51 protein-coding genes and 1 pseudogene (2 of these 52 cut by a window edge) are annotated in these 57,671 nt (G+C 66.1%); 21 read left to right on the top strand and 31 right to left on the bottom strand.

What is annotated here, in order from left to right; all coding sequences use genetic code 11:
• Both ACIBI6_RS10015 and ACIBI6_RS10010 read left to right on the top strand, forming a co-directional pair.
• Positions 1–992, top strand: partial view of a glutamine synthetase family protein gene (locus ACIBI6_RS10015; RefSeq protein WP_364339096.1) — the 3' portion only. Its footprint begins 382 nt before the window's first position; the window shows 992 of its 1,374 coding nt (coding positions 383–1,374); its start codon lies beyond the left edge, outside the window; its stop codon occupies positions 990–992.
• A gap of 1 nt (position 993) precedes the next feature.
• Positions 994–2,049, top strand: a complete 1,056-nt coding sequence (locus ACIBI6_RS10010) for an amidohydrolase family protein (RefSeq protein ID WP_396955784.1) — start codon at positions 994–996, stop codon at positions 2,047–2,049.
• Here ACIBI6_RS10010 and ACIBI6_RS10005 read toward each other — a convergent pair.
• Complete coding sequence (locus ACIBI6_RS10005; protein ID WP_396955783.1) at positions 2,046–2,780, bottom strand: DsbA family protein; 735 nt, start codon at positions 2,778–2,780, stop codon at positions 2,046–2,048. The two genes, ACIBI6_RS10010 and ACIBI6_RS10005, sit on opposite strands and share 4 nt — an antisense overlap.
• Before the next feature lie 166 nt (positions 2,781–2,946).
• Between ACIBI6_RS10005 and ACIBI6_RS10000 the strand changes: the two genes are divergently transcribed.
• Positions 2,947–4,170, top strand: coding sequence for an RtcB family protein (locus ACIBI6_RS10000; RefSeq protein WP_396955782.1), 1,224 nt, complete (start codon positions 2,947–2,949; stop codon positions 4,168–4,170).
• 49 nt (positions 4,171–4,219) lie between these two features.
• On the opposite strand, the gene ACIBI6_RS09995 is transcribed toward ACIBI6_RS10000, so the two are convergent.
• Positions 4,220–4,702: a hypothetical protein gene (locus tag ACIBI6_RS09995; protein ID WP_364339086.1), complete on the bottom strand. Its 483-nt coding sequence runs from the start codon at positions 4,700–4,702 to the stop codon at positions 4,220–4,222.
• 283 nt (positions 4,703–4,985) lie between these two features.
• On the opposite strand from ACIBI6_RS09995, the gene ACIBI6_RS09990 reads away from it, so the two are divergent.
• Both ACIBI6_RS09990 and ACIBI6_RS09985 read left to right on the top strand, forming a co-directional pair.
• On the top strand, positions 4,986–7,151 hold the full coding sequence (locus tag ACIBI6_RS09990) for a RecQ family ATP-dependent DNA helicase (RefSeq protein WP_396955781.1): 2,166 nt from the start codon (positions 4,986–4,988) through the stop codon (positions 7,149–7,151).
• A 259-nt stretch (positions 7,152–7,410) separates the two neighbouring features.
• Positions 7,411–7,569 carry a hypothetical protein gene (locus ACIBI6_RS09985; protein ID WP_364339082.1) on the top strand — a complete coding sequence of 53 codons (159 nt, stop codon included), beginning with the start codon at positions 7,411–7,413 and terminating at the stop codon, positions 7,567–7,569.
• A gap of 28 nt (positions 7,570–7,597) precedes the next feature.
• Here the strand turns inward: ACIBI6_RS09985 and ACIBI6_RS09980 are convergent, their stop codons facing one another.
• The 4 genes from ACIBI6_RS09980 to ACIBI6_RS09965 form a co-directional block, all read right to left on the bottom strand.
• Positions 7,598–7,807, bottom strand: a complete 210-nt coding sequence (locus ACIBI6_RS09980) for a hypothetical protein (protein ID WP_364339080.1) — start codon at positions 7,805–7,807, stop codon at positions 7,598–7,600.
• A 63-nt stretch (positions 7,808–7,870) separates the two neighbouring features.
• A complete protein-coding gene (locus ACIBI6_RS09975; protein ID WP_396955780.1) occupies positions 7,871–8,452 on the bottom strand; it encodes a hydrolase in 582 nt (193 codons plus the stop codon).
• Positions 8,453–8,474: 22 nt separating this feature from the next.
• Positions 8,475–8,648, bottom strand: coding sequence for a hypothetical protein (locus tag ACIBI6_RS09970; protein ID WP_364339078.1), 174 nt, complete (start codon positions 8,646–8,648; stop codon positions 8,475–8,477).
• Positions 8,645–9,085 (bottom strand): MarR family winged helix-turn-helix transcriptional regulator, encoded by a 441-nt coding sequence (locus ACIBI6_RS09965; protein ID WP_396955779.1) that lies wholly within the window; start codon positions 9,083–9,085, stop codon positions 8,645–8,647. The genes ACIBI6_RS09970 and ACIBI6_RS09965 overlap by 4 nt, the downstream gene beginning before the upstream one ends.
• Before the next feature lie 124 nt (positions 9,086–9,209).
• On the opposite strand from ACIBI6_RS09965, the gene ligD reads away from it, so the two are divergent.
• The 7 genes from ligD to ACIBI6_RS09930 all read left to right on the top strand — a co-directional run bounded on the left by ligD (position 9,210) and on the right by ACIBI6_RS09930 (position 16,819).
• Positions 9,210–10,166, top strand: coding sequence for a non-homologous end-joining DNA ligase (ligD, locus tag ACIBI6_RS09960; RefSeq protein ID WP_396955778.1), 957 nt, complete (start codon positions 9,210–9,212; stop codon positions 10,164–10,166).
• 156 nt (positions 10,167–10,322) lie between these two features.
• On the top strand, positions 10,323–11,279 hold the full coding sequence (locus tag ACIBI6_RS09955) for a D-isomer specific 2-hydroxyacid dehydrogenase family protein (RefSeq protein WP_364339071.1): 957 nt from the start codon (positions 10,323–10,325) through the stop codon (positions 11,277–11,279).
• Between the two features lie 227 nt (positions 11,280–11,506).
• Complete coding sequence (locus ACIBI6_RS09950; RefSeq protein ID WP_396955777.1) at positions 11,507–12,493, top strand: alpha/beta hydrolase; 987 nt, start codon at positions 11,507–11,509, stop codon at positions 12,491–12,493.
• Between the two features lies 1 nt (position 12,494).
• Positions 12,495–13,457: an SDR family NAD(P)-dependent oxidoreductase gene (locus ACIBI6_RS09945; RefSeq protein ID WP_396955776.1), complete on the top strand. Its 963-nt coding sequence runs from the start codon at positions 12,495–12,497 to the stop codon at positions 13,455–13,457.
• A gap of 2 nt (positions 13,458–13,459) precedes the next feature.
• A complete protein-coding gene (locus ACIBI6_RS09940) occupies positions 13,460–14,422 on the top strand; it encodes a ferritin-like domain-containing protein (protein ID WP_396955775.1) in 963 nt (320 codons plus the stop codon).
• A gap of 38 nt (positions 14,423–14,460) precedes the next feature.
• Complete coding sequence (locus tag ACIBI6_RS09935) at positions 14,461–15,969, top strand: flavin-containing monooxygenase (RefSeq protein ID WP_396955988.1); 1,509 nt, start codon at positions 14,461–14,463, stop codon at positions 15,967–15,969.
• 94 nt (positions 15,970–16,063) lie between these two features.
• Positions 16,064–16,819: a MerR family transcriptional regulator gene (locus ACIBI6_RS09930; RefSeq protein ID WP_364339061.1), complete on the top strand. Its 756-nt coding sequence runs from the start codon at positions 16,064–16,066 to the stop codon at positions 16,817–16,819.
• 359 nt (positions 16,820–17,178) lie between these two features.
• On the opposite strand, the gene ACIBI6_RS09925 is transcribed toward ACIBI6_RS09930, so the two are convergent.
• Entirely contained in the window at positions 17,179–17,409 is a 231-nt protein-coding gene (locus ACIBI6_RS09925; RefSeq protein WP_396955774.1) for a response regulator transcription factor, read from the bottom strand.
• 126 nt (positions 17,410–17,535) lie between these two features.
• Here ACIBI6_RS09925 and ACIBI6_RS09920 point away from each other — a divergent pair, with 126 nt between their 5' ends.
• Positions 17,536–18,003 carry a hypothetical protein gene (locus tag ACIBI6_RS09920; RefSeq protein WP_364339056.1) on the top strand — a complete coding sequence of 156 codons (468 nt, stop codon included), beginning with the start codon at positions 17,536–17,538 and terminating at the stop codon, positions 18,001–18,003.
• Positions 18,004–18,021: 18 nt separating this feature from the next.
• Here ACIBI6_RS09920 and ACIBI6_RS09915 read toward each other — a convergent pair whose 3' ends face one another.
• From ACIBI6_RS09915 to ACIBI6_RS09880, 8 genes are read right to left on the bottom strand one after another with little or no spacing between them, the layout of a single operon-like run.
• Positions 18,022–18,951 (bottom strand): hypothetical protein, encoded by a 930-nt coding sequence (locus tag ACIBI6_RS09915; RefSeq protein ID WP_396955773.1) that lies wholly within the window; start codon positions 18,949–18,951, stop codon positions 18,022–18,024.
• Positions 18,952–19,006: 55 nt separating this feature from the next.
• Positions 19,007–19,639: a nitroreductase family protein gene (locus tag ACIBI6_RS09910; RefSeq protein WP_396955772.1), complete on the bottom strand. Its 633-nt coding sequence runs from the start codon at positions 19,637–19,639 to the stop codon at positions 19,007–19,009.
• Positions 19,639–20,625, bottom strand: a complete 987-nt coding sequence (locus ACIBI6_RS09905) for a ScbA/BarX family gamma-butyrolactone biosynthesis protein (protein WP_396955771.1) — start codon at positions 20,623–20,625, stop codon at positions 19,639–19,641. The genes ACIBI6_RS09910 and ACIBI6_RS09905 overlap by 1 nt, the downstream gene beginning before the upstream one ends.
• Positions 20,622–21,554, bottom strand: a complete 933-nt coding sequence (locus ACIBI6_RS09900) for a nucleoside-diphosphate kinase (RefSeq protein WP_396955770.1) — start codon at positions 21,552–21,554, stop codon at positions 20,622–20,624. Before ACIBI6_RS09900 ends, ACIBI6_RS09905 begins: the two co-directional genes overlap by 4 nt.
• Positions 21,551–22,642, bottom strand: coding sequence for an SDR family oxidoreductase (locus ACIBI6_RS09895; RefSeq protein ID WP_396955769.1), 1,092 nt, complete (start codon positions 22,640–22,642; stop codon positions 21,551–21,553). Before ACIBI6_RS09895 ends, ACIBI6_RS09900 begins: the two co-directional genes overlap by 4 nt.
• Positions 22,639–22,890, bottom strand: a complete 252-nt coding sequence (locus ACIBI6_RS09890) for a phosphopantetheine-binding protein (protein ID WP_364339042.1) — start codon at positions 22,888–22,890, stop codon at positions 22,639–22,641. Before ACIBI6_RS09890 ends, ACIBI6_RS09895 begins: the two co-directional genes overlap by 4 nt.
• The gene (locus ACIBI6_RS09885; protein WP_396955768.1) at positions 22,887–26,285 is read right to left on the bottom strand and encodes an AMP-binding protein; all 3,399 of its coding nucleotides are present in this window, start codon (positions 26,283–26,285) and stop codon (positions 22,887–22,889) included. The genes ACIBI6_RS09890 and ACIBI6_RS09885 overlap by 4 nt, the downstream gene beginning before the upstream one ends.
• Entirely contained in the window at positions 26,272–29,004 is a 2,733-nt protein-coding gene (locus tag ACIBI6_RS09880) for a phosphoenolpyruvate synthase (protein ID WP_396955767.1), read from the bottom strand. Before ACIBI6_RS09880 ends, ACIBI6_RS09885 begins: the two co-directional genes overlap by 14 nt.
• 251 nt (positions 29,005–29,255) lie before the next feature.
• Here ACIBI6_RS09880 and ACIBI6_RS09875 point away from each other — a divergent pair, with 251 nt between their 5' ends.
• Together ACIBI6_RS09875 and ACIBI6_RS09870 are read left to right on the top strand one after the other, a co-directional pair.
• A complete protein-coding gene (locus ACIBI6_RS09875; protein ID WP_364339036.1) occupies positions 29,256–29,966 on the top strand; it encodes an ESX secretion-associated protein EspG in 711 nt (236 codons plus the stop codon).
• Positions 29,967–30,055: 89 nt separating this feature from the next.
• Complete coding sequence (locus ACIBI6_RS09870) at positions 30,056–30,430, top strand: hypothetical protein (protein ID WP_396955766.1); 375 nt, start codon at positions 30,056–30,058, stop codon at positions 30,428–30,430.
• Positions 30,431–30,467: 37 nt separating this feature from the next.
• On the opposite strand, the gene ACIBI6_RS09865 is transcribed toward ACIBI6_RS09870, so the two are convergent.
• Together ACIBI6_RS09865 and ACIBI6_RS09860 are read right to left on the bottom strand one after the other, a co-directional pair.
• Entirely contained in the window at positions 30,468–30,977 is a 510-nt protein-coding gene (locus tag ACIBI6_RS09865) for a hypothetical protein (protein WP_364339031.1), read from the bottom strand.
• A 328-nt stretch (positions 30,978–31,305) separates the two neighbouring features.
• A complete protein-coding gene (locus tag ACIBI6_RS09860; protein WP_396955765.1) occupies positions 31,306–31,698 on the bottom strand; it encodes a hypothetical protein in 393 nt (130 codons plus the stop codon).
• Positions 31,699–32,137: 439 nt separating this feature from the next.
• On the opposite strand from ACIBI6_RS09860, the pseudogene ACIBI6_RS09855 reads away from it, so the two are divergent.
• Positions 32,138–32,204, top strand: a pseudogene (locus ACIBI6_RS09855) (antitoxin); the annotation flags it as partial.
• Positions 32,205–32,242: 38 nt separating this feature from the next.
• On the opposite strand, the gene proB reads toward ACIBI6_RS09855, so the two are convergent.
• The 11 genes from proB to ACIBI6_RS09800 form a co-directional block, all read right to left on the bottom strand.
• On the bottom strand, positions 32,243–33,358 hold the full coding sequence (proB, locus tag ACIBI6_RS09850; protein WP_364339765.1) for a glutamate 5-kinase: 1,116 nt from the start codon (positions 33,356–33,358) through the stop codon (positions 32,243–32,245).
• Between the two features lie 369 nt (positions 33,359–33,727).
• Complete coding sequence (gene obgE / locus ACIBI6_RS09845) at positions 33,728–35,182, bottom strand: GTPase ObgE (RefSeq protein ID WP_364339027.1); 1,455 nt, start codon at positions 35,180–35,182, stop codon at positions 33,728–33,730.
• A gap of 154 nt (positions 35,183–35,336) precedes the next feature.
• Positions 35,337–35,603, bottom strand: a complete 267-nt coding sequence (gene rpmA / locus ACIBI6_RS09840; protein ID WP_330253217.1) for a 50S ribosomal protein L27 — start codon at positions 35,601–35,603, stop codon at positions 35,337–35,339.
• A 40-nt stretch (positions 35,604–35,643) separates the two neighbouring features.
• Complete coding sequence (gene rplU / locus ACIBI6_RS09835; RefSeq protein WP_040687720.1) at positions 35,644–35,955, bottom strand: 50S ribosomal protein L21; 312 nt, start codon at positions 35,953–35,955, stop codon at positions 35,644–35,646.
• 302 nt (positions 35,956–36,257) lie between these two features.
• Positions 36,258–39,461, bottom strand: coding sequence for a translation initiation factor IF-2 N-terminal domain-containing protein (locus ACIBI6_RS09830; protein ID WP_364339023.1), 3,204 nt, complete (start codon positions 39,459–39,461; stop codon positions 36,258–36,260).
• Positions 39,462–39,947: 486 nt separating this feature from the next.
• The gene (gene ndk / locus ACIBI6_RS09825) at positions 39,948–40,364 is read right to left on the bottom strand and encodes a nucleoside-diphosphate kinase (RefSeq protein WP_040687718.1); all 417 of its coding nucleotides are present in this window, start codon (positions 40,362–40,364) and stop codon (positions 39,948–39,950) included.
• Positions 40,365–40,409: 45 nt separating this feature from the next.
• On the bottom strand, positions 40,410–40,751 hold the full coding sequence (locus ACIBI6_RS09820) for a DUF4233 domain-containing protein (protein ID WP_364339763.1): 342 nt from the start codon (positions 40,749–40,751) through the stop codon (positions 40,410–40,412).
• A gap of 170 nt (positions 40,752–40,921) precedes the next feature.
• Entirely contained in the window at positions 40,922–42,292 is a 1,371-nt protein-coding gene (locus ACIBI6_RS09815) for a bifunctional folylpolyglutamate synthase/dihydrofolate synthase (protein ID WP_396955987.1), read from the bottom strand.
• An 86-nt stretch (positions 42,293–42,378) separates the two neighbouring features.
• Entirely contained in the window at positions 42,379–45,057 is a 2,679-nt protein-coding gene (locus tag ACIBI6_RS09810) for a valine--tRNA ligase (protein WP_396955764.1), read from the bottom strand.
• 351 nt (positions 45,058–45,408) lie between these two features.
• A complete protein-coding gene (locus tag ACIBI6_RS09805) occupies positions 45,409–46,365 on the bottom strand; it encodes a YegS/Rv2252/BmrU family lipid kinase (protein WP_364339016.1) in 957 nt (318 codons plus the stop codon).
• Complete coding sequence (locus tag ACIBI6_RS09800; protein WP_364339758.1) at positions 46,362–47,939, bottom strand: FAD-binding oxidoreductase; 1,578 nt, start codon at positions 47,937–47,939, stop codon at positions 46,362–46,364. Before ACIBI6_RS09800 ends, ACIBI6_RS09805 begins: the two co-directional genes overlap by 4 nt.
• A gap of 185 nt (positions 47,940–48,124) precedes the next feature.
• On the opposite strand from ACIBI6_RS09800, the gene ACIBI6_RS09795 reads away from it, so the two are divergent.
• Together ACIBI6_RS09795 and ACIBI6_RS09790 are read left to right on the top strand one after the other, a co-directional pair.
• Positions 48,125–48,733, top strand: coding sequence for a TetR/AcrR family transcriptional regulator (locus tag ACIBI6_RS09795; protein WP_396955763.1), 609 nt, complete (start codon positions 48,125–48,127; stop codon positions 48,731–48,733).
• 54 nt (positions 48,734–48,787) lie between these two features.
• A complete protein-coding gene (locus ACIBI6_RS09790) occupies positions 48,788–50,341 on the top strand; it encodes a glycerol-3-phosphate dehydrogenase/oxidase (protein WP_364339012.1) in 1,554 nt (517 codons plus the stop codon).
• 1 nt (position 50,342) lies between these two features.
• Here ACIBI6_RS09790 and ACIBI6_RS09785 read toward each other — a convergent pair whose 3' ends face one another.
• Both ACIBI6_RS09785 and ACIBI6_RS09780 read right to left on the bottom strand, forming a co-directional pair.
• Positions 50,343–50,870 carry a GNAT family N-acetyltransferase gene (locus ACIBI6_RS09785; RefSeq protein WP_364339010.1) on the bottom strand — a complete coding sequence of 176 codons (528 nt, stop codon included), beginning with the start codon at positions 50,868–50,870 and terminating at the stop codon, positions 50,343–50,345.
• A gap of 20 nt (positions 50,871–50,890) precedes the next feature.
• Positions 50,891–51,562, bottom strand: a complete 672-nt coding sequence (locus ACIBI6_RS09780) for a TetR/AcrR family transcriptional regulator C-terminal domain-containing protein (RefSeq protein WP_364339008.1) — start codon at positions 51,560–51,562, stop codon at positions 50,891–50,893.
• A 131-nt stretch (positions 51,563–51,693) separates the two neighbouring features.
• Here ACIBI6_RS09780 and ACIBI6_RS09775 point away from each other — a divergent pair, with 131 nt between their 5' ends.
• From ACIBI6_RS09775 to ACIBI6_RS09765, 3 genes are all read left to right on the top strand, one after another.
• A complete protein-coding gene (locus tag ACIBI6_RS09775) occupies positions 51,694–53,118 on the top strand; it encodes an MFS transporter (protein ID WP_364339006.1) in 1,425 nt (474 codons plus the stop codon).
• Positions 53,119–53,143: 25 nt separating this feature from the next.
• Complete coding sequence (locus ACIBI6_RS09770) at positions 53,144–53,974, top strand: NAD(P)H-binding protein (RefSeq protein WP_364339003.1); 831 nt, start codon at positions 53,144–53,146, stop codon at positions 53,972–53,974.
• Positions 53,975–54,246: 272 nt separating this feature from the next.
• On the top strand, positions 54,247–55,863 hold the full coding sequence (locus tag ACIBI6_RS09765) for an FHA domain-containing protein (RefSeq protein WP_364339001.1): 1,617 nt from the start codon (positions 54,247–54,249) through the stop codon (positions 55,861–55,863).
• A gap of 53 nt (positions 55,864–55,916) precedes the next feature.
• Here the strand turns inward: ACIBI6_RS09765 and ACIBI6_RS09760 are convergent, their stop codons facing one another.
• Positions 55,917–57,671: the 3' portion of a protein kinase gene (locus ACIBI6_RS09760; protein ID WP_396955762.1), read on the bottom strand. 642 nt of this gene lie beyond the right edge of the window; the window shows 1,755 of its 2,397 coding nt (coding positions 643–2,397); the start codon falls outside the window, past its right edge; the stop codon is at positions 55,917–55,919.

The raw sequence follows: 57,671 nt of genomic DNA, 5'->3' as shown, positions 1-57,671 counted from the left end.
CCCAGGCGGCCGAGAATGCCGGACTGCGGCTGTCGATGGCGTTCGAGACGGAGTGGTCGGTCGGGCGCGGGGATATCGAAAACGATTTCGTCCCAGTAATATACGGGCCCGCCTACAGCATGATCCGATTGAGCCAGGTGGGCGAGTACGCCAGCGATCTCGTCGCGGCCCTGGAGCGACAGGAGGTCGCCGTCGATCAATTCCATCCGGAATACGCACTTTCGCAACTGGAATTGTCGGTCGCACCCAATGATCCGGTCGCGGCGGCCGATGACGCGATCCTGGTCCGGCACACCATCCGGCAGGTGAGCGCGCAATACGGTTGGCGCGCGCTGCTCGCGCCGTGTATCGAGCGGGGTGGAGCGGGTTCCGGTGCGCACCTGCATTTTTCGCTACACGACGACGAAGGACCGCTGTTGGCCCAGGGCGAGGGCCCCTATGGCATGCGCCGCGCTGGCGAGGCGTTCCTGGCCGGTGTGCTGCGGGAACTGCCCGCGCTGGTCGCGGTCGGCGCGGGCAATCCGGCGAGCTTCCTCCGGCTACAACCTTCGCGATGGGCAGGGATCTGGCAATGCTGGGGTAGGGAGACGCGGGAGGCGGCACTGCGCTTCATCACCGGCGTGCGGGGCACCGAGGACTGGGCGGCCAATGCCGAGGTCAAGTGTTTCGACGCGACCGGTAATCCGTATCTGACCGTCGGTACGGTCATTGCCGCCGGACTCGCCGGTGTCGCCGAAGAACTGCGGTTGCCCGCCGAAATCACTGGCGACCCAATGGGGTTCGATGCCGAACAACTCATGCTCTCGGGTGTGCGGCGGTTGCCGACAAGTTCGATGGAGGCCGCCGACGCACTCGCGGAATCCAAGGTGCTCGCCGATGCACTCGGCGTCGAATTGCACGATGCGCTGCTCACCGTGCGCCGCGCCGAGGCAGAACGCTATCGGGATATCAGCCCGGCCAAGGTGGTCGAGATGACCCGATGGCGGTTCTAGCGTGCTCACCGATGGTGTCGCGCTGACCGATCACCATTGTCACGGCGTCGTCGCCGCGGATCTGGACCGCCCTGGCTTCGAGCGACTGCTCGGTGAAGGGCAGCGCGGCAGCTTCGATTCGGCGATCGGTCTTGCGGTAAGGCGTTGGTGCGCACCGGTTCTCGACCTGGAGCCGCATGTCGATCCGGAGCGTTACATCTCCCGCAGGGCCGAGCTCGGTTGGCGGGCAGCGACCACCCGACTGCTGCGCGCCTCCGGCACCACCCGATGGTTTCTCGATACCGGATTCGGCGGTGGCCGAGCGGAATTCGCCGCCCTCGCCCCTGGTAAGGTGCGTGAGATCATCCGGCTCGAACAGATAGCCGAACAGGTGATTACCGAAGTCAGCACCGTGGCAATGCCTTTCGAGGATATCGAAACCACATTGCGTAGTCGGGCCCGAAATGCCGTCGGCCTCAAGACAATCGTGGCCTATCGTTATGGTCTGAACTTTCCCGTCACCGATACCCTGCCGTCGACGGTCATCCACGAACTGCGCCTCACCGATCCGGCAACGCTCGGCTGGCTGGTCGGACTCGGCGCGCGCATCGGCGCGGAGCTCGGCCTGCCGTTGCAGTTCCACACCGGATTCGGCGACACCGATCTGCGTCTCCAGCACGCCGATCCGCTGCTGCTCACCGAATTCCTGCACGCCACCGCGGGCTCCGGACTATCGGTCATGCTGCTGCACTGCTGGCCGTTCCACCGCAACGCCGCCTACCTCGCGCACGCCTTCGACCATGTGCACCTCGACCTCGGCCTGACAATTCCCTACGTGGGACAACGCGCCGCGGCGGTACTCGGCGAAGCGCTCGAACTCGCACCGTTCCGGTCGATGCTCTACTCCTCCGACGGCTACGGACTTCCCGAGCTGCACTACCTGGGCGCACTGCTGTGGCGGCGCGGCCTCGGCCGCCTGCTGGACGAATGGATCGCTGAGGACGCCATCACTCTGGCTGATGCCGAAGGGCTGGTCATAGCGATCGCCCACGGAAACGCCGCGCGCACCTACCCCTAGCGCGCGGCCGCGATGGCGGCCTCGAGTCCGTTCGACAGCTGGCTGGAATCGAGTTTCTTACCGTTGACGAAGACGGTCGGGGTGGCATTGACATCGCCGTTGAGCACCCGCTCGGTCTTGTCATGGACATAGCTGTCGTAATTGCGATCGGTAATGCACTGAGCGACCGACGGGTCGGTGTAGCCCGCGTTCTTGGCGATCTCGACGAGCTTGCTGTCGGACAGGCCACTGCCGCCCTCGGCGGGCTGCTGTTCGAACATCGCGGCGAACCAGCCTTGATACTTCGAATGGTCTTGTCCGGCGACACAAAACGATGCGTTCGCGGCGCGCGAGGAGTACTCGGTGCTCGACGCACGGTCCAAGAATGCGATGACGTCGTATTCGACGATCGCCGTTCCGTTCTCGGCGGCGTCCTCGAGGGTCTTGGCGTTGCGTTTCTCGAATTGTTTACATGCGGGGCACTGCAGGTCCGCGACCACGCGAACGACGACCTTCGCATTCGAATCGCCGACGCGCACGGTGCCGGCGGCGGTCACGCCCGCCGGGGTATTCCCGGAGGTGGCGGCTGTCGCGACACCGGTAATGACGCCGCTCTTCTGCACCGCAACCACGCCGACCACGCCCACGACGACGAACAGCAATGCGGCGACCACCACCAGAATGACGACAGTGCGGTTGCCGGACCGCGACGCCGGCGGTGGACCCGACCATCCACCCTGAGGGATGCTCACCGTGCTTCACCACGCTTTCACTCGTCGAACTTTCCGCCCCGCACGATAGCGGTTGTGGAGCGCGGCGTCCTCGTCCGGTAATGGCCAACCGATAATGAAGTGCGCATGGACCTGCGGGAATCTAGCGTTGATGGGGAACAGACCGAAACGAGAAAGGAACCTTCCCATGTTTCCCGTCGAGCTGCGCGGCACCAGGGCGCAGACGCTCATGTGGGCCAACGAGCACGAAATCGAGCAGGCCGCGCTGCGGCAGCTGCGGAATATCGCGCAACTGCCATGGGTCCACGGCGTCCGCGTCATGCCCGACGTGCACCTCGGCAAAGGTGCGACGGTCGGCTCGGTGATCGCTATGCGCGATGCGGTCGCGCCCGCGGCCGTCGGGGTGGATATCGGCTGCGGCATGGAGAGCGTGAAGACCGACCTCACCGCCGCCGACCTGCCGGACAATCTGCATTCGCTGCGCTCACACATCGAGGCTGCGGTGCCGGTGGGGTTCCAGGCGCATAAGGATGCGGTCGATGTCGCGAAGCTGGGCGCGCAGTTCGCCGCCTCACATGGCGAGCTGGCAAAGCACGTCAGCGGCTGGGGGCGTTTCTGGTCCGAGTTCGGCTCACTGAATCCGGGCGTACAGGCGCTGGAGTCCAAGGCGCACAAGCAGATCGGCTCGCTGGGCGGCGGCAATCACTTCATCGAAGTGTGTCTGGACGAGCACGATTCGGTGTGGATCCTGCTGCACTCCGGTAGCCGCAATATCGGCAAGGAACTCGCCGAACGGCATATGACCGTCGCGCGCGCACTGCCGCACAACAAGGACCTGCCCGATCGCGATCTGGCGGTATTCCTTTCCGGCACACTGGAAATGGAAGCCTACCGGCGCGATCTGACCTGGGCGCAGGAATACGCCGCACGCAACCGCGCGGTCATGCTGTCGCTGGTATGCGGTGCCGTGCGCGCGGAATTCGCCGGACGCGAGGTGCGTTTCGACGAGCCGATCAGTTGCCACCACAACTATGTGGCGGAGGAGGAGATCGACGGCGTGCCGATGCTGGTGACCCGTAAGGGCGCGGTGCGGGCGGGCGCAGGTGATCTGGCGTTGATTCCGGGTTCGATGGGCACGCGCTCATATGTGGTGCGCGGCAAGGGAAATCCCGCCTCTTTCCAGTCCGCATCGCACGGTGCCGGTCGGCGGATGAGCCGGAATGCGGCGAAGCGGCAGTTCACCGTCGCGGATCTGATCGCGCAGACCGAGGGCGTGGAATCGCGCAAGGATGCGGGTGTGGTCGACGAGATCCCGGCCGCGTACAAGGACATCGACGAGATCATTGCCGCGCAGAGTGATCTGGTGGATATCGTCGCGACGTTGCGTCAGGTGCTGTGCGTGAAGGGCTGAGACCTGGCCGAATTGCGGTGAGCACTACCGTAATTCGGCCTGGACGTATTCAGCGCCGCCGCATCGTGCCCGCGACGCCCGCACCGAGTAGCAGCACGCCGAGGATGAAGGGGAAACCGCTGGTCACCCAGGTGATCAGCGCTTGTCGCATCTCATCGGACAACAGCGGTAGGTCGTCATGAATGATTCGCCAGGTGTCATCCGGGAACAGGAAATACACGAAGCCCGGCACCACACCCCAGACCAGTCCGGCCAGCACCGTCCCGGCCGGTGAGTACGCGGCAAGGGCGGCCACCAGAAGTAGCAACAGCGCCCCACCGACGATCTGGAATGTCGATCCGGCCCGATTTGCCGCGGACCCGAGGATGACCCACTGCCGGGTATCCAGCGCCGCGTGCGCGGCGAGTCCGATCCCGACCGGCGTCACCACCAGGCCGACCAGAATGCCGAAAACGGTGCGCCCGAATCCACCGGTACTGCGGAATTGGGCGCCGGGCGGAGACCAACCCGGCGGCGGATCGTAGTTGGTCATCGCTACCTCCTGCGGGGTCCCACGGTGCGGAGCAATCGTCTCACCCGATTGCCCGTTGCCCAGCGATATTTCGTCTTTTCGGCCGCTGTGCCCGCAGGTGTCACCGGTGAGCTGTATGCCCACCGCTATCACGGGCGTGTCGCCGCGCCGTCGGAACGTTTCGTCGCGAATCCGTGCGGTGCGCCGACCCGGCGGCGCTGGAGGTGTCTACCGGTAGAGCCTTTCGTCGAACGGATACCGTGCGGCACGGCCGTTGCTGTCGATGTCGGTGGCATCAGGCACGATGGAGCGCATGACCACCGCGGCCGGTACTTCAGCGATCGACCTCACCGCACCTGACCTGCGGGAACGGGCCGAGGAGTTACTGCGCGACCTCGCTGGCCCCCAGGCGGAACTGCGCGAGGATCAGTGGACGGCGATCGAGGCGCTGATTGTGCAGCGGCGGCGGGCTCTGGTGGTACAGCGCACCGGCTGGGGTAAGTCGGCGGTGTATTTCATCGCGGCCAAGTTGCTGCGGCGGGCGGGGCGCGGGCCGACGGTGATCGTGTCGCCGCTGCTGGCGCTGATGCGCAACCAGGTCGCGGCCGCCGAACGAGCGGGCGTCGTCGCGGCGACCATCAACTCCGGCAATGTCACCGAATGGGATGAGATCCACGATCGGGTAGCCGCGGGCGAGGTGGATGTGCTGCTGGTCAGCCCGGAGCGGCTGAACAATCCGGACTTCCGCGACCAGGTATTGCCCAAGCTGGCCGCCGACGCCGGACTGGTCGTGATCGACGAGGCGCATTGCGTCTCGGACTGGGGTCACGACTTCCGACCCGATTACCGCCGCATTCGCACCCTGATCGCCGATCTCGGCTCCGATGTGCCGGTACTCGCCACCACCGCGACCGCCAACGATCGGGTGGTCACCGATGTCGCCACCCAGATCGGCACCGACTCTGCGTCCGCCGACTCCGTCGGCCTACCACCCCCATTGGTGCTGCGCGGCACCCTGGATCGCGAATCACTGCACCTGTCGGTGGTGCACTTCGACGACGCCGTCGAGCGCACCGCATGGCTCAGCGGACACCTCGACAAACTGACCGGTTCCGGCATCGTCTACACCCTCACCGTCGCCGCCGCGCACGACCTCGCCGATGTGCTGAATTCGCACGGACATAATGTCGCCGCCTACACCGGGCAAACCGATACCGCCGAACGCGAGGCACTGGAGGCGGCGCTGCTGAACAACGAGGTGAAGGCACTCATCGCGACCTCGGCGCTCGGCATGGGTTTCGATAAACCCGATTTGGGTTTCGTGGTGCACGTCGGCGCACCGTCCTCCCCCATCGCCTACTACCAGCAGGTGGGTCGCGCCGGTCGTGGCACCGATCGTGCCGAGGTGGTGCTGCTGCCCGGTCCGGAGGACGCCAGGATCTGGAGCTACTTTGCCTCCGTTGCCTTTCCGCGCGAACACATCGTGCGCTCGGTACTCGACGCACTGGATTTCGACCGGGCCATGTCGACCGTCGCACTAGAGCCCATGGTGGAGCTGAACCGCTCGCGACTGGAAATGGTGCTCAAGGTGCTCGATGTGGACGGCGCCGTGCGGCGGGTCCGCGGCGGCTGGATCGCCACCGGACAGCCGTGGGTCTATGACACCGAGCGCTATGCACGTCTCGCGGCTGCCCGCGAGGTCGAACAGCAGGCGATGATCGACTATCAGCGCACCACCGGCTGCCGGATGCAATTCCTGCGCCGCCAACTCGACGATCCCGGCTTGCCCGCACTCGAGGCCAACGCCCCCGGCTGCGGCCGCTGCGACAACTGCACCGGCACCCGCCTCGATACCACCATCGACTCCTCGGCCATCGCCGCGACCCGCGCCCGACTCGACCGTCCCGGCCTAGATCTCGCCCCGCGTAAGCAGTGGCCCACCGGGATGGCCAAACTCGGTATTCCGTTGTCCGGCAAGATTACCAACGGCGCCGAGACCGGACGTGCGCTCGGTCGGCTCACCGATCTCGGCTGGGGTCAGCGCCTGCGCGCCCTGCTGGACGCGCCCGATGATCCGGTTCCGGATGCGGTCTTCGACGCCTGCATCGCGGTGCTGCGCGAATGGAATTGGACGACCCGCCCGACCTCGGTGATGGCCCTCGAATCACATCGCTATCCGGTGCTCAATGCCACCCTCGCCGCCCGCCTCGCCGAGGTCGGCCGCCTGCGTGACCTCGGTACCTTGCAACTGCGTCCGGACCGGCCGCCGGTCTCCGCCGCGAACTCGGCCCACCGGGTAGCGGGGCTGTTCGACTCCTGGCTGATCCCGGATCTGGGTTCGGCGGACGGTCCGATCCTGCTCGTCGACGCGCTCTCCGATACCGGCTGGACGCTGACTGTGGCCGCTCATGCACTGCGCAACGCGGGTGCACCGGCGGTCTTGCCGTTCGCACTCGCCACACAGACCTAGTGCCCCTCCGGATACGTTGCCGCGCATTCAGGTCCGGCTAGCTCGCCGAGCGCAGTCGAAACGCTGCACGACACGCCCCGCGGCACAGCCATGTGACTGCACTCGACGGATCTCGATACCTCAGGAGCTATCTGGACAGCACTGGTACCTCGCACCGGCTACGTCCGGGAGCGTGGTGTTCGCCGATCGACAACTAACAAACTGGCGAATATTTAGCTAACCGACGTTTCGGACCGGAATTATCGGTCACGATATGCCCATGTACTCGAACCTGCCCGCAAAAAGGCTGTTGGAAGAGGTCAAAGCGCGGTACGGCTCGGCCGAGGCATTCTTCGAATCCTTGGACAACCTGCGCATCGACCCGATAGCCGACACCATCGAGCTACCACCTATGCCGGAGCTGCGCGAGCCCGACTGAGCCTGCGTGGGTGGTCACCGGCCGCGCCCTACTGACGTGCGTCCGGTAGTCGAAGCGTGGGCGGGTCCGGCTCGATCCGTTTGGTGTCGCTCAGTCGGTCGTCCGGCGGTATGGGCCGGCGCGGCTCGCGGACGCCCGCGGCGCCGCCACCGGCCCCGCCCGGACCCCGGCCACCGCCCGCGGGCACCGCGCCCCGACCGAATAGTCGCCGAATCGCTCGCATCAGCTTGGTCATCATCTCGCCAGTGTGCGCCCGTTCGCCCCGAATGGCATCGGTGTTCACAACCGGCGAAGCCGCGGATCAGCGGGTCGCGGCGAGCAGTTCGATGATCTCGGCGGTACTGCCGGTTTCGCCGAGGCGCGGGAAGATCTTGCCGACGCTGTGCCGATGGGCCTCGGCATCGGAGTCGGTCATGGCGTCGGTGGCCAGGGTGACGTGGTAGCCGTGCTCGTGGGCAGCGCGGGCGGTGGATTCGACGCCGATGCTGGTGGCGATTCCGGCGAGCACGATCTGGGTGATGCCGCGTCGACGCAGTTGCAGATCGAGGTCTGTGCCGTAGAACGCACCCCAGTTGCGCTTGGTGACGTGGATATCCTCCGGATGACCGGTGAGGTCGTCCACGATCCGGTCCCAACCCGCGGGCGGATTTCCGCCAGGGAACGTAAATTCGTTGCGCCCCTTGACTTGATCGGCACCATCGGGCGCGAACGAGACGCGAACAAGTACGACCGGCAGGCCGTGCTCGCGGAAGGCGTGGGCAAGCGCGGCGGAATTCTCGATTACCGCGGCGGCAGAATGTGGTTGGCGCGGTGCGGAGACGATGCCGTGCTGAAGGTCGATGACGACCAGGGCGGTGCGTTCGTCGAGCGTAGTAACCGGCATGGGCAACCCTTTCTGAGCTGAATTACGTTCGTATCCGACCGCGGCGCACCGAACGCCCGATCGGCACCAGCGCCACCGCGGGCATGGAGAAGTTGATCGGATTCAGGATCGAGCCGAGGATCATCGGCTCGATCCGCCGGTGATCGAATCCTTTTGCGTCAGCGGCTGATTCGGAGTGCTCTTCGACAGCCGTCATGATTGCGCCACATCGTCGAGCAGTGCCAGGGCCTCGAGGATGGTGCGCCGCTGCGCCTCGGTATACCGCCCGTGCAGTGTGCGCGCCAACCACTCCTGACGCACCTGTCGATCGCCCTTCAGTCGCTCAACGCCCGCATCGGTCAACGACAGCAATTGTCTGCGCCCGTCCGTGGGATCCGGACGACGCTCGACGAATCCGTAGCGATCCAGCGCCGCGACGGTGATTGCCATCGACTGCGGCCGCACCCGTTCGGCCGCCGCCAGATCACTGGTGGATGCCGCACCGTCTCGATCCAAGCGACTCAATACCGCCGTCTGCGACGGTGTGAGGTCGTCATCGGCGGCCAGTTCGCGCATGCGCCGCCACAGTCGGCCGAGGACAATCCGCACCTCACTGGCGGCTCGGACGGCCGATTCGGAAATCTTCTCGTCCATGTCATCGACCCTAGTTTATTCAGTCTCACCTGTACAGTTCCACCTGCATAGTTTGGCTGTATATCACCCCGGATATCACTCGGGATACCCACGCCGGACCTACCGAGCCGTTATCGTCGGACGGGTGGCCAGTAAGTCCGCGTCGCCCGCTGTCGAACTCGATGTCGGCGACCGCACCGTCCGCATCTCCAACCCGGACCGGATCTACTTCCCGGAGTCCGGCGCGACCAAGCTCGACCTGGTGCAGTACTACCTGAGCGTCGGCGACGGCATCGTCCGCGCGCTGCGGGACCGGCCCTGCATGCTGCATCGGTTCCCCAAGGGGCTGGCGGGTGACAAGGTGCATCAGAAGCGGCTGCCCGCTGGCGCGCCGGACTGGATCCCGACCGTGCGCGTCTTCTTTCCGCGCTATGGCCGACACGCGGACGAACTCTGCGTCGACAAGCTGGCCGATGTCATCTGGGCGGTGCAGATGTCCACGGTCGAGTTCCATCCGTGGAACTCGCGGCGCGATGACACCGAGCGACCCGACGAATGGCGCATCGACCTCGATCCGATGCCGGATTGCCCGTGGTCACGGGTGCAGCGAGTCGCGGGCGTCGCGCAGGAAGTGCTCGACGAGTTGGGCGCGGTCGGCTGGCCGAAAACCTCCGGCGGCAAGGGTTTGCACATCTATGTGCGCCTCGCGCCGGAGTGGGGCTTCGCCGAGGTACGCCGGGCGGCACTGGCCTTCGCGCAGGAGGTCGAGCGCCGCGCACCCGACGATGTGACCACTACCTGGTGGCGCAAGGATCGCGATCCGAAAATGCTGTTCGTCGACTACAACCAGAACGCTCGCGACCACACCATCGCCGCGGCCTATTCGGTCCGTGGCGTCCCGGAGGCGACGGTGTCGACGCCGATTCGCTGGGATGAGATACCCGACATCGACCCGCGCGACTTCACCATGAAAACGGTCCCCGCGCGCTTCGCCGAATTCGGCGATCTGCACGAGGGCATCGACGAGGCGGTGTTCCGCATCGACCAACTGCTGGAGTGGGCCGATCGCGACAATCTGGACGTCGATCTCGACGAGGACTGACCGCCCACACACCATTTGTCGCGGCGACACATCCGGTGTACGGGGCTGTTTGCGAGCTCAGGGTGCGCGGGTCAGGCGGGCACATGGTGTTACGGTTCGCTAAGGAGCATCCGCAGGCGCCGTGCCAGTGGTTTTGCCCGGGACAGGAGGTCGTCCATGAGCCCCGCCGAGGTTCCGGTGCCGGTTGCGATCGGACCGTCGATGCCCGCGCCGACGCTATTGCGCAAGGCGGTGGTCGAGGGTGGCGCGACCGTCGCGGATCTAGCTCAGGCCAGGGCCTTGATCTGGGCGGGCGGTCCCGGTGAATTCCCGGACGAGTTGCCAGCGTCCATCGAATGGGTGCAGTTGCCCGCGGCCGGTGTCGAGGACTGGTTCACCGCGGGCATTCTCGCGCGGCATCCGGAGGTTCGATTCACTTCCGCCGCAGGCGCTTTCGCCGCGAGTGTGGCCGAGCACGCGCTGATGTTGCTGCTCGCCGGGGTCCGGTACCTGCCGGAACACCTGCGGGCAGGCAGTTGGCGACAATACGATTTCTTCCCGCATGTCGGCACACTGCACGGTAAGACGGTGACCATCGTCGGTGCGGGCGGAATCGGGCGCGCACTGATTCCCATGCTCGTCCCGCTCGGCGCGCACATCGTCGCCGTCAACCGCTCCGGCCGCCAGGTGACCGGGCCCGGAATTCCAGATACCGTCGAAACACTTCCGGCCGAACATCTCGCGCGCATCTGGCCGCGCACCGATCACGTAGTGATCGCCGCCCCCGCGACGCCCGAGACGAAACACCTGGTCGGAGCCGAGGAACTGGCCCGATTGAAGCCATCGTCCTGGGTGATCAATGTGGCGCGCGGCAGCCTCATCGATACCGACGCACTGGTGGCCGCACTGGCCTCCGGCGCGATCGGCGGCGCCGGCCTCGATGTCACCGATCCCGAACCGCTGCCGGACGGTCACCCGCTCTGGGTGCTGCCGAATGCCATTGTCACACCACATGATTCGAATCCACCGCAGCTGCGACTCGCGGCTTTCGCGGACCACGTCGGCGCGAATGTGCAGCGCTTCACCACCGGACGCGCTCTGCTCGCGCCGATCGATACCGAACGAGGTTACTGACCATTGCGGATCGGAGCCGATTGGTGTCGGCTTCGGCGACAGCACTGGTGAGCCGCGGCGCGGCTCCCACTGATCCCCGCCCACCGCGGCAGCGTTGAGGGACGAAACGCCATGCCGCCAGTGAGCCCTTGGTGTGGATCTTCAGGAGACAACTGCCACGCACCGACAAGAAGCCTGCCTTAAATGTGCCATTGACAACTGGCACATTCATGCCTGACGCTTAGCTCATGACAAGGTCAACGAGGACCTCGGTCCCCGACGTTGCGACGGTGCCCTCGGCACGGTCCAGACTCGCTGCCGCGGCATGCGAGATCGGGCTGCGGCCGCTGAACAATGCGGTACCTCTGAACGCGCCGGGAGTGTGGTTCGCACGCAAACTGATCGCGACGATCATGGCCACGGCGGGTCCACCGCCGCGTGGCATATCCGTCGTCCAGGTCAGGTCCGGAACTGTCCGCGGTGAATGGGTCCGCGCACCAGGCGTGGATTTCGGACAGCGCGCCATCTACTACATCCACGGCAGCGGCTACGTCCTCTGCTCGGCTCGTACCCACCGCGGCCTAGCCGCACAACTGTCCGAGAAGACCGGACTGCCGGTCTTCCTCACCGACTACCGGCTCGCGCCGGAGCATCGGTTTCCGGCCGCCGCCGATGATGTCGAGGCCGGATACCGCTGGCTGCTCGACCGCGGTTTCGCGGCACAAGACCTGGTGATCGCCTGCGATTCGGCGGGTGGGCATCTGGCACTGGATCTGCTGATCGAGAACAACCGCCACGCCCGGCCGCAACCCGCCGCCGTCGCGATGTTCTCCCCGCTGATCGATCTCACCTTCGGTTTGGCCACCGAACAGGAACGGCGGCAACGAGATCCGGTGATCTCAGCCCGCGCGGCCAGCCGACTTCCCCATGCTTACACTCGCGACCTACCTGCCGACGAACCGCGCCTGCGGCTACAAATTCCGCCAGGTATGGCCATGCCGCCACTGCTGATCCAGGCGGGCGGGGCCGAAATGCTCGTTGCCGACGCCCGACATCTGCACGCGATGGTGCGCGATGCGGGCGGCGACTGCGCACTCGAGATCTGGCCGGGCCAGGTGCACGTCTTCCAGGCGCTGCCGCTGCTGGTGCCGGAGGCGGACAAGGCATTGGATCGGGCCGCCGAATTCTTGCGTACCGCACTGATTTCCCAGACCGTCACGAAGAAGGTGAGCTGACATGTTCGGACTGGAAAGGCTCATCCCCGTGGGGATCCGACCGCGCCGCAGCTATGGCGCCCGCGCGGTGGTTACCGGTGCGGGCAGCGGCATCGGCCGGGCCTTCGCACTCGAAATCGCCGAGCGCGGTGGACAGGTGATCTGCGCCGATATCGATGAATCCCGCGCCGACGAGACAGTCGCCCTCATCGAGCGCGACCATCCCGGTGCCGCGCATGCGTTCCGCTGCGATGTTTCGCGACGTGAAGACGTGGAAGTCCTTGCGCGCTTTGCCGAAACGCTCTTCGAGCGCCCGGTCACGCTGGTGGTCAACAATGCCGGTGTCGGCATCGGTGGAAAGCCGGTCGGCGAAATCGGTTTCGACGACTGGGAGTGGGCACTCGGCATAAACCTGTGGGGTGTGGTGCACGGATGCGAGATCTTCGCACCGCAACTGCGCGCCGCCTGTGGTGGCGGGAGCGACGGGCCCGGCGGCGGTAGCTTGCCCGGACGCCCCCATCAACACAGCGGCGGAATCATCAATGTCGCCTCGGCGGCCGCCTTCGCCGCCGCACCATCAATGGCGGTCTACAACGCGTCCAAGGCCGCGGTGCTGTCGCTTTCGGAGACCATGGCCGCCGAAATGAGCGGCACCGGAGTCGCGGTCACCGTGCTATGTCCGACCTTCGTCAAGACGAATGTCGCTCGCGACGGCCGCATTACGCCGCAATCGGCCCGACTGGCCGACACCCTCATGCGCCTGACCGGCTTCTCCCCCGACAGCGTCGCACGCACCACCCTCGACGCCCACGACCGCGGCCAACTGTATGTGCTACCGCAACTGGACGCGCACCTCATCTGGCGGCTCAAGCGCTATTTCCCCGCCCAGTACACCTTTGCCCTCGGTCTCCTGGATCGGCTACTGCCACAGGAGGACTCGACCATCACGGACCGGTCTTCGGTCTCCGATAAGACGGGAGTCTGATCATGGCCAACGCTGACCGTTTCGAGCGAGCCGCAAGCGATCGCCACGCTATGGATTTCGACGATATGCTCCGCAAGATCAAGGATCGCCAGTGGGCGCTGGCCGATATCGACTGGGATGCGCCCGGCGCGGAAACGATTTCACCCGATCTGCACGCCAAACTCAAACCGTTCATGGCCGATCTGATGTGGATCGAGAATGTCGGTGCGCGCGGCTTCGCCGCCATGGCGAAGAAGGCGCCCAATGAGACGCTGCGCGAGATCTACCGCTATTTCCACGCCGAGGAGCAAAAGCACGCCAACGCCGAACTCGCGCTCATGCGGCGCTGGGGCATGCTCGACGGCGACGAGATTCCGCAGCCGAATGTCAACGTCAAACTGGTCATCGACTTCCTGGACCAGTACTCCGACGATATGTCGCTGTCGTTCCTCGGCACGGTGATCCCGATGCTGGAGGTGGCGCTGGACGGTGCGCTGATCAAGTTCATCATGGACGAGATCGAGGATCCGATCTGTCAGGAGGCCTTCAAGAAGATCAATGCCGATGAATCCCGGCATCTGGCCGTGGATTTCGCGGTAATGGATCTGCTGGGGCACGGGCAGATGCGCAAGCTGCTCATTGATCTGGTCGGCGGCTGGACCAAGCCGTCGCTCATCATCGGCGTGCTGAGCTATGTGCCGCTGCTGAACAAGATGCGCGACAACATTGTCGAAATGGGCGTCGACGAGGAGAAGCTGTACGCGGCGATGAAGCGCTACGCGAATGTCGGCGAGCGCAGCGAGTTCGCGCGCAGGCTGCCGATGTATCAGATCGTGAAGAGGCACGCCTTCTGGGTGGTCAATCGCGGCCACCCCTATCACCTGCTGGCCGACGCACTGGTCAAGATCACCGCCCGGGTGCCCGAGCGGTTGTTGCGCCCGCAGCCGACCTGGTCCAAGGAACTCACCTACGAGCCCGCGGCATGAACAAGGAACAGATGGATATGGCATCGCGCAGCGATTCGATGAGGGGCGGGGGGCATACCCTGGATGTCGCCGTTATCGGCGGCGGTTTCGCCGGTATCGGTGCCGCGATTCGCCTGAAACAAAAGGGAATCGGTGATTTCGCGATCTTCGAACGTGGCACCGAGATCGGCGGAACCTGGCGTGACAACACCTATCCGGGTGCGGCATGCGATATTCCGTCGCGGCTGTACTCCTACAGTTTCGCCCCGAACCCGAATTGGTCGCACACCTACTCGGGTAGTAGAGAAATCCTCGGCTATATCGAGTCGATGGCCGCAAAGTTCGGACTGCACAAGCACTTCCGCTTCAGTCACAACGTCACCGGGATCGCGTTCGACGAGGACGCCGGGTGCTGGGACATCGCGATCGAAGACCGCGCGGAGACCGTCCGCGCCAGAGCAGTGGTGTTGGCCTCCGGCCCACTGGCCAATGCGAGTCTGCCGAACATCCCCGGCATCGAGGACTACCGGGGCCACAAGATCCACAGTGCCCGTTGGGATCACGACTACGACTTCGCCGGTAAGAAGGTCGCGGTCGTCGGCACCGGAGCCAGTGCGGTGCAGATCATTCCGGAACTGGTGGAGCAGGCGGCCTCGGTCAAAGTGTTCCAGCGGACGCCGGGCTGGGTACTGCCCCGGGTCAATCGGCGCACCACCCCGCTGACCAAGCAGCTCTACCGCCGGGTGCCCGCGGCCGAATCCCTCTCGCGCCTGGCCTGGTTCTACGGGCACGAATCCGTCGCGCTCGGTGTGGTCTGGAATACCCCGCTGACCAGGGTGGTCGAACTCGTCGGGCGGGCTCAGCTGCGCAGACAGGTCAAGGATCCGTGGCTGCGCCGCCAGCTCACCCCGGACTTCCGTGCCGGATGCAAGCGGCTGCTGATGACCGACGATTACTATCCGGCGCTGCAGCGCGAGAATTGCAAGCTGATCACCTGGCCGATCGCCCGCATCGCCGAATACGGCATTCGCACTGCGGAAGGTATTGAGCACCAGGCCGATTGCATCGTCTTCGCCACCGGATTCGATGTCTCCAAGACCGGCACGCCCATCCCGGTCGTCGGCCGGGACGGGCGGGTACTCGCCGAGGAGTGGCGCCGCGGCGCGTATGCCTACAAGAGCATCGCGGTATCCGGGTACCCGAATCTGTTCTTCACCTTCGGGCCGAATTCGGGACCGGGACACAATTCGGCGCTTGTGTACATGCAGGCCCAGATCGACTATCTGGTGAGCGCGATCGGCACCATCCTGGACCGTAATCTGCGCATGCTCGATGTGCGCCTGGACCGGCAGGATCGGTACAACGCGGCGATCCAGCGGCGCCTCGGCAGCACCACGTGGAACTCCGGCTGCCGCAGTTGGTATCTCACGGAGGACGGTTTCAACGCGACCATGTACCCGGGTTTCGCCACCCAGTACGTGGGCCAGCTGCGGACCGTAGACCTCGATGACTATCACGTCGTACCCGCAGCGCGCACGACGCAGCAGCGGATCGCGGCGATTTCCTGAGTGACGGGCACCGGTGGCCGGGACGCTAGACTCCCCTCGACCGCATTCTGGCCGCCGGTGCAGCGTGCCCTAGTCGCTATGGGAGGTGATACCGGTGCCGGAGTACCGGATCGATGATCTCGCCCGCGCCGCGGGCACCACGAGCCGGAATGTGCGCGCCTACCAGGAACGCGGGCTGCTACCGCCGCCGATCGGCAAGGACGGACGCGCCAGCATCTACGACGATTCGCATCTGGAGCGACTGCGACTCATCGATGCGCTGCTGCAGCGCGGCTTCACCACCGCCCATATCGCCGATTTCATCACCAGCTGGGAAACCGGCAAAGACCTCACCGAGGTCCTCGGTCTGCAACACGCGGTGACCGCCAGCTGGGCCAAGGACGAAACCTTCGAGGTGCCCCGCGAACTGATCGGGACGATCCTCGGCACCGATACCGACGAACTCGTCGACCGGCTCGCGGAGATGAAGCTGGTACGGATCGAGGGCGATACCGTCGCCTTCACCGATACCGCACTGCTCACCTCATTCGCCGAATTGCACGAGTACGGCCTGGAACTGCGCACGCTCATCGAGATCTACGCCAAGGTGGCCGACCACATCGATGACATCACCCACATCATGATCACGGCCGCCAAACAGCACATCGTCGACGAACACGGGGCCGGCTGGATGCCGGAGACCAGCAGCGAAATCGCCGACACCACAACGATGCTCAACAAAATGCGCGAACTGGCCGTCGCCTCGGTGCACGCCACCCTTGCCCGGTCGCTCGATGTCACGCTGCGGCGCGAGTTGGGCGATTACCTCGCCACCGCCGCGGAGCGCGAACGCGGACGTACCGGTTCATAGCCCGACGCGCCTTGATCGCCAGCGAAATTCGCTGGGAGGCGCGTTGATTTCGGGGATTCACGCCGCCGATTGTCCGGCCTCGGGCCGACCGAGCGTTTCGGCTCGACAGGCACGGTGCTCCGGGCAAAGATGGGCAAATCCGGGCCGGATGAATGCCGGGTCCAGTCGCTGTGCGAACGTCAAGTTTTCGCGACGCCAGCAGTCGCCGCATACCACTGTGTTCATGTGGCACCTCATTCCGCTCACGGGACGTGTCACCAAGAATTCCCAATTCCGGCGGAATCAACGCCATATGAGCCCATGGCAACACAACCGTTACTTCGGCCACGCGATGAAGCATCTTCGCAGGTCCTGGTGGGTCAGCGGTGGAGGTTCATGCTTACCCAGGCCGCGATCTGGCTACGGTTGGCGAATCCGAGCTTGGTCAGGATGTGTTGCACGTGGTTCTGCGCGGTGCGCTCGGATAACACCAGCGTGGTCGCGATCTCGCGGTTGCTCTTACCGGCGGCGACGCGGGCCGCGACTTCGCGTTCCCGTGGTGAGAGCGTCGCTAGCCTCGTAGGTAGCACAATTCGGGAGGGTGCGGTCATGGCGTCGCTCGAACCCACCCAGGATTTCATCCGGCTCTACGGCGGCTGAGGCCTTTCAGATCTTGCGGTGGGACGAGGCTGTGCCGACACTGGTTCGGTCGGATTATCGCGAGTGCAGGAGCCAACATGGCCATCACAGCTGTTCGTCGTATCTCGTCCGGATTCGCGGTTCTCGCCGCAGTCGTTGCATTGGGAGGTGCGTCGTTGCTGGCCGCCGGGACCGCCGTCGGCGCACCAGGGGATGTCACCACCGCGGTGACGCTATCCGGGCAGGCGGCCACCGGGTGCACGGCGCAGCTGAAGGCAACGGTGGCGGGGAGTTCGGCGCTCGGGCTCGGGAATTATATTCCGCCGGTGGAGTTCTGGGATGACGCGACGTTTCTCGGCAGTGTCACACCGACGGTGAACAAGGCGACGCCGTCGAATGGTGTCTCCTTGACGGCCCAGGTCGATTGGAAGCCCGCAACGACCGGTAATCACACGTTGCGGGCGAAGTACGTGGGCGGAAATTACACGCCCGAGTCGGAGGGCTCAGTTGTGGTGCGCGTCGGAACGGGCGTCGATCTCGGGTCGGCGTGCTTGCCGATCGGCTGAAATCTGCTGCGCTCGGACTTACGTCAGAGTGATCGCCTGGATGATCAGCGCTATGTACAGCGTCAGGATGAACAGGACGGCCGGGAGTACTGGATAATCCGGCTTGCTGCCGCGTACGAACTTCACCGCACCCCAAATGGGAAGCAGTAAGAGCGCCAACGGAATCCAGTCGACGACCGCCGTTTTCGTCCATGGCTGGACCAGGACGATGTCGGTAGCGGCGGCGACGGCGGCGCACAGCAGCCCGAAGGCCGTGCTGCCGGTCGCACCGAGCGCATTGGAGTAGAAGTGCTCGTCGGGGCGTGGCGTGCGAGATGTCTTGCGGGCGAATTCGAATTGCAGGAATGCGCCCGCGAAAATCAGGGCAACTGCCGCGGTCTTCCAGATTGCGCGGACCTCGCCGGTGTCAGCGGCAGAGAGGACGACATAGGCGGTGACCAGTAGTTGAACCGGATAGGTGACGGCCAGATTCGCCAGAATATCGGTTCGGATGGTCGCCGATAACCGCTCGAGACCCCACAGTGCCAGGCCGTAGGCGAGGACTGCGGCGATCATGAGCGCGGAGATTACCGAGAGCGTCAGGCCGGCGGCGATCGCACCGATGGCGATCGCGGCCATGGCGGCACGCAGTTCGGCGGCCGAGATCGCGCCGGTGACCAAGGGACGGTCCGGGTTGTGCACACGGTCGTAGTCCAGGTCCTTCTGCTCGTCGACCATGCGCAGATACAGCAGGACGAACGCGACGACGACGATGCGCAAAGTTGTGGAAACCGTCGGATGCCAGCCCGAATCCGGTTGTGACACAAGGGCTGCGGTGCCCTCCAACGCCAGCACCCACAGCACGCCGTACAGAACGTAGTGCGGTTTGTACATGACCGCGGTGAAGCGCCCGATGCGAACGACGGAATCGAGGACACCCGGGGACGACGTGCCAGCGACCTCGCTCATGCCTGCGCCTCGCCGGCGCTCGGCTTCAGTACACGCTGCGACAACATTCGCTCGCTCACGCTTGCGTCCACCGGTCCCACATGGTCACCTCCGCGGCAGGCGTGCGCCGCAGTCCCGGCCCCTGGGTGCCGGGCAGCAGATGAGCGACCGGCAACATGGCGACCTGAGTGACCTGCTGGAACGGAATCCCGAGCAGATCGGCGATATCACGCTCATAGGCCAGGTGCGCGGTCGTCATGGTGCAGCCGAGCCCACGTTCGTGCAGCGCGAGCATGAAGTTCCAGACCGCCGGATAGATCGAGCCATAGAAACTGGCCAGCAGCAGCGCCGACGCATTCGCGGGTGGACGACCGAGAGAGCACACGATGACCAGGGCGGGCACCTCGTGTAGATGCGCGGCGAGGTGCTGCCCGGAGGCCAGATCACCGAGTTGGTCCGGACGGGGTGTACTCGCGGAAAGGTAAGCGGCGAAACCCTTTCGGTAATACTCGGCGATCTGCTGTTTGGTCGCCGGATCCTCGACGACCAAAAAGCGCCACGGCTGACGATTGGTGCCACTCGGCGCATGCACCGCGATATCCAGACAGTCCAGCAGATCCTGGCGCGCGACCGGACGGGTCAGGTCGAGGCGGCGGCGGAATGCGCGGGTGGTGGTCAGCAGGTCGGTGCCCGTGAACTCCTCGCCCATCAGACTCCTTCGGGATCGGCCTCGGAAACCAGTGCATCCTCGGCGAATTCGAGATCTATCCGAGCGGCCACGGCATCGGCCTGGTGGATCTCGCAATGGATCACGGTACTGCCCGCCCCTTCATCGGTGATCTCGGCGATGCATTCCACGGGCAGGTCCAGTTCTACGAACCGGTCGAAAGTACTTGCCACACACTCGAGTTGGGGCAGATCGCGCACGACCATCGACAATGCGGTCTGGCGGCAGGCCTCGATGAGCAGGCTGCCGGGCACATGGTCGAGCTGGTGGTCGAACAGGAAGGGATGGCCGAGATCGGGCACCAACCTCGCCCGTGCGATCGCGCCGTCGCGTACCGGCGGGCCGATCACCACATTGCGCCAGTTCTCCCGGCCCACCGAGGCGGGTGCGGCGCGCTCGGTCAGTGCCGAGGCACCGCGAAACGCACCGAGCCCCAGGCTTTCCCGGAATCCGCTACGCAGTGCCGACCACTGTCGCGCGGTCACCCAGGAGAAGGACCCGTCGACCGTCAGCATCGGCTCGCCGTCGGATTCGATCTCGAGCACCATATCGACGCCCTGCAGCGCGCCACCGCGCTGGTGACGCTGCGGAACTCGCACATGCATCACCAGATCGGCGGGCGCGGTACGCACCTCCCAGGCGGCGGTGTCGGATCCGGTGCCGTTGAAAGTGCGCACCACGAAGGCCATTTCGTTCGGCACACCGTAGAACTTGTGCGTCAATGCGATGGCCGCCTGCCGGGCCGCCTCCATGACCACAAGCGGATCATGGCGCACCGCAAGCGATCCGGCATGATCGCCGTAATACGCGTGCATCCTGGGTAGTTGAGCTCCGGCGACGAAGGTGTGCTCGCCCACGGCGTCCAATGAGGTGACGAACACCTCCGAGACCGCGCATCGGTGTGCGAGTTCCCGGGAGATCGTGCGGGTATGGCTCGCCGTCTGCACGGCGGCCGCATCTGTGGTCACGTTCGACCCTCCAACCATTCTTCGGCGGACACCGGCCGCAACGTCTGCGACGCGGTGCCGGTCCGCATGGGAAGTACATAGGATCCGAGTACGATCGCCGACCACGGATCCAGCTCCCGGCCATCGGCCCAGGACTGATACAGCAACTGCGCGCAGTCCGCATCCGAAGCCGGATCGAAGCCGGGCGGGGCCGCCCTACCGCTCCCTGCCGAATCGCGCAGCACCCGGTCGAGCGCGTCCGCCCGATCGAAGCTGCGCGCGGGTGTGCGCGCATAGAGTTCCTCGGCGACCGCGACCGCGTCCGCTGTGCGGTCCGCTCCGGTGCAGGCCTGTGCGATCACCGTTGCCCGACTCCATTCGTCCAAGTAGATGGCGAGTTCCCGCAGTACGTCGGCGGGATCGTCGGGCGAATGCACCAGGTTGAGCAGATAGTTGTGGCGGCCGAGCAGATACCGCAGCTCGCCGGGGCGGCGCTTGCGCGGATCGGTAGCGCCCTTCGCCTCGGTGAGCCGCACCGGTACGGGCAGTTCACCGTCTGGGGCGTGCACGACGAGTACGAGCACATCCGAGATGGCGACCAGCAGATCGGCCAGACGGCGGCGTTCGGGGGAGGCGATATTCCACGCGAAATACCACAGCGCGCGCGCCAGATGCCGGTCCACCGGGACGCGGAATGCGCTGACGATCCGAAACCCGTTGTCGGCCAGCCAGTTCAGCGTCGGCTCGACGGAACGAGCGACGATCGCATCCGGCTTGAGCAGCAGTAGCGAATGCTCCCTGGCGAATTCGGCCACGTCGAGGCCGAGTCGATCTAGCTGGTCGACCGATTCCTGGACATAGGTGTCGGCGACATAGGCGTCGACCTTCTGTGGTGATGGCGTCAGCGTGCTCAGCAGTTCCCGCAGCGACTCGGGCGTCATCGCACTCATGGGGCGGCCCCGTCGAAGTCGTTGCCGGCCAGGATGTCCGCTATCGAAGGCAGCGGCATGCCCAGGTATCCCGATTCCAGGCAGTAGTCCAGCAGCACCCGCAGATACTCCTTGCCGCTGGCCGGGGACGGCTTGCCGAGCAGCACGTCGGCACGGGCGGTGTCGAATACCAGCCGTCGCCGGAAGTAGTTGGTGTAGAGCGAACCGATGCGGCGGTAGTACTCCCGCTCGATCGGCTCGAGATCGTCCTCGGCGAAGGTCGCCGCCGGCACGAAGGTGGCGACCTCGAAGGACGGATATTCGGCGAGCACATCGGAGACCTCGCGCAGCGAAAGAGTATCGCGGCCGAGCGCGTGCAGCGTACGATTGCGCGCGGAGTCGAAATCCAAGACGGCCGCGGCGATTACGTCGGCGACATGATCGACCGGCGCGAGCGACAGCGTCGCGTCGTAGCGGCCGGGCAGTGCGCGCAACTTGCCCTCGACCATGAGTTTCACCACGGTGTAGAGGTTCTTGTACTCCCGGATCGTGCCGGTATCGCTGGCCCCGGTAACGATGCCGGGGCGCACGATCACCCACGACAGGCCCTGCTCCCCGGCCGCTCGCACCAGCTTTTCGGCGCGAAACTTGCTGTCCTCGTAGCCATTTCCGAAAGTTTGACCGGCATCGAGTTCATCCTCGGCGATGGTGCCGCCGCGCATACCGCACACATATGCGGTGCTGACATGCACCAGCGGCACCTCCCACTCACGTGCGAGCGCGATGGCATTCGCGGTGCCGACCACATTGAGTTCCTCGTAGTCCGCGGCCGATGCATCGAATGCCGTTGTCGCCGCACAGTGCACGATGATGCCGACTCGCTCGGCGAGGTCTTCGGTATCGCGCTCGGAGAGACCGAATCCGGGCACGCGCACGTCGCCCGCGACTGCGGTACCCGGCTCGATCAGCGTGCCGTCATTGCGCACGATAGTCGAATTGCTGTGCAGCACAGCGGCGACCGGCCGACTCGCGGCCGCGAGCCTGGCCACGACCTCGGCGCCGACCAATCCGGCCGCACCGGTCACCAGCACGGTATCGCCGGAGCTCATAGTGGCACCTCGCCAGCCGCCGAACTGCCCGCGACCAGGGCGATCACCGCATCGACCCGGCGCACGCCCACCAGCTCCTCTGGCCGGTAGCGCGGCAGTTCGAACGCCCGCTCCAGGACAACAGTGAGTTCCATCAGACGCAGTGAATCGAAGCCGAGATCCTCCACGAGGCGGTGCTCGTCGGACAATTCGGCGGGCGGTTGCGGGGCCATGGCCAGGACGATCCGGCGCACCTTATCCGCAGTCATGACTCTCCTTCCCGCAGATGCGGTTGTTGGCCACCGGAGGTCAGCAGATCGCGGGCCTCGTCCAGAGGTAGGTCGGTATTCAGGTACCCGGCGATGCGCAGCCAGTCGTAACCGATCGCCAGGGTGCGCCGCCACTGCTCACGCGAATCGAAGGAGGCCGGGAATCCCGCTGTCGTCTCTGCCCCCGCCGCGACCGATCGGACCAGTGTGACGAAATCGTCCAGCACCGCGAGACCCGCGAAAGTATCTCCGCCTGTTCCGATTATCTCCGAGAAACGGACCCGCCGTGCCGATTCCAGCTGTGCCAGCAGATCATCACGACGCAGGGCGTGGCCCGGCAACAGTCGTCGCAGGGTCTGTGCGGGCGCGACATCGGCAGGTAGCGGGTGAATCCCGAATGCGGACAACAGGACACGGACCGCCATGGCGATGAGCCGGTGTGCGGCGATATCGGCGACCGCGCCCTGCGAGTTCTTGACCGCACCCGCCAGATCCTCCCTGGCGTTCTCCAGGACGACATTGGACCACACCAAATTCAGCGCGCATTCGGTGAATCTGGTTGCGGGTAGGGGTGACAGCGTCGCGATCACATCGTCGCGTGCGGCACCGGTCAGCCCCAGGGCGGGTGCGGCCGCGTAGGGCACCGGGGTATACGGCTTGACCGGCTTACACATGGCTAGCGCAGGTTCGATGAGTTCCCCGCCGCGCCACTGCAATCCGACCAGACCGAGCCCGAGGAACTCGAGCAGATCCTCGGCGATGTCGTGATCGGCGCGGCCGAGGACATCGCGCAACGAATGCCGGAACACCACAGAACGCCAGGCGCGGGCCGCGCTGTCCGAGAGTGCGAAGACGTCGCGGTCGTCGCGGATCACGTGGATGCGACCGCCGATCGTCCAGGTGGTGACTCCTGGGCGCCGCGCGAACAGAATCTGGTGCGGATCATCGGCGATCTCGGGGACACCGAGCGCCGCCGCCAACTGCCAGACGTGTTCCCATGCGACCTCGGTCGACTTGGTGAGGTCGTGGTAGCGATCGATGAGCGCGTCGGTTCCGATACGGTCGAGCTGTTGCGGCAGCCACTTGGTTTCCAGGTAGCTCTCGCCCTTGCGGGCGGACCAGCCCTTCATTGCCTGGAGCAGTCCGTCGCGCGCCCAGTCGGCGGCTTCGGCGTCGGCGTGTAGCCCCCGCAGCGCGACCGCATAGCGCAGCGCCTGCGTTGCACGCCGGGTCCACCAGTCGGCTATCAGGGCGGTGAAGTGCGAATGCGGCAGCAGTGCACGCAATTCCGCGACATTCGGTTCCCCGGCCTGTACCACGGTCGCGCGCAAGAATCGCTGACACCGGTTGAGCAGATCCTCGTCGATCTTGTCCGAACCACTCGCCGCCAGTTCCAGCTGATTGCGCAGCTGCGCCTCACACCTGGTCCGCACCTCGACGCGACGGCCATCGATGAACAGCACCGTCGGCAGCGTCGGCAGGTCCTCGTCACCGGGTGCGACAACCAGGAAGTCGACATCGGATCCGGCATTGCCGAACCCTTCCGCCAGCGACCCCTCGAACAGCACAGTCGAATTTCGCGGTACCGCAACACTTTCCAATGCACGATCGAGCAACTGTCGCACTCGTTCGGCAGGCAGGGCAGGCTCGGGTACAACATCGTCGGTGGCCGGGCTGTCGGTGCGCAGCTCCGATTCTGTAGCGTCCTCGGTCGCGTGCACCACCGCGCCCGCCAACGCACCGTCCGCGAAAAGCTGCCACATATACCGACGCCGCGGTTTGCCGCTCGAGGTGCGGCGGATGATGCCGCGCGGGCCGGTCACGATATGCACCGTCTGTGCGGGCCCGAGTTCACCGCGAATGATCCTGCGCGCCTCGGCAATCCAGCCGCCCGGTGCCGATTCGGCGAACAGTGCGATGCCCTGGGCACCGGCCTCGGTGATCGCGACGGCGGCGAGCTTGCCCTTGGTGATTCCGGTTTCCTGTGCGACTCGGGATTCGATGTCCTCCATGAACACCGACCGGCCGCGGACCTTCAGACTCGACCCCATCCGGCCGAGTACGAAAACCTCGCCGTTGTGCAGGAATCCGGCATCGCCGGTGAACAGCACACGCTCGACGATCCGCGTTGACGAACCGATGTCGGGCTCGCCGGAGTAACCCAGCGCGACCGAATCTCCGACGACGATCATCTCGCCGAGGGTGTCATCGGGCAGCTCCCGGCCGTCTTCATCGACCACGCGCACGGTCGATTCGGGCGTCGAATAGCCGAGTCCGGTGATCCAACCGGAGCCTTCGACACGGTGGGTATCGTCGAGCAATTCCTCGGCCAGGATCGTAATCGGTTGGCCGAAGCGCAGATTCGGATTGTCCAGCCGCAGCGCGGTGATGGGTCGGTTGCGTGCCGAAGAAGTCACCATCAACGTCGCCTCCGCCAGACCATAGGCAAGGGTGTAGGCGTTGGTCGAAAAGCCTTGTCGGCCAGCCAGTCCCGCGAAAGACTGGAGATCGGCCACCTCGACCGGCTCGGAACCCACGGCCAGTGTGCGCCAGCCGGACAAATCCAGATCCGTGATCTCCTCCGGCGCGACGCGGTGGGCCACATAACCGAGGGCGAACGACGGCGAGGGCGTGTGCTGTGCGTGCGACATGGCCCGCAACCAGCGGGCCGGATCGCGGACGAACTGGTCCGGGCGCATCAGATACAACTCGCCCTGATTGGTCACGGTGGTCAGAAATGCGCCGACCAGGCCCATATCGTGATAGAGCGGCAGCCAGGAGACCATGGTTTCGCCGTGCCGCCAGTCGATCAGCGACGAGATCATCGCGATGTTATTGGCCAGGTTGTGCCAGCTGACCCGCACTCCGCGCGGCGTGCCGGTGGATCCGGAGGTGAATTGCAGCAGCGCGCATTCGTCGGGCTCGCCGAACTCGCGCTCCGCCGGCGCGGGACCCAGATTCGCGGCATCGATCACCAGCGGCTCATCGGTGCGTCCCGCCGCCTCCGCCGCTTTGCGCACCAACTGCTCGAACTCGGTCGAGGTCACCACCAAACGCGGCTGGGCCTGCTCCAGAATCGCCGCGATATGGGCGATGATCTGGTCGAGGTCGCCGAACATCGGCGGCGCGACCGGGGTGAAGACGCCACCACAGGCCCATACCGCGTAAAATGCGGCGGCACAGGGGAATCCGGTCGGCATGATCACACATGCGCCGTCGCCGCTGCCCATACCGTGTGCACGCATGCGCGCCGCGATCGACCAGCTCAGCTCCGCCAGATCGTGATAGCTGCGGTATTCCCAGCCGTCGGCCTCGTCGGCCAGGTGGATCCCGGCGTCACGCGCCGGATCGGCAAGCCAATTACGCACTGCGGCAACGTCTTTATCCGGCATCATCGCGCGGCTCTCCTCCCGACAGCACAGTCACGGTACCGTTCGTGCCATCGACCCGTATTCCCATACCAGAACGTATCTTCTTGGTCAGGTCCTTGACTTGGACCACGGTCGGAACTCCCAACTCCCGTGCCACGATCGCGACATGAGTGAGGGGGCTGCCGCGCTCGATCACCAACGCCGATGCCGAGGGCAGCGCGGCCACCCAACCGGGATCGGTGCGGTATGCCACCAGAATGCCGCCTGCCACGTCGCGTGGCTCGTCGACGACCACCGCAGTGCCCTCGACGATGCCTGATGCCGAGGGCGTGCCGGGCAGGACCGTGCCGACGGTTGCCGCCGGAGTGTCGGTGACCGGCACCCAGCCCTGGCGCGCGAGTTCCGCGCGCCCGAATGTCGGCCCTGCGGTGACGAAGCGGGCCGGAGCGACCAACTCGGCGTCCCTGGCGCGCTGGGCTTTCCGTGTGGCGACCAGATCGCGCAGGTTGTCTGTGTCGGCGCCCTCGTAGCAGCCGCGCAGTTCCTGGACGGTCAGTGCGAAGACATCGTCGAATTCGTCGATGACGCCGCGCGCCACCAGATCTCGGCCCATTACCCGGATCATCCGCTTGACCATGCCGAAGGCCCTGGTCCGGCAGAACCGCAGCCGCTCCCGATGCGCGGCGCACCGATTCACCTTGCCGCGCAGGCGCTCATAGATCCGCCGACGGAAGCCGTGCAGGTTGGCGTCGAGGTATTCGTCCGCCTCCGCACTGCGGCTGTGCTGTGCCGCCTCGCCGACGCGGCCGATCGCACTGCGCAGCATGATGAACAAGCTCGCGGGATCCTCACGCAGATCCGGGGTTTCCAGCTTCAGCTCGTCCAGGCTGCGGTAGCCGTAGCGATCGATGTAGTCCTCGAGCCTGGCCAGGAATTCGGTGCGGTCACCGATGTCGTCGTAAATCTGCTCCGCCGCAGTCGAATTGATCAACGCCACCAGCTCGGAATCCTCGCGGACAAACTTCGCGAGCTCGGTCATAGCGCGCGCCGGTTCGGCGGATTCGACATCCGCGCCGGGCCCGACGACGGCGTACAGGAACCACTCCGGCGCCTTCGGCAGCAGCAGTTTGGTGAGCAGATACATCAGACCGGTGCAGGTCAACAAGATTGCGTCCAGGACCATCAGCGGACCCCAGCGCTCGACCAGGTCCCGGTCGACCTTGCGATAGGCCGCGTAGGCCTGTGCGCCGGTCAGCGTCGAGTAGTCGAGTGCGTCGTATTCGTCGTAGACGCGGTAGAAGTCGGTCATGAAGCGCTCGACCATATCGTCGATGCCGAACAGTCGCCGCACATAGGTCACCGTGGTAATCGCACGCGACCGCAGTCGGGCCGGCCGTGTACGGAAGGTGAACGGGCGCAAGGTCTTCGCGATCTCGTCGGGCAACGGTTCGTCGACGCCGAGCGCGGCCTCCAGCACCTTCCTGTTCAACGGATACCCGGGCGCGATGCCCACCATCCGGTACCAGTGCAGCAGGTTGTAGTAGACCCGGCCGTGAAAGTAGCCGAGTAGCACCGGAGTCCATCGATCGGTCTGGCGCAGTTGCGCATCGGGCACCCGCAGCGACTTCGCGTAACCGTGGTAGACGCGGCCGTAAATGTCGGCGGCGGTCGTGTAGGTCAGCGGGGACGTGATACCGCTGAAACTTTCGATGATGTTGGAGTTGTCCCAGATTCGCTCTTCGCCGTCGGCGAGCACCTCACCGGCCCCGCGCAGTGCCGCACCGCGCGCCGCGCCGTCGGTGACCGCCGTGGTGATCGGACGCGACTGCAGGAACCAGAGGCCGTCGGCACCGATGGCCCACTCGATGTCCTGCGGCGCACCGAAATCGGCCTCCAGCTTGCGTCCCCACTCCACCAATTCGGCCAGTTCGGCATCGGCGAGCACAGCGCTCTCGCGGCGCTGCTGCTCGACCTCGAGCACCGCACAGCCCTGCGCTCCCGCGGGCGCATAGCTGCGATCCTTGTCCCCCACAGTCGTTTCCAGCACGGTGCCGGAGGTTTTGTCGACCACGACCGAATCGGCGTCCACCGCACCCGACACCAGTCCCTCGCCGAGCCCGTACACCGCACTGACAACCAATTCGTCCGCGGCGCCGTTGATCGGGTTCGCGGTGAACATCACTCCGCTGGACCGCGCATCGATAAGGCGTTGTAGGACAACGGCTATGGCATCGGCGCGCGGCTGTCCGTGCGCGAAGGCATAGCGGATGGACCGTTCGGAAAAGGCCGAGGCCCAACAGTCACGCACGCGCGCCGCGACCGCATCGACGCCGTTGACATTGAGGAACGAATCGAACTGGCCCGCATAGGAATGGCCGGGACCGTCCTCGACGACCGCCGACGATCGGACCGCGATCGCGCCCGCCCCCAGGCGGCTGTAAGCATTGTCGATCAGTTCGAGGACCGGCTGCGGCAGCGGCGCATCGACGATCGCGGCGCGTAGTTCCGCACCGGCGGCCAGCGCCGAATCGAGGTCGTCCGATGATGTGACATTCAACACAATAGCCGCCAAATCGACGTCGGTGTTGGTCTCGATAAGGAACCGGTTGAAGACGTCGGTGCCGAGCACCGCCCAGTCGGGAACGCGGAAGCCACCATTGTGCAAGGTGTACAACCCACCCGCTTTACCCCCGCCTAGCGCGGCAAATGTCGTCGAGTCGGTCCACGGTCCGAGTAGCTGCAAGACTTTTCTCCCATCACCCCATTCACCGCACCGGAGCAGGCGCTCCGGCACCACAAGGCAGCGCAAAACCGAAGGGGCTGTCTGGATATATCCGAGATTTGCTTTCGACGTTAGCCCGCAAACCTTGGGTACTGCTTGGCAAAGACTTGGTTCGAACGCCTCGAGGCACCAGTAAGCTGACCCTTTCGAGCGACCTGCAAGCAGTCGCTAGCGGCGCGATGACGTTCGTGGGTTGTTAGGAGTGATTCGGCGTGGGTTGGACCTTCACCCCGGACGAGTTCGCCCATATCTGGCGCGAAACCGAAGTGGACCGTCACCCGTATCCGCTGCGCATTCTCGAGACACCACGAACCGAGACCGAAGCCGACAAATTGCGCGCACAGCTGGAGGAGCGACTACCGCCGCGCAGCGATCCGGACCTATCGGCGTGCCTGCGGATCATGGCCACACCTCAGACCAGGATCGTGGCGATCGGTGGCGGGCACGGTCCCGGCACCGAGATCCGGCTGCTGGCCTGTGCGATCTACGACCGTGCCGTCCTGGCCATCCAGGAACCTGGTTCCGGACCGGATTTCGGTGGGCGCGTACGACTTTCGATCGGCCTCAGTGCCAAACTCGGTGCTCGGATCGCCGCATTGCTGCCCGCGGTCCCGGCCGGACACGAACCGGCGCGGGCGGCATCCGCCGAAGCGATCCGCGACGACGAGACGGTGGTCGTAGCGCAGCGGGCGGTGCCGTCGATCCGGCGGCTGCTGCTCAAGCCGCATACCGCCGAGGGACATATCCGGATCGAAGGGCGACTGGACCAGCCCTCCCCGCAGCCGCCGATCCACTACACCTGGATCGATGTCAAGGGCGACGGGCGCTATCTGATCAAAGCGGGCGATACCGTGCACATCGTGCCCGCCTCGGCCGAGCAACTCGCGACCCAGCTGCAGAAACGTATTCCCGCGCCGGCCTGATAAGCCGTAACCGACCGGAACTATTTCATCCGGAGGCATGGCTAACGGTTAGTCTGAGGCGGACCGACCGATCCCCGGGGGTGTGGTGCATGACGATCGAGAGCAGCCGAGCCGATATTGCCCGCTTCAAACAGGAGGCACAGGCGGGCACCGTCAAGTTCGACCCGGATGCGGCGCGACGTTGCGCCGAAATGTACGACAACCAAGCCGACCGGCTCATCTATCTACGCCGACGCCTCGAATCGGCGGGCGAACTGGGCGGCTTCGGCGGATTCATCTCCGCACAGCAATTACAGGCCGGATTCGCGCACAAGGCCCGCGACGCCGCCACCCTGCTCGACCACTACATCGAAGCCGCCTACCGCATGAAGGAGGCCTTCCTGATCAGCGGCGGGCTGTTCGAGGAGGCCGATGCGGCGAATGCCGCGGCATTGCGGGCGATCGAAACGCGGGTACCGCGATGAGCTGTGATTCCGCGCAGAACGGCTATCAGCCACCCGATCAGCAAAACAAGACACACCACGCCACGCGCAAGACGCGGTCGAACGTCAGCGAGGCGCGACGATGAGCGGTAATGATCCCGATTACATCAGCTCGATGGAGCATTTCGAGTCGATGAAGCATGAGGAGATCTACGCCGAGACCCAGCAGATCGACGCCGCGCAGATCCTCAACGCATCGGTCACCTGGCTGGAAGTCGCAGGGACACTGGCGAGTTCGTTTCCACTGACCAGAGCCGGCTCGGATCGGGTAATGAATTCGATGGCCTGGGAGGGCGTCGCCGCCGAAGCCGCCTACGCCTGCGCCCGTAGCTACGCCGACTCCGTCGATGAACTCGCCGCGATCATGGGACAGGTCGGCACCCGCCTCGGCGCGGTGGCCGCGGCCGCCGAAGCGGTGAAGATCGCCGTTGTCCCACCGGGCAATTCGGGTCCGATCGGCGCCATAGCCCGACTGCTCGAAGCCGCCCATGTGATCAATGCGCAAATGGCGCAGGAAGCACTGCGCCAAGAAGCCGTCCTCGCCATGAACATGATCTACAAACCCGCCTACCAAATGGCAGGCACCGCCGTCCCGGCCCTCCCCCGCCCGCCCTCCTTGCCGGGCACTCCGGACGCGACGTTGGCACCCCGGCACTCGCCCACTCGCGAACCAAGCCAGCCCGGCGCGCAGATCCCCGAAACCGAGCCCTCCACCCCGCATTCCCAAACACCACAGCCAACCCCCACCCCGGAGCCCGAAGCACCACAACCCACCCCGACCCCGGGCACACCAGCACCTTCCACGCCAGAATCCCAAGCACCGCAACCAACCCCGGAACCCAGCCCCCCGGGCCCGTCTACACCGGAATCCCCAGCACCGCAACGAACTCCGGGCCCAACGACACCAGCACCCACCACCTCGGCACCCAGCTCTCCGGAACCCGCACCAATTCCCGCCACGCCGGAATCCCCAGCACCGCAACCAACTCCGGACCCAACGACACCAGCACCCACCACCCCGGCACCCAGCTCTCCGGAACCCGCACCAATTCCCGCCACGCCGGAATCCCCAGCACCGCAACCAACTCCGGACCCAACGACACCAGCACCCACCACCCCCGCCCCTGGAATCCCGGAGTCACAGGCACCACAGCCCACCCCGGCTCCGCCCCCTCAACCCGCCCCAGACTCACCGGTACCTGCCACGCCGGAATCTCCAGCGCCGCAACCAAACCCAGCACCTCCGACATCGGAATCCCAGGCGCCACAGCCCACTCCGGCCCCACAGCCGGAACCATCAACCCAACAAGCACCCCCTCCGGCCCCACCCCAACAGGCCCCGCCCCCAACGCAGGAGCCACAACCTCCGGAACCCGCACCAGCACCCCCAACTCAACAGGCGCCTCCACCCGCGCCCCCGGCCCCCGGCCCGTCGGCACCAACCCCTTCCCTCCCCGACCCCGGCGGCCAACCAGGCATCACCGGCCCCATCCCCGACCGAACCGGCCCCTCCCAACCCCCACCAACCAGCAACCAACCTGGCGTCATCCCAACCCCAGACAGCGGTCAGCGATGAGTAGCTCCCGAAAAGCACGAATCCGACTGGTCTCGACAAATCAGATCGGTGTCCAGATTCCGCCTATTCGTCGAGAATCATGATATGGCTCTGAGCATCCGGAAGCCGATCGGCTGGCGCGGGAGCTGGCGGCGCAAACCGGCGAAACTTTGACCGAGGCCGTCGTCATCGCTCGTCGCGGTACATCACTACGTTCCGGTTGCCGCAGGAAACAGACGCTAAACCTTGACCAGGTCGTCGGCGTGGATTACCGGACGTTGCATGGTGTCCGGGAGTTCCGTGGTGGAGCGGCCGAGCATGCCGGAGAGTTCGGTGCTGTCGTATTCGACTACGCCGCGGGCGACTATGCGGTTGTCGGGGGCGATGAGGTCGACTACGTCGCCGCCGTGGAAGCGGCCACGGACGCCGGTTATGCCTGCGGCGAGCAGTGAGCGACGGCGGTCGGCGACGGCTTGGACGGCACCCTCATCGATGAGGATGGCGCCGCGGCTATCGGCGGCGTGGCGGACCCAGAATTTGCGGGCGGAGAGGCGAACCGGGCGGGCGGCGAAGGCGGTGCCGACGGTGCCCGCGCTGAGCGCGATTTCGGCCTCGGTGGCGGCGGCCAGCAGGACAGGCACGCCCGCGTCGGCGGCCAGCCGGGCCGCGGAGAGTTTGGAGGCCATGCCGCCGGTGCCTAGTGCGCCGCCGCTGCCCGCGATGACGCCGTCGAGGTCGGCGCTGCTGCGCACCTCGGGGATGAAGTTGGCGGCACCCTTGCGCGGATCGCCGTCATACAGGCCCTCGACATCGGAGAGCAGCACCAGCGCGTCGGCGCCGACCAGATGCGCGACCAGCGCGGCTAGGCGGTCGTTATCGCCGAAGCGAATCTCTTCCGTTGCGACGGTATCGTTTTCGTTCACGACGGCGACCGCACCGAGCGAGCGCAACCGGTCCAGGGTGCGCTGGGCATTGCGGTGATGTTCCCGGCGCGAGAAGTCGTCGGCGCTCAACAGCACCTGCCCGACCGTGCGCCCGAACCGCGCGAACGAGGTGCCCCACGCATGCGCCAATGCCAACTGACCGACACTTGCCGCAGCCTGCTTGGTAGCTAAATCCCTTGGGCGAGTTGTCAATCCGAGCGGAGCGATACCCGCACCGATCGCACCGGACGAAACCACGACCACATCGGATCCGGCCTGCATCCGCGCCTCCACCGCATCGGCAAGCCGATCCAGGCGCGCCATGTCGAGTCCGCCCTTAAGGCTGGTCAGCGCCGAAGACCCGATCTTCACCACCACACTGCGCGCCGATGCAATCGCCGTCCTGGCTTCACTCAGCCCGGACTGCGACATCACCTCGGCCATCCCCGAACTCACCTGCATCGCAACCGAACTCCCTGTACCACAACAGAACCCACGAAGTCGATCGCCCGAACTGGCCTGGGCGCACCGGCCGACCGCAAGGCACAAGCCGCCACCGCCGAGCCAGCCGCCGCATCAACAGACCGAACCAGGCCCGGACCAACCGAGCTCACTGCACCAACCGACTCGATCGAACTCGCCGCACCATCCAGGCCAACGGAACCCGCCGGGAGCGATACTGCCCGAACGCACTGGCCCGCACTGAATTCCGACGCGCGCTGAACGGGCGACCCGAGCCGCAGCGCTCGCCGAAACGCCGTGCCAGACCCCGGCGCACACCACAAGCCCACGGCGTCCACGTTATTCCTCGTCGTCCTTGACCAGACCGCGGCGCACTCGGGAGGCGTGTTTGCGTTCGGCGGCGCTGATCCGGTCGTTGTGCTCCAGACGGATGTCGGTGCCGCGGCCGGTGGGCACCATATCGATGCCCGCGGAGATCTGCGGCTCCCACTCGAAGGTAACATCGCCGATCGTGACCGGCGCACCGGGCTCGGCGCCCTGCTTCACGAGTTCGTCTTCGACACCGAGGCGGGCCAGGCGGTCGGCGAGGTAACCGACGGCTTCGTCGTTGTCGAACTGGGTCTGGCGTACCCAACGCTCCGGTTGCGGCCCGCGCACGATGAAGCCGCCCGGCTCCTCGGGATCGGCGATCACACTGAAGCCGGACTCGTTCACCGCGATCGGGCGGATCACCGGACGCTTCGGCGCGGCCTTCGGATGCGCGCTCCGATACTGCTCGACCAGCTCGGCGAGCGCAAAGGTCAAGGGACGCAGGCCAGCTCGGCTCACCGCCGAAATCTCGAAGACCGGCCAGCCGCGAGCGGTGAATTCGGGCGTGACCATTTCCGCCAGCTCGGCGGCGTCGGGCACGTCGACCTTGTTCAGGATCACCACGCGCGGCCGATCGGCCAGATCACCGAGCCCGGTATCGGCATCCAGAGCCGGTTGGTAGGCGGCGAGTTCGGCCTCGAGCGCATCGACATCGGAGACCGGATCGCGTCCCGGCTCCAGCGTCGCGCAATCCACAACATGCGCGAGGACCGCGCAGCGTTCCAGATGCCGCAGGAAATCCAGCCCGAGCCCACGCCCCTCGCTCGCGCCCGGAATCAGCCCGGGCACATCGGCAATGGTGAAGGTGGTGTCACCGCTGGAGACCACACCGAGATTGGGCACCAGCGTGGTGAACGGGTAGTCCGCGATCTTCGGCTTGGCGGCCGAGAGCACCGACACCAGCGAGGACTTACCCGCCGACGGGAACCCGACCAGCCCCACATCGGCGACGGACTTCAACTCGAGGACGAGATCGCCTTCATCACCGTCCTCGCCGAGCAGCGCGAAACCGGGCGCCTTGCGTGCCTTGGAGGCCAGCGCGGCATTGCCGAGTCCACCGCGTCCGCCACGGGCCACGATGAACTTATTGCCCGAACCGACCAGATCGACGACCACCTTGCCGTCGTCGTCGAGCACCACGGTGCCGTCGGGCACCTTCAGCACCAGATCGGTGCCCTGCTTGCCGTCGCGGTTACTGCCCTCGCCCGGCTTGCCGTTGCTCGCCTTGGCGTGCGGGTGGAAATGGAAGTCCAGCAGGGTGTGCACATTCGGGTCGACCTCGAGGATCACATCCCCGCCGCGTCCGCCATTGCCGCCGTCCGGTCCGCCGAGCGGCATGAACTTCTCGCGGCGCACGGAGGCGCAGCCGTGACCACCCTTGCCCGCACGCACGTGCAATACGACACGGTCGATGAATTTGGACATGTCCGAATCATCCTCCTCGGTGGTAGCCGTAGCGACTGCTCGCAGGTCGCTCGTAAGAACCTGCTTTATGGGAACGCGATCGTTCGAGAACGCGAAAAGCGGGCCAGGGAATGCACCCTGACCCGCTCAGCTTTTCCGGAATCGGCAGAGGCGGTCAGGCCTCGACCGGCTCCGGAACCACGATGTTGACGGTCTTGCGGCCACGCTTGGTGCCGAACTCGACCTTGCCCGCCGCCAGGGCGAACAGGGTGTCGTCGCCGCCACGGCCGACGAGCACACCAGGGTGGAAGTGCGTGCCACGCTGGCGAACCAGGATCTCGCCCGCCGAAACGGCCTGGCCACCGAAACGCTTGACGCCGAGTCGCTGTGCGTTCGAGTCGCGACCGTTGCGGGAGCTGGATGCACCCTTCTTATGTGCCATTTCTGAACTCCTGTGAAGTAATTCGAGAAAGCGCGGAGGCTTACTTGATGCCGGTGACCTTGAGGACCGTCAGCGGCTGACGGTGACCCTGACGCTTGTGGTAGCCGGTCTTGTTCTTGAACTTGTGGATGCGGATCTTCGGGCCCTTGGTGTGCTCGACGACCTCGGCCGCCACCGAAACCTTGGCCAGCTTGTCCGCATCGGTGGTCAGCTCGGCGCCGTTCACCACGAGGACCGGGGCCAGCGCCACGGACGAACCCGGCGCACCCTCGATCTTCTCGACCTTCACCAGGTCACCGACCGCGACCTTGTACTGCTTTCCGCCGGTCTTGACGATCGCGTACGTTGCCATCGGTCGGCTGCCCTTCTTCCTGTAAAGCGCGCGGCTCGTGCTCGCGCGGCTGCGTGCTCCCGCCCGGATGACTCCGGCTGGAAACCACAGCACTCTGGTCTGGTAGTCACCGCCGCCACAGCAACCTGATGGCTCTCGGCTTCGAGCCGAGTCACAAACACAGCGCAGATAAGCGCTGTCGCCGGGCAGCGACTGTCCAAGATTACAGGACGGATACCACCCCGACCAAACCGGTGCCCGCGAAAGGCAGGAACCCCCGTCGCGGAATGCGGCGGGGGTCCCAGGTTTTCGGATCGTGGCAATCAGTTCACGTCGTCCACCGGTGGCCCGGCAGGACGACCGACGGCCCGGCGGCGTGGCTTGCGCGTCGGCACCACGACCGGCACATCCGCCGTGTAGTCGACCACGGGCCCCGCGGACCCCTGATCGGCCGTCGGCAGCACGAACACCGCGCCGGTGCTGTCGGCGGCAGGTGCGGCGGCCGAACGCGCGACGCGACGTCTGCGGCCGGTCGAACGGGGTGCGGATTCGGGCACACCGTTGGCCGATGCCACGACCGGCTCTTTCGCGGGCTCAGCGGCTTCGTCCGCCACCACGGTCGACTCTGAATTCCGAGCATCGATCGGAGCAGCGAACGCAGCGAACTCCTCGGATACAGCCGCAGCGGCTTCCTCGGCCGCCACCTCCGCGTCCGCGGCTTCCCAGGCGACCGCCTCCGCGACTTCCTCGGCTACCGCCTCCGCGACTTCCTCAGCGACCGCAGCAACGGACTCGGAGACCACGACCTCATCGACCGGCGCCTCATCGCTTGCGGCGACGACATCCGCAACGGCTTCCGCGACCGCAACGTCCTCCGGGTGCGCCGCATCCTCCGACTGATGCGCCGCCATCGCCAACGCCACCGGATGCGCGCGCTTGACGGCGATCTCCGCCTCGTCTTCGACAACATGCGCGGTGCCATTGCTGGCCGCAGCGGGTGCACTCGGTGCCGCACCCTTGTCCCGGCCACGCCGCCGCCGCGACCCGGTCTCGCGGCCACCGCGCGCACTGTCCTCGGCGCCGGTGAGCTCCACCGGGTAGGTGTGCACGATGATGCCCCGGCCGTGGCAGTGCTCACAGTTCGACGAGAACGCCTCGACCAGGCCGGTGCCCAGCTTCTTGCGGGTCATCTGCACCAGGCCGAGCGAGGTCACCTCGGAGACCTGGTGGCGGGTGCGGTCACGGCCCAATGCCTCGGTCAGCCTGCGCAACACCAGATCCCGGTTCGACTCCAGGACCATATCGATGAAGTCGACAACGATCATGCCGCCGATATCGCGCAGCCGCATCTGGCGCACGATCTCCTCGGCCGCTTCCAGGTTGTTCCTGGTGACCGTCTCTTCCAGATTGCTGCCGCCCGCACCGGTGAACTTGCCGGTATTGACGTCGATGACGGTCATCGCCTCGGTCCGGTCGATCACCAGGGTGCCGCCAGAGGGCAGCCACACCTTACGATCGAGCGCCTTGGCGAGTTGCTCATCGATCCGGTAGGTCTCGAAGACGTCGACACCATTGTTCTCGTGCCGGGAGACCCGGGCGAGCATGTCCGGCGCGACCGTGCGGATGTAGTTCTCGACGGTGCTCCAAGACCGCTCACCCTCGATGACCAGCCTGGAGAAGTCCTCATTGAACAGGTCGCGGATGACCTTGACCAACAGGTCCGGCTCTTCGTACAGCGTCTTGGGCGAGCCGTTGTCCTTGACCTCGGCGGCCTTCTCGATGGTGCGCCAGGTCGCCTGCAGCCGCTCCACATCGCGCGCCAGTTCGGTTTCGCTGACACCCTCCGACGCGGTGCGGATGATCACCCCGGCGTCGGCGGGCACGATATCGCGCAGGATCTCCTTGAGTCGCTTGCGCTCGGTATCGGGCAGCTTGCGGCTGATACCGGTGGACGAACCGCCCGGCACGTACACCAGGAAGCGTCCGGCCAAGCTGATCTGGGTGGTCAGCCGGGCGCCCTTGTGCCCGACCGGATCCTTGGAGACCTGGACCAGCACCTGATCGCCGGGCTTGAGCGCCTGCTCGATCTTGCGCTCCTTACCGCCGAGACCGGCGGCCTCCCAGTTCACCTCACCGGCGTAGAGCACACCGTTGCGGCCGCGGCCGATATCGACGAAGGCCGCCTCCATCGAGGGCAGCACATTCTGCACCTTGCCGAGGTAGACATTGCCGACCATCGACGCCGAGCCGGTATTGGTGACGAAGTGCTCGACGAGGATGTTGTCCTCGAGCACCGCGACCTGGGTCGCGGTCGTATGCTGCGCTGAATTGTCCCTCGCTTCGCTCGGGAGCGGGAAGGTCTTCTCGCGCACGACCATGACCCGGTCCACCGCCTCGCGGCGGGCCAGGAACTCCGACTCGGTCAGGATCGGCGGGCGACGGCGACCGGCCTCGCGGCCGTCGCGCCGCCGCTGCCGCTTGGCCTCGAGCCGGGTGGAGCCGGTGATGCCCTGCACCTCGTCGACGGTGGCGCGGCTGCGGCTCTTATTGCGCGGCTCACGCTCGTGCACGACGGTATTCGGTGGATCGTCATCGGAGGCGCTGTCGCTATCGGCGCCGTCCCCCGCCACCTTGCGGCGACGACGGCGACGGCGACGACGGCTCGAACCCTCCGGCACACCGGATTCGTCGTCCTCGGTCTCGGTGTCGTCGCTGGGCTCGGCTTCGGCCTCGCTCTTGGCGGCGGCCGGCTCGTCCTCGGCGCTCTCGTCGGTGGCTTCGGTGTCCTCACCATCGATTTCGGTGTCGGTGTGCTGCTCACCCCGGCCCCGACCCCGCCCTCGACGGCCACGTCGACGACGACGCGGCTGATCCGCCTCGCCCTGCTGTTCGGTCGACTCGTCCTCGGCGGTTTCGGTCTCTTCCTCGACGGTTTCGACCGCGCTCTCCTCGGCGCGACGGCTATCGCGCTCGGCCCGACGCTGCCGACGCGCCGCCTCGGCGGCCGCGGCGTCCGGCGGCAGGAACAGCGGTGCGGCGACCTCGGCCGCGGCCTCGAAGACGACCGGCGTCGTGACATGCGGCTCCCGCGGAACCGAATGGGTGAACAACTGCACCGACGGCTGATGCGCCGCGGGCTGCTCCCCAGTTGGCAGCGATCCGGACTGGTCGATCACTTCGTCCGGCGCGGAGAAGATGGGCCCCGGCTCACGCACGGCCGCCTCGGGCGCGGCGGCAACCGGCTCGGGCTCGGGCGCCACCGGCTCGGCCGCAACCGGTTCTTGCGCGGCGGCATCCGGCTCGACGGCCTCGGATTCCACCGTGCCGAGCGCTTCGCGGACAGATTCCGCTACCGCTCGATCGACATTCGATTGCGCACTACGTGCGTCGGCACCCAACTCGGCGAGCTTGGCCAGGATGCGTTTGCTGGTTACTCCCAGCCGCTTGGCAAGCGCGTGAACTCGGATTCGCTCCGGCAATTGTTCGGCATCCTGTGATGTTGTTGTCAGCGGCTCTTGTTCGGCCACGAAGTCTCCTCGGGTCCCCGGGCGCGTCCCTCCTGGCAGGAGTGACGCGGCCGACGCGGGGGCACTGTCCGTTCACCTCACGCGGTTGGCGCAAGGTCAAGTGGTCTCGCCCCGCATGCCCGGTTAACACCATTATGTTCGTCATCGGGCTAACTGGTCACGCGGCGCCTGGCTATTGGCTGAACTCCACGGCGCGAGCGCTCATCCAGCGTGCCGACGCGAACCTCCGGCCCCAGCAAGCGGCCAGCTGTTCGTAGCAGCGATGATCGGCATCGAACCGCAGTGTCATCCGGTTACCGTCCGGCACCGATCGTCCGCGTACCTGCGCGAACAGTCGGTATCGTGAGCAACCACTCCCAGTATCCCACACAGTGCGGCGACGTCTCGCCAGCGCCGCACGACTTAGCCTCGCTGGTGCGCGACTAGGTCCCGCGGCGACGCCGGCTGTGCTGTCTGTTCGCGCAGCTCACGCCTCAGGGCCTCGTATCAGGCGGGGAACTCGGGAAACCAGAGCGCGATTTCCCGCTTGGCCGATTCTGGCGAATCGGAGCCGTGCACCAGGTTCTCCTGGGTCTCCAGTGCGAAGTCGCCGCGAATGCTGCCCGGGACGGCCTTCTCGACCGGATCGGTGCCGCCGGCGATCTGACGGAAGGCCGCAATGGCGCGCGGCCCCTCCAGGATGGCCGCGACGACCGGGCCGGAGGTGATGAACTCGATCAAGGAACCGAAGAACGGCTTCTCGGCATGTTCGGCGTAGTGGCCACGCGCCAACTCGTCGGATACCTGCTTCAGCTCCAGGGCGGCGATCTTCAGGCCCTTGCGCTCGATCCGGGCCAGCACCTCACCGACGAGGCCACGGGCCACACCGTCCGGCTTGATGAGTACCAACGTCTGCTCAGTCACGGCGCTCAGCCTAATGGGCGATACCGCCGGTTACCGAACCGGCGGCTAGGAAGAGCCCTGGATGCGTTGGCTGGGCAGCAGGCCGAGTTCCATTCGGCGCTTGACGTCGGCGCGCAGCACCAGGATGAATCCCCAGACGACGGCGAAGAAGACGCCCATGACGCCGATGGACAGGTGCACGAAGACGCCCAGGATCAACAGGACCTGCAGCCCGAGATTGAACGGGATGGCCCACGGGCGGCGTTGCAATCCGGCGCCGAGGATCATCACCAGCGCGAGGACGACCAGGTAGCCGCCGGAGAACCAGCCGATACCGCCGCCGACGGACCCGACCACGGGCAGTGCGAGCAGCACCGTGATCGCCTCGAGGATCAGCGTGCCGGCCATGACGCCGCGCAGACCCTTCCACGGGTCGGTGGCGGGTTGAGGGACCCGCGGCTCGCCGTCGGCCCGGTCGGGCTCGGCGGCGTCGCCGGTTGGCTCAGTCACGCTGTCTCCTTGTCGGCATTCGCGGGTCCCACGTGCTTACGCATGCTGCCGCATTCGGACCGTGCGGCTCATGCCGGGTCCTTTCCGAATAGGGCGCGCGCCGCACCGGCAGTGACCACGGAGCCGGTCACCACGACGCCCGCACCGGAAACCATCTCGCCCGCATCACCGACCTCCTCGGCGATTGCGATGGCCGTTTCCAACGCGTCGGGCAGCGTCTCGGCGGTGACCACCCGTTCGTCACCGAAGCGCTGCACGGCGAGGTCGGCGAGGCGTTCGACATCCATGGCGCGCGGCGAACCATTGTTGGTGACCACGATCTCGTCGAATATCGGCTCCAGCGCGTCCAATATGCCCGCCACGTCCTTGTCGCCGAGCACCGCGACGACACCGACCAGCTTGCGGAAGTCGAATTCCGCAGTCAGCGTCGCGGCCAGTGCGCGCGCGCCCGCCGGATTGTGCGCGGCGTCGATGAAGATGGTCGGGGCATTGCGCATGCGCTCCATCCGGCCGGGACTCGTGACGCTCGCAAAACCAGCACGCACCGCCTCGACATCGAGCTGCCGATCAGCACCCGCGCCGAAGAACGCCTCGACAGCCGCCAGCGCGAGCACCGCGTTGCGCGCCTGGTGCTCACCGTGCAGCGGCAGGAAGATTTCGTCGTAAATCCCACCGAGGCCCTGCAATTCGAGCTGCTGGCCGCCGACCGCTATCTGGCGGGCCAGTACCCGGAACTCCGATCCCTCGCGCGCCACCGCGGCATCGACCTCGACCGCCCGGCGCAGCAGCACATCCATGGCTTCGGGTTCCTGCTCGGCGATGACGGCGACGGTATCGCGCGGCACCAGGCTCTCCGGAGCCCGTTTGATGATCCCGGCCTTCTCCCCCGCGATGGATGCGAGATCGTCACCGAGGAAATCGGTGTGGTCCAGACCGATCGGGGTGATCACCGCGACCTGTCCGTCGATGACATTGGTCGCGTCCCAGCGGCCGCCCATACCGGTCTCGACGACCGCGACATCCACCGGGGCCTCGGCGAAGGCGGCGTAGGCCATGCCCGTGAGCACCTCGAACTTGCTCATCGCCGGACCGTCGGCGGCGGCGGACTGCTTATCGATCATTTCGATATAGGGCAGCAGTTCGCGGTAGGTCTGCACGTACTCGGCCGGGCTGATCGGCACATTATCGATGCTGATCCGCTCGGTGGCCAGCTGCAGATGCGGACTGGTGATCCGGCCGGTGCGCCGGTGCAGTGCGGTCAGCAGCGCATCGATCATCCGGGTCACCGAGGTCTTGCCATTGGTGCCCGCGATGTGGATGGCCGGATAGCTCTGCTGAGGTGAGCCCAGCAGATCCATCAGCGTCGCGATGCGGCTCAGCGATGGTTCGATCTTGGTCTCCGGCCAGCGCCGATCCAATTCCGCCTCGACCAACGCCATTTCAGCCAGATCCACCGGGGACGGCCCGGATCCGAGTCGTCGCTTCCGATCTTCGTCGTCGGCGTACTGGGGTTCTGGTTCGTCGTTCATTTGCCGCTCAGTTCCGCGAGCCGGGCGCCGATGCGCGCGACCTCGGCCTCGGCGACATCGCGACGTCCCTTGATCTTGTCGACCACCTGGTCCGGCGCTTTGGCCAGGAAGGCCTCGTTACCGAGTTTGGCTGTGGTGGTTGCCAATTCCTTCTCGGCCGCGGCGAGATCCTTCTCCAGGCGGCGGCGTTCGGCATCCAGGTCGACCGCGCCGGAGGTGTCGAGCTCGACCGTCACGGTCGAGCCACTGAGGCGCACCTCGACCGAGGCGGTCGCGGCGAATTCGGCGCCGGGCTCGGTGAGCCGGGCCAGGTTGGTCACCGAATCGTGCAGTTCGGTGAGGCCCGCGGTATCCAGGCCGATCAGCTTGGCCGCCACCTTCTGCTTATCGGCCAGACCCTGATCGCTGCGGAAGCGACGGATCTCGGTGATCAAGCGCTGCGCATCCGAAATACGTTGTGCGGCGGTCACATCCGTGGCCACACCGGTGGCCTGCGGCCAAGTGGCGATGACGACGGATTCGCCGCTGGTCAGCGCCCGCCACAGCGATTCGGTGACGAACGGGATAACCGGATGCAGCAGCCGCAGCACCGCGTCGAGCACATTGCCGAGCACGATACTGGTCGACTCGGCGCGCGAACCACCGGCGGCGAACTGCACCTTGGACAGTTCCAGATACCAGTCGCACAGCTCGTCCCAGGCGAAGTGGTACAGCGCCTCACACGCCTTGCCGAATTCGTAGGCGTCGAAGGCCGAATCCACCTCGGCGCGAACCTGTTCGAGCCGATCGACGATCCAGCGGTCGGCGTCGGTGAGTTCGGCGCGATCGGGCAGCGTGCCCTGCTGCGCACCGTTCATGAGCGCGAACTTGGTGGCGTTGAACAGCTTCGTCACGAAGCTGCGTGAGGCGAGGGCATGCGATTCGCCGACCGAGAGGTCACCGCCGGGCTGCGCACCGCGCGCCAGGGTGAAGCGCAGCGCGTCGGCGCCGTAGGAGTTGATCCAGTCCAGCGGGTCGATGCCGTTACCGCGGGATTTGGACATCTTCTTGCCGTGCTGATCGCGAATCAGGCCGTGCAGGAACACATCCTTGAACGGCACCTGCTTCGCACCGCCCTTGCCCGCGGTGAGCACGTGATCGTCGGAGACGAAGGTGCCGAACATCATCATTCGGGCCACCCAGAAGAACAGGATGTCGTAACCGGTGACGAGAACGCTTGTCGGATAGAACTTCTGGAGCTCCTCGGTGGAATCGGGCCAGCCCATGGTGGAGAAGGGCCACAGGCCGGAGGAGAACCAGGTGTCGAGCACATCCGGATCCTGCACCCAGCCCTCGGGCGCGGTCTCGTCCGGACCGACGCAGACCACCTCGCCGTCGGGGCCGTACCAGATCGGGATGCGGTGGCCCCACCACAGCTGCCGCGAGATGCACCAGTCGTGCATATTGTCGACCCATTCGAACCAGCGCGGTTCCTGGCTGGTCGGGTGAATCACGGTGTCGCCGTTGCGAACCGCGTCACCGGCGGCCTTGGCCAGCGATTCCACCTTGACCCACCACTGCATCGAAAGCCGCGGCTCGATCGCCTCGCCGCTGCGCTCGGAATGTCCGACGCTGTGCAGATAGGGCCGCTTCTCGGCGGCGATCCGGCCCTCGGCGGCGAGCCGCTCACGCACCTTGACCCGCGCCTCGAACCGGTCCATACCGTCGAATTCGGTTCCAGTGCCGGTAATCCGGGCGCGCTCGTCCATGATGTTCGGCATCGGCAGGTTGTGCCGCAGGCCCATCTCGAAGTCATTGGGGTCATGCGCCGGCGTGATCTTCACTGCGCCGGTGCCGAATTCGGGATCGACGTAGTCATCGGCGATGATCGGGATCTGGCGTCCGGTGATCGGATGCTCGAGGGTGCTGCCGATCAGATCCTTATAGCGCGGATCCTCCGGATGCACCGCCACCGCGGTATCGCCGAGCATGGTCTCCACCCGGGTGGTGGCGACGATCACATGCGGCTCATCGTCTTTCAGCGAGCCGTAGCGCAGCGAAACCAGTTCGCCCTCGACATCCTCGAATTTGACCTCGATATCGGAGATGGCGGTGCGCAGTTCCGGCGACCAGTTGACCAGGCGCTCGGCCCGGTAGATCAGGCCCGCGTCGTATAGGCGCTTGAAGATGGTCTGCACGGCACGGGAAAGCCCGTCGTCCATGGTGAAGCGGTCGCGGCTCCAGTCGACGCCGTCGCCGAGCGCGCGCATCTGCCACTGGATCTGTCCGCCGGATTCGCGCTTCCAGTCCCAGACCTTGTCGATGAACAGCTCGCGGCCGAAGTCTTCCTTGGTCTTGCCGTCCACCGCGAGTTGCTTCTCCACGATGGTCTGGGTGGCGATGCCCGCGTGGTCCATACCCGGCAGCCACAGCACCTCGTAACCCTGCATGCGCTTGCGGCGCGAGAGGGTGTCCATCAGAGTGTGGTCGAGTGCGTGGCCCATGTGCAGGCTGCCGGTGACGTTCGGCGGGGGCAGCACGATCGAGTAACCGGGCTTATCGCTGGCGGGATCGGCGGCGAAGTAACCAGCCGCTACCCAGCGCTCGTACATCTCGGCCTCCACCTCGCTGGGAACCCAGCTCTTGGGGAGGGCATCGGCACGATTACGCGGGTTGTCAGGGGTTGCGCTGGTCACCCCGGCATTCTAGTGGGATGCCCGCTGAGCTCCTAAAAGGGCTAGCGCATAGAAAAGGCGGGGTCTTCGGTGGATGAGGGACACCGAAGACTCCGCCCACAGGTGGAGCTTACCGCCGAAACGGGCCCGAGCTCGGAATCCACAACCAATTCTCAGCTTCTCGACGAGTTCAATATGCGGCTGCCGCAATGGCACCTTTTCCGCCCCTGACGGCGCGTCTGCAGCCCAGACAGCCGGACGCTCGCGCTGGCGGATGAGGGGGTTACACCCCTGCCGCACCGGAGTCGACCGCTGTCCTCGGCCGAACCACCATCGACCGCCTACGCCCGGTCGGTTTCGCGGCTTGCCGAATCAGGGGACGAGCACGGTAAGCGCGCCGGGCACCGCGCGGAGGGTTACGGGAAGAGTGCCCGCAGGTTCGCCGTCGGCGGTAGCGGGAGCGCCGGGAGCGGTGAGAGTCACCTGGGCGACGCGATACTGCTTCGACTTCGGATGATCGATTCGCTTACCGGCCGACAGGGCTGGCAGCATGCGGAGCATATCCAGGCGGGAAACCGCGCCTACGACAGTCAGATCCAGTAGCCCGTCGTCCATTACCGCATCCGGGCAGACCCGCATGCCTCCGCCGTAGGTGCGGGTATTGCCGATGGCCACCATGACGGCATCGGTCTCGATGACGGTGTCGGTATCGGGATTGTCGAGTGCGCCGGGCACGACACCGGACAGCTCGATTCGGTACGGCACGGTGAAGCGCCCGGAGATCTCGGCCAGTGCGGCGAAGGTGTAGCGGAGTGGACCCTTGGGCCAGCGCATATCGTTGGCGCGCAGGGTGACTCGCGCATCGAACCCGGTGCCGGTAACGGTGGCGAACCACTTGGGAGTGAATCCGGGCGAGGGCGATTCGATGCGACCGAGGTCGATGGTGCGGGTGCGGCCGCCGAGGATCAGGTCTGCTGCTGCGACGGGATCGTCAGTGGGCACACTGATCTCGCGCGCGAGATCATTGCCGGTGCCCGCGGGTATCAGGCCCAGCGCTACGCCGGTCTGCGCAATGGCTTCCAGCACGACATTCATCAATCCGTCGCCACCGATGCAGACCACCGCATCCGGCGTGGCGCTGCCGGTAATCGAATCCCGCACCTGGCGTATGGATTCGGCGGCCGATGCCGCGCGGACCTCGGTGACCTCGACCCCCCGGGCGGCGAAACGCGCCAGCGCGGCCGTGGCCACCTCGTGTCCTCTGCCGACACCGGACTGCGGGTTGGTCACAACGGTGATCGCACGCATCGGACGCGAAGCCTGTGTCACGGGACCAGCTTTCCCGGGTTGAGGATGCCCGCGGGGTCCAATTCCCGCTTCACCGCGCGCAGTACGCGCACGCCGAGATCGCCGATCTCCTCCGGAATCCAGGGGCGGTGGTCGGTGCCGACCGCGTGATGGTGGGTGATGGTGCCGCCCACGGCCACGATCGCGTCACCGACCGCACGTTTCGCGATATGCCACTGGGCGATCGGATCGTCCAACTGCTTGGCGATGACGGTGAAGTACAGCGACGCTCCGGTCGGATAGGTGTGCGAGATGTGGCACATGACCAGCGGCGGGGTGCCCTGTCCAGCAAGTGAATCCGTTAGTGCCGCAGTCACCTTCGCCTTGAGCTGGGCCAGATTCGACCAGGTGGTCGCGGTTTCGAGGGTTTCGCACAGCACACCGTGATCGAGCAGTGCATCGCGCATATAGGGTGCGGCGAAACGTCCGTGCTCCCATTCCTGAGCCGGGGTCTGTCCCAGCGAAGTCCCGCCCCCCGCCGCGAGCAATGCGCCCGCCTCGGCGCCGCGGGCCGCGACATGCGCCTGGGTGCCTTCGAAGGTGGTGACGGCCAGACAACCGGCCACCGCCTCGCCGCCGATATCGGCGGAGCGCGCCAGGTTCACTCCGGTCTCGACCTCATCGGACAACCGCAGCACCGTGGGCGCGGCACCCGCCTGCACCACTGAACGCAGTGCGGCGGCGCCAGTTTCGAAATCCGGAAACGACCAGGCCTGGTAGCCGATGGTTTCCGGGGCCGGATGCACCCGCAGCGTCACCTCGGTGATCACACCCAGCGCACCCTCCGACCCGACGAACAATTCACGCAGGTCCGGGCCTGCGGCGGAGGCGGGTGCGCGGCCGAGTTCGATGGTTCCGCTGGGTGTTGCGACCTTGAGATGCTGGACCATGTCGTCGAAGCGGCCGTAGCCCGCCGATGCCTGACCGGAGGACCGGGTTGCGGCGAATCCACCGATACTGGCGAATTCGAAGCTCTGCGGGAAGTGACCGAGCGAAAGTCCATGTGCGGCGAGGAGTTCCTCAGCCTTGGGTCCGGTGAGTCCCGCGCCGAGCGTGGCGGTGCCACTGACCGGGTCGATCTCCGAAATACCGTCCAGGCGGCGCAGATCCAGCGCGATGACGGTGTCGAAGCGACCGCGGACCGGATCGACGCCGCCCACCACGCTGGTGCCGCCGCCGAAGGGTACGACCGCGATGGCATTGTCGGCACAGTAACCGAGCACCGCGAGTACCTGCTCGTGATCGGCGGGGAAGACGACAGCATCGGGTGCGTCCTGCGGACCATCGGCGCGACGACGCAACAGGTCCGGGGTGCTCTTACCGCCCGCGTGCAGCAGCCGATCGTGGTGGTCGACCGAAATGCTGCCCACGCCGACCACCGCGACCAACCCGTCCCGTTGAGTCGGCGTCAGCGTCGACTCGCGTAGCGGCACATCGCCCTCATCGCGGCGCGCCACCGGGTCACCGGACACTCCGAATACCTGCGTCAACAGGTCCCGAATCGAAGCCGAGAGCGGCTTGTGTCCGGCGGGGATGCCCCAGGCGTCCCAAACCATACCCGCCGCATACGTGGGCTCGCCCAGGTTTGCGGCAGCCGCACCGGTCTCGGACTGTCCGATTTCGTCGGTGTGCTGTTGCGTCTCGACCATGCGTTACAGTTTGACATAGACTGTCAAGCAGTAATGATCAGGCATCCGTTTTCCGGCACTTCGGTGCCGCCGACACCCGGTGGTGATACCCGATGACCTCCGCAGCGTCCACCCCCGATGACGCGCTCTCGGCCACCGATCTCGCGATCCTCGACGCGGCCAGGGCCTGCGTCGAGGAGTTCGGGGTGCGCCGCACCACACTTACCGAAGTCGCCCGCCGCGCCGGTGTCAGTAGGCCCACCGTCTACCGCCGCTGGCCGGATACCGGATCGCTGGTGGCCGAACTGCTGGTGCGCGAATTGCACGCGATCGTCGCCGACACCATGCCTGCCGCGGGAGATGCGCGCACGCGGCTGGTCGCGGGGGTGGTCGCGGGTGCGGCGACGATTCGCTCGAATCCGTTGTTCGGCAAGATCTTCCGCACCGATACCGATCTGATGCTGACATATGTCTTCGGCCGCCTCGGGCGCAACCAGCGCGCTCTGATCGACCTGTTCAGTACGAGCATTCGAGAAGGCCACCGGGACGGCACGATTCGCGCGGGCGACCCGGAACAGATGGCGACCATGCTGCTGCTCATCGCGCAGTCGGCGGTGCAGTCGGCCGGTACGGTCGCGCCGTTGCTGGTCGGTGCGGCGCTGGACACCGAGTTGGCCCGTGCGATCGACGGTTATCTGACCCCCGTCGAGAAGGCGCAATGACAAAGGCCCGAATACCTCAGCACCGGCGATTGCCCGCCGTCGAAAAGGATTGTAATGACTACGAATTCGGCTGATCCCCACGGCAATTCCGCGCTGAATGCCGCACGCCGCAACCGTGAACTGACGCTGCTCGGCGACGGCGGCGAAATCGACGTGTTGGTGATCGGCGGCGGCGTGACCGGAGCCGGTGCGGCGCTCGATGCCGCTGCGCGCGGGCTGCGAACCGTGCTGGTGGAGCGCCACGATCTGGCATTCGGCACTAGCCGCTGGAGTTCGAAGCTGGTGCATGGCGGGCTCCGATATCTGGCCAGCGGGCAGGTCGCCATTGCACACGAAAGCGCGGTCGAGCGCGGGATTCTGATCACCACCACCGCACCGCATCTCGTTCGCCCCCTGCCGCAGCTGGTACCGCTGCTCCCGGAAATCGGTATCGCACAACGCACTTTGATCCGCGCCGGCTTTGTCGCCGGTGACGTACTGCGCCGCAGTGCCGGCACTTCGCCTGCGACACTGCCACGTTCGCGTCGGGTATCCACCGCCGAGGCGCTGCGGTTGGCACCGATCGTGCGTCGCGACGGGTTGCGCGGCGGCCTGCAAGCCTGGGATGGACAGCTGGTGGACGATGCGCGGCTGGTAGTCGCGCTGGCTCGCACGGCCGCCGCACAAGGCGCGATGATCCTCACCCGCCTGGAAGCCCTCGACGTGACCGGCGATTCGGCCACCCTGCGCGACACCCTGACCGGCGAAGCCATGACCGTACGGTCCCGCACGGTCATCAATGCCACCGGCGTCTGGGCCGATCAGGTCGACCCGAGTATCGAACTGCGTCCGAGCCGCGGCACCCATCTCGTTTTCGATGCCGAATCATTCGGCGGACTGACCGCTTCGCTTACCGTCCCCGTCCCCGGCAGTACCAGCCGTTTCGTCTTCGCCTTGCCCGCCGCGCACGGCCGGGTCTATCTCGGTCTCACCGATGAGGATGCCCCCGGCCCGGTTCCCGACGAGCCGAAGCCCACCGACGCCGAAATCGATTTCCTGCTCGACACCATCAACACCGCACTCCGAGAGCCATTGACCCGCAATGATGTTCGCGGCACATACGCCGGACTGCGCCCGCTGCTGCGGACGGCCGACAACAGCACCGCCGATATCTCCCGTCAGCACGCGGTCCTGCACTCCCCCACCGGCGTCATCACGATTGTCGGTGGCAAACTCACCACCTACCGCCGGATGGCCGAGGACGCTCTCGATGCGGCGATCGCGCACGGCAACCTCACCGCCGGTCCGTGCCGAACCAAGCGACTTCCGTTGGTCGGCGCGGTCTCCGGTGCGGCCCGCGATCGCATCAACGCCCCGACCGTGCTGGTCGAGCGCTACGGTAGCGAGTCCGCGTCCGTACTCCAACTTGCCGATCGGAATCCCGCCTTGGCCGAACAGGTCGCGCCCGGAATCGACGTCACCGCAGCCGAATTCGCCTTCGCGATCACCCACGAAGGCGCCCTCGACACCGATGACCTGCTGGACCGCCGCACCCGGATCGGTCTCGTCCCCGAGGACCGCGCGGCGGCCCTGCCCGCAGCGGAGGCCGCCTTCGCGCGGCAGTATTAGCTCAGTCCATTTGCCAGGTGTCGAGTTCGGCGCGCATGGCGGCGCGCGGCCAGAGGTCGAGGCCGTGCGCGGCCTCGGCGGCCCGGATTTCGCGTAATTCCGCGGTCTCCTCGGCGGCGGTCAGAAAGCGGAAGCCGAGGCGTTCGTAGTACGGGCCGTTCCAGGCCACATCAATGAAGGTTGTCAACGTGATCGCCTGCATCCCTTGGGCTTTCGCCCAGCGCACGGCATGGTCGATGAGCCGTTTGCCGATCCGCTTGCCCGCGTGATCCGGATCCACCGAAACCTGGTCGATATGGGCGTTACCGTCGACGATCCCGAGGATCAGATAGCCGATCGGGCGGCCAGCGGCATCGGGAAAGATCCAGGCGCGGCCCGCGTGCTGGAATTCCCGCAGCGTATCCAGTGACGGCGGATCGTCATCGGCAACGGCCATCATGCCGATGTCGGCGAATGGTTTGCCCGCCACGCGCTCGATATCTTGCAGTATCGGCAGGTCGTCCTCGACCGCCGGTCGAATCATCCGCATAGACGATTCTCCCACGGCATTCATTCGACCGGAGTCGCCAGGATGCCGTTGACCAGCGCACGCAGCGCCCAGCGCGACCGATCGTCGCCGCCGCCCGCCAGCATCTGTTCGCGCATGGCCACCAGTGTCGGATAGCGGTCGGCAGGTAGTTGGGCGAAATGACGGGCGACCTCGGCGACATAGTCCTGCTCGTTGGTGTCCTTGGTGTTGTACGTGCTCTGCTCCACGGCCTGCGCTGATATGTGCAGGTAGATCAGGTCGACGGCCCAGGAATTGGTCTGCGGGTCCACGCCGCCCTCGGCGAGCAGGGCGAGTAGCCGCTCCACGATCAGCAGCGCGTTCGGGCTCGTCGGGATCGAGCCGAGCGCGACCAGTGCGAGTCCCTCGTGTTTCGACATCGCGTCGACGGTCGTTTCGACCAGCGTCGTCAGGCGGTCGCGCCAAGTGTCGCCCGTGGGCTCGGGCACCGTACCGAGCACCTGGTCGAGCATGGCGGCCATCAGGTCGTCACGGTTGGCGACGTAGACATAGAGCGAGGCCGCGCCGGTATCGAGGTCCTGGGCGACGCGGCGCATGGTGAGGGCGGCCAAGCCGTCGCGGTCGAGAATGCGCAGACCGGTATCGATGATGACGTCACGACTGAGGGGTGCCTTCGCGGGACGGGCCCGGCGGCTGACGGGTGCGGCGCTCATATTTCGGAGCATACGCCTCGACGAACAGCGTTTGACACGAACGACGTTCGCCGCATAGGGTTTCCATCACATCGAACACTGTTCGTGACGATCATTGTTCGCTGCCGACACATCTTCCTCGAGAGCTGGACATGACCACCCCAACACAGCAAGCGGCGCCACCAGATACCAAGGTCAGCCCCCGAATGTGGGCGATATTGGCCGTCATTCTGGCGGCTGACATCCTCGACCTACTCGACTCGACTATCACCAATATCGCCGCGCCGACCATCGCGCGGGATCTGCACGGCGGACCAGCGCTGATCCAGTGGCTCGGTGCCGGATACGCCCTCTCCCTCGGCGTTCTGCTCGTCGTCGGCGGCAGACTCGGCGACCGCTTCGGCAAACGCAGGTTGTTCCTGATCGGCTTGGCCGGGTTCACCCTCGCCTCGATCGCCTGCGGCCTCGCCGTCGATCCGACCACGCTGATCTCCGCGCGACTCGTACAGGGCGCCTTCGGCGCGATGCTGATCCCGCAGGGTTTCGGCATCCTGACCAGCGTCTTTCCCCGTGAACAGCGCGGCAGGGCATTCAGCGTTTTCGGTCCGGCCCTCGGCCTGTCCGGAGTATGCGGACCGATCCTGGCCGGATTTCTCGTCGATGCCGATCTATTCGGCCTCGGCTGGCGTGCCATGTTCCTGATCAATATCGGGCTCGGCGGGCTTGCATTCGCCGCCGCCTATCGCCTACTGCCAACCGAACAGGGCGATCGCACCGTCACCATCGATGCACTCGGCGCTGTTCTGCTCGCCGCAGCGATGCTCGGCACACTATTCGGTCTGATCGACGGCTCGGCCCACAGCTGGACCGCTTCATCGTTCGCGTCGATAGCGGCGGGAGTCGCGGCCTTCGCGCTGTTCGCCCGTCGGCAGGTCACCGCGGTCGCTGCGCTGATCGAGCCGACGTTACTGCGGAACCGGGGCTTCACCTCGGGTCTGATCCTCGGACTCGCCTTCTTCGCCGCGGTCTCCGGGCTGTTGTATGTGCTGTCGCTGTTCATGCAGAACGGCCTCGGTTATCGCCCGACCGAAGCCGCGCTCGGCCTGGCGCCGCTGGCCGTCGGCATAATCATCGCGTCGATTGCCGCGCACCGACTATTGGCTGAACTCGGTCGCAATCTCATCCTGATCGGCCTATTGATCACCCTTTTCGGCACCGGCCTGCTACTGATTCTCGCACTCACCACCGCAATCACTAATGCCCCCTGGGCTCTCGCCGTGGCGATCCTCGTGCTCGGCCTCGGTATGGGCACTTGCTTCGGCAGCATCTTCGTTGTCACCATCGGCGATATCGACCCGTCCGAGACCGGCAGCGGTAGCGGATCGCTCTCCGCCGTACAGCAACTCGCCAATGCGATCGGCGCCGCCGCCATCACCACGGTGTACTTCCACACGGTCGGCTCCGGTGCGGCGCACGCACTCACGGCCAGCCTCGTATTCGTCACGGCCATCACGCTGATCAGCCTCGGTCTGGTGCGGCTGCTGCCGCGACATGCCCAGGCCGAGCCACAGCACTGAATCACTCTCGACTCGAGGACTTCTCATGATTCTCATTACCGGAGGCCGCGGCGCGGTCGCCACCAAGCTCCTGTCCCTGCTGCGCGCCGACGGCCACCCTGTCCGCGTCGGTTCCGGCCGGCCCGAGCAGCTTCCCGCGGGAGTACCCGCCATCACCTGCGACCTGCGCAACCCGGCCACCTTCGCCGCCGCACTCGACGGCGTCACCTCGGTATTCCTGTATGCCGAACCCGAATGCATCACCGAATTCGTCTCCGCCGCAACCGAAGCCGGAGTCGATCACATCGTGCTGCTGTCCTCGTCCGCGGTGCTCGATCCGGCTGCGACCACCAATCCGGTCGCGAAGTCCCACCTCGACGCCGAACTCGGACTGGCCGACGCACCGATGACCGTCTCCGTGTTGCGTCCCGGCGCCTTCGCCGGCAATGCCCGCGGCTGGTCGTTCGCGATCAAGGCCGAACGCCCCGTCAGCCTCCCCTACCCCAATGCCTACACCGATCCGATCCACGAACTCGACGTCGCCGAGTGCGCACATGCGCTGCTCACGAAACCCGACCACCGTGGCGGTATCTATACCCTCACCGGTCCGCAGACCTTGACGTTCACCGCGCAGATCGACCTGATCGCCGAGGTCACCGGCCGCACCGCAACCATCGCCCACGTCACCCCCGACGCGTGGAAGCAAGAGATGGCCGAATTCATCCCTGGCCGCTACGCCGACGGCCTGCTCGACTATTGGCGACGCTGCGACGGCGTCCCCACTCCGATCACCGACGCCGTCTCCATCCTGACCGACCACCCCGCCCGGCCATTCACCACCTGGCTCGAAGACCACGCATCCGAGTTCACCGGCTGACACCTGTCCGGGCTCATCGCGCACCGACCCGGCAGTATGAATCCCGCCGTACCGCCGGTCGTTCGCGCAGTGTCCGCGCGCAGCGGTTTGCCGCTCGCAGAAGACCGCATCTGCGGGATGGAGTCTTTGATATTCAGTGGTGTACGACACCTCGTCGATCAAGGCCGGTAAGAATCACAGCGTGTGCGCGCTTGCGGTTCTTCGGCGGCCGGTTTCGGGTGCTGGGCACGTTCTATGCTGGACGCCGGTAGTGGGCCGGGAAGGAGGCGCGAGTGCGGAATGACGCGTCGACGGTGGGGATTGCGCCGGGTGATGGTCTGATCGCACGCTTCGGCGCGGTTGTCGTCTATCTCGCGGACGAGACCCCTTCGACCGACCGGATACTCGGTGCGATCGAGGCCGTCGCGGATGCGCGCCATCCCGGGGCCGCGATCGCGCAGCGGCTGGCCGCAGTGGTTTTCGGCGGCAATTCCGAGGCGCCACCGTTCGGAGTTATCGCACCGACTGCTGATGGCACCGTCATTCTGCTGCGCGGACAGGTCAGCGCGGAGATCCAAGGCGCGGAAGGATCCCGCCGACTCTCCGGAGCCCGCGCGTTCACCTGGGTAGACGAAATCGTGCGAGAACCGGTGCGCCGGATCGCGGTCGGCGCGGACATCGCCTTCCCGATCCACGAACTCCCACGCACCGACCTGCGCGCCGGCATCGTCGCCGGCAGCGGCTTCGTCCTGCGCATAGCCACCCGCCGCACCGGAAAATCGGCGAACACCCGAGCCCGCACCACCGCTAACCCCTCCCCCGCCGAACCCCCGCCCACCGCTCCGGCCGGATTCGAAGCCCTGCGCGTCCCGACCGCAAAATCCGCGACCGAATCGACACCAGCCGCAGGCTCCGCCCAAAGCGCAGGCGTCACACGCGAGGCTGGATCTGCCCGTCCGACAGGGGAGTCCAGCCGAGACCCCGCTGCGCGGTCGACCGCCCCCAACGAGCAGGGGCGCTCCGCAGGATCCGCCACCGAGTACGACGGGCCAACCGAGAGGGCGGGAACCACCGGATCGGTGGACTCTGGCCAATCCGCACAGCGATCCACTACCAAGTCCACCGCACACGACAAGCCAACCGAAAAGGCAGGACCCACCGGATCGGTGGACTCTGTCCGGTCCGCGAGGGGATCGGCGGCGCAGAGCGTGGGATTCGGCGCGTCGGCCGATAAGGTCGGGCCCGCGAGATCGACGTCCGCTGCTCGACTCGGCGCAGCATCATCGGAGGCGCGGCCGAGTGGTTCGGCACCGTCGCGTGCATCCGGGCAGGCAGATGCGCCGGAGGAAATCGGCACCCAAGCCATGCCCGCCCGGGAACGAGAGGACGCCGCTGGAACGCGGGCGGGTTCGGCAGCGCGGCCGGAACCGATTGCATTGCACAAGATTCCGGCGTTGCAAGGGGTACGACCGCGGCCGCTACGACCAGTAGGCGAGGCGAATAATCAGGAGAACTCCGGGGCGCGACCGCCCGTAGGCGCGCTGGTTCTGGCGGATGGCTCCGCGTTTCCGCTGGACCGACCGTATGTCGTCGGCCGCAGCCCAATGATCGACGAGACAGTGCGTGCCGCCACTGCCACACCCCTCGCGGTCCCGCGCGATCGCCACGTCTCGCGGGTGCACGCCTACGTCTCGGTCGACCGCGGGAAGGTCTACGTCCGTGACGCCGCAACCCCCGCAGGCACATTCATCGCCGCCCCTGGCGCCGACGAATGGACCCGTATCGGCACAACGCCCACCGAACTGCACCCGGGATGGAGCCTCCGCATCGGCCAACGCATCCTCACCTACCGCACCGAGGCCCACCCGAAGCACCCAACCGAGGCAACCAGCAAACGGCGCCGTTCCTGAGCAGCTCACACCGCCACCGAAAAGCCTCCGGCCTCCGTTCCAGGGCTACTGCTTCAACGTTTATCGCGCCGTGCGCGGCGGAGCAAGCTGTGGCGCTTGCCGATTCGGCGTGCGGCCGATGCGGCGGCGAGGCCAGCTCCGGCGGCGAGTACGGCGGTGATGGCAAGGGTGCTGATGGTGGGCGGAGTGTCGTGGAGAATCCAGGCGCCACCGGCCACGGCGACCGCGAGGATGGCTGAACTCGCGGACAGGCCGATGATGTTGGCCAGTCCACCGTGGGCACGGCGTAAGGTGCGGGTGTTGGACTCGAGGTAGGCAACGGCGAACAGGGCGAGGACCACGATCGCGGCCGCTGCGGCGGTGCGTGTCGGGCGCTGGGTGCTGCGGAATTCGATTCGCTGCGTGGCGATTTCCGTTCCGCTGCGCAGCAGGGTCAGCTCGCCGTCGAATTTCCCGGCCAGCACATGTGCGTTGACCGGATCGGGCAGGGTGGCCGCGCCGCCGGGCCGCAGCGGCACCGGATCCCCACCCAACCGCACACCGAATACCTCCACCGTGAGCGCAGCCGAGTCGACGTCGATTCCGTTGACCTGCAATGGAATCGGCTCCGACAGATCGACCTCGATCGGATTCGGACCCGTCGCATCGACACCGGCAACGGTGACAGTCCCGGGTACCAGATCCCCTCCGGCGGTCGGCGCGCCCACCCCGATCACCGCAACCGCACAAGCAGCCACCGCAAGCAACGCGCCAACCCCGAACATCGGCCACGGCGAAGCAAAGCTGACAACATCGCGGATCGGCACCAGATCTCGGCGATCGACATCAGCCAACCGAACTCCATTGTCCTGCGCCCTATGCACCGGACGCACGCGAACCATCGGCGGCCGGAAGGGCTCCGCCCTGAAAGGCCCAGGCCACGACCTTCCGGACGACGACACCTGTCGTGCCGACCCGCCATACCCCGAGGAACCCTGCCCGGCTCCATAAAAAGGCGGTCCTGCTGGCGCATCTCCCGAGGTAGGCGACCCCGGCACGGGCCGCGGCCTTGACGTCGCATCTCCCGACGCATCCGTGCCCGGCGCGGACCTCCTCGCCCCTGACAGCTCCGGCGCTGGCGGCTGCGCCCCGGGCGACCCGGATGCGCGCGGCTCCGACGTGGACCACTCCGGCGCTGGCGCCCCTGGAGCCCCTGGCGCGCCGCGTGCCGCCGCGCCGAACTGCTCGGAACCACCCGTGATATCACCACGCGCTGGTGGCACCGGCGATAACGGCGCACTCGGAGCCGGATCCGAACCCACTATGTCCGGCATCGACGAGATTTCGGTCGGAGCCGACGAAGGGAACGCTACCGCAGCGGGGCCGGGTCGTGGCGGTGAGGCACCGGTCGGAGGCTGGGTGGGGACAGCTGTTACCGGCGCGCGAGATTCGAAGCCCGCGGCAAGCACGCCTGTCCGGTGCCTGACAGCGGACTGCTCGAGCCCACTCTTCGCTCTCGGCGTCTGAACACCGGATCGCCCGGCGGCGCGACTGCTCCCGGTCGCGGCGGCGACAATAGTGTCCGCGCCGATGACCGGAATACCCACGGGCGTAAGCCAATCGCCACCCCAGCACGAGGCGGCGAGTTCGGCGAGAGCAATCCCGAAGAGTTCGGCGGTATCGAAACGATCGGCGGGATCGGTCGCCAGACCGCGCATCACCACGTCGGCGATCGGCTCCGGCACGCCCGGCGCGACCTCGACGAGCGGTATCGGAGTACCGAAGGCGTGTGCGAAAAGCGTTGCCAAATGGTCCTCATTCGGCGGAAA

The sequence above is a fragment of the Nocardia sp. NPDC050412 genome, assembly GCF_044458825.1.
GTDB lineage: Bacteria > Actinomycetota > Actinomycetes > Mycobacteriales > Mycobacteriaceae > Nocardia.
Note: the sequence above shows the minus strand (reverse complement) of the source record. Positions and strands in the feature narration are given on the sequence as shown.

What these genes read in the sequence shown, in the direction of transcription:
- ACIBI6_RS09980 (WP_364339080.1), bottom strand. Translation starts at nt 7,807, where the DNA reads ATGATGACCAAGCTGATGCGAGCGATTCGGCGACTATTCGGTCGGGGC.
- ACIBI6_RS09860 (WP_396955765.1), bottom strand. Translation starts at nt 31,698, where the DNA reads ATGTCGGAGGTGCTGGGTTTGGTTGCGGCGCTGGAGATTCCGGCGTGG.
- ACIBI6_RS09775 (WP_364339006.1), top strand. Translation starts at nt 51,694, where the DNA reads ATGACCACCCCAACACAGCAAGCGGCGCCACCAGATACCAAGGTCAGC.
- ACIBI6_RS09935 (WP_396955988.1), top strand. Translation starts at nt 14,461, where the DNA reads ATGAGGGGCGGGGGGCATACCCTGGATGTCGCCGTTATCGGCGGCGGT.
- ACIBI6_RS09990 (WP_396955781.1), top strand. Translation starts at nt 4,986, where the DNA reads ATGGAGCGCATGACCACCGCGGCCGGTACTTCAGCGATCGACCTCACC.
- ACIBI6_RS09900 (WP_396955770.1), bottom strand. Translation starts at nt 21,554, where the DNA reads ATGAGTGCGATGACGCCCGAGTCGCTGCGGGAACTGCTGAGCACGCTG.
- ACIBI6_RS09985 (WP_364339082.1), top strand. Translation starts at nt 7,411, where the DNA reads ATGTACTCGAACCTGCCCGCAAAAAGGCTGTTGGAAGAGGTCAAAGCG.
- obgE (WP_364339027.1), bottom strand. Translation starts at nt 35,182, where the DNA reads ATGTCCAAATTCATCGACCGTGTCGTATTGCACGTGCGTGCGGGCAAG.
- ACIBI6_RS09925 (WP_396955774.1), bottom strand. Translation starts at nt 17,409, where the DNA reads ATGACCGCACCCTCCCGAATTGTGCTACCTACGAGGCTAGCGACGCTC.
- ACIBI6_RS09975 (WP_396955780.1), bottom strand. Translation starts at nt 8,452, where the DNA reads ATGCCGGTTACTACGCTCGACGAACGCACCGCCCTGGTCGTCATCGAC.
- ACIBI6_RS09815 (WP_396955987.1), bottom strand. Translation starts at nt 42,292, where the DNA reads ATGGCGTTGGTCGAGGCGGAATTGGATCGGCGCTGGCCGGAGACCAAG.
- ACIBI6_RS09945 (WP_396955776.1), top strand. Translation starts at nt 12,495, where the DNA reads ATGTTCGGACTGGAAAGGCTCATCCCCGTGGGGATCCGACCGCGCCGC.
- ACIBI6_RS09785 (WP_364339010.1), bottom strand. Translation starts at nt 50,870, where the DNA reads ATGCGGATGATTCGACCGGCGGTCGAGGACGACCTGCCGATACTGCAA.
- ACIBI6_RS09770 (WP_364339003.1), top strand. Translation starts at nt 53,144, where the DNA reads ATGATTCTCATTACCGGAGGCCGCGGCGCGGTCGCCACCAAGCTCCTG.
- ACIBI6_RS09910 (WP_396955772.1), bottom strand. Translation starts at nt 19,639, where the DNA reads ATGGGCGAGGAGTTCACGGGCACCGACCTGCTGACCACCACCCGCGCA.
- ACIBI6_RS09955 (WP_364339071.1), top strand. Translation starts at nt 10,323, where the DNA reads ATGAGCCCCGCCGAGGTTCCGGTGCCGGTTGCGATCGGACCGTCGATG.
- ACIBI6_RS09950 (WP_396955777.1), top strand. Translation starts at nt 11,507, where the DNA reads ATGACAAGGTCAACGAGGACCTCGGTCCCCGACGTTGCGACGGTGCCC.
- ACIBI6_RS09890 (WP_364339042.1), bottom strand. Translation starts at nt 22,890, where the DNA reads ATGACTGCGGATAAGGTGCGCCGGATCGTCCTGGCCATGGCCCCGCAA.
- ACIBI6_RS09885 (WP_396955768.1), bottom strand. Translation starts at nt 26,285, where the DNA reads ATGATGCCGGATAAAGACGTTGCCGCAGTGCGTAATTGGCTTGCCGAT.
- rpmA (WP_330253217.1), bottom strand. Translation starts at nt 35,603, where the DNA reads ATGGCACATAAGAAGGGTGCATCCAGCTCCCGCAACGGTCGCGACTCG.
- ACIBI6_RS09995 (WP_364339086.1), bottom strand. Translation starts at nt 4,702, where the DNA reads ATGACCAACTACGATCCGCCGCCGGGTTGGTCTCCGCCCGGCGCCCAA.
- ACIBI6_RS09800 (WP_364339758.1), bottom strand. Translation starts at nt 47,939, where the DNA reads ATGGTTTGGGACGCCTGGGGCATCCCCGCCGGACACAAGCCGCTCTCG.
- ACIBI6_RS10000 (WP_396955782.1), top strand. Translation starts at nt 2,947, where the DNA reads ATGTTTCCCGTCGAGCTGCGCGGCACCAGGGCGCAGACGCTCATGTGG.
- ACIBI6_RS09820 (WP_364339763.1), bottom strand. Translation starts at nt 40,751, where the DNA reads ATGGCCGGCACGCTGATCCTCGAGGCGATCACGGTGCTGCTCGCACTG.
- ACIBI6_RS09795 (WP_396955763.1), top strand. Translation starts at nt 48,125, where the DNA reads ATGACCTCCGCAGCGTCCACCCCCGATGACGCGCTCTCGGCCACCGAT.
- ACIBI6_RS09970 (WP_364339078.1), bottom strand. Translation starts at nt 8,648, where the DNA reads ATGACGGCTGTCGAAGAGCACTCCGAATCAGCCGCTGACGCAAAAGGA.
- ACIBI6_RS09780 (WP_364339008.1), bottom strand. Translation starts at nt 51,562, where the DNA reads ATGAGCGCCGCACCCGTCAGCCGCCGGGCCCGTCCCGCGAAGGCACCC.
- ACIBI6_RS09790 (WP_364339012.1), top strand. Translation starts at nt 48,788, where the DNA reads ATGACTACGAATTCGGCTGATCCCCACGGCAATTCCGCGCTGAATGCC.
- rplU (WP_040687720.1), bottom strand. Translation starts at nt 35,955, where the DNA reads ATGGCAACGTACGCGATCGTCAAGACCGGCGGAAAGCAGTACAAGGTC.
- ACIBI6_RS09940 (WP_396955775.1), top strand. Translation starts at nt 13,460, where the DNA reads ATGGCCAACGCTGACCGTTTCGAGCGAGCCGCAAGCGATCGCCACGCT.
- ACIBI6_RS09870 (WP_396955766.1), top strand. Translation starts at nt 30,056, where the DNA reads ATGACGATCGAGAGCAGCCGAGCCGATATTGCCCGCTTCAAACAGGAG.
- proB (WP_364339765.1), bottom strand. Translation starts at nt 33,358, where the DNA reads ATGTCGCAGTCCGGGCTGAGTGAAGCCAGGACGGCGATTGCATCGGCG.
- ACIBI6_RS09895 (WP_396955769.1), bottom strand. Translation starts at nt 22,642, where the DNA reads ATGAGCTCCGGCGATACCGTGCTGGTGACCGGTGCGGCCGGATTGGTC.
- ACIBI6_RS09915 (WP_396955773.1), bottom strand. Translation starts at nt 18,951, where the DNA reads ATGAGCGAGGTCGCTGGCACGTCGTCCCCGGGTGTCCTCGATTCCGTC.
- ACIBI6_RS09965 (WP_396955779.1), bottom strand. Translation starts at nt 9,085, where the DNA reads ATGGACGAGAAGATTTCCGAATCGGCCGTCCGAGCCGCCAGTGAGGTG.
- ACIBI6_RS09920 (WP_364339056.1), top strand. Translation starts at nt 17,536, where the DNA reads ATGGCCATCACAGCTGTTCGTCGTATCTCGTCCGGATTCGCGGTTCTC.